36 protein-coding genes and 1 pseudogene are annotated in these 40,550 nt (G+C 70.6%); 19 read left to right on the top strand and 18 right to left on the bottom strand.

Annotated elements, in window-relative coordinates:
* Nucleotides 1-53 precede the first annotated feature (53 nt).
* The 3 genes from ACIRQP_RS26385 to ACIRQP_RS26375 all read right to left on the bottom strand — a co-directional run bounded on the left by ACIRQP_RS26385 (nt 54) and on the right by ACIRQP_RS26375 (nt 4,801).
* Nucleotides 54-350 (bottom strand): transposase, encoded by a 297-nt coding sequence (locus ACIRQP_RS26385; RefSeq protein ID WP_403893616.1) that lies wholly within the window; start codon nt 348-350, stop codon nt 54-56.
* A gap of 156 nt (nt 351-506) precedes the next feature.
* Nucleotides 507-1,883 (bottom strand): SWF or SNF family helicase, encoded by a 1,377-nt coding sequence (locus tag ACIRQP_RS26380; RefSeq protein WP_403893615.1) that lies wholly within the window; start codon nt 1,881-1,883, stop codon nt 507-509.
* Complete coding sequence (locus ACIRQP_RS26375) at nt 1,880-4,801, bottom strand: DEAD/DEAH box helicase (protein WP_403893614.1); 2,922 nt, start codon at nt 4,799-4,801, stop codon at nt 1,880-1,882. The genes ACIRQP_RS26380 and ACIRQP_RS26375 overlap by 4 nt, the downstream gene beginning before the upstream one ends.
* A 280-nt stretch (nt 4,802-5,081) precedes the next feature.
* On the opposite strand from ACIRQP_RS26375, the gene ACIRQP_RS26370 reads away from it, so the two are divergent.
* From ACIRQP_RS26370 to ACIRQP_RS26360, 3 genes and pseudogenes are all read left to right on the top strand, one after another.
* Nucleotides 5,082-6,161 carry a fatty acid desaturase family protein gene (locus ACIRQP_RS26370; protein WP_403893613.1) on the top strand — a complete coding sequence of 360 codons (1,080 nt, stop codon included), beginning with the start codon at nt 5,082-5,084 and terminating at the stop codon, nt 6,159-6,161.
* 68 nt (nt 6,162-6,229) lie between these two features.
* A complete protein-coding gene (locus tag ACIRQP_RS26365) occupies nt 6,230-6,412 on the top strand; it encodes a hypothetical protein (protein ID WP_129766350.1) in 183 nt (60 codons plus the stop codon).
* An 80-nt stretch (nt 6,413-6,492) separates the two neighbouring features.
* Nucleotides 6,493-6,962: pseudogene (locus ACIRQP_RS26360) on the top strand (GNAT family N-acetyltransferase).
* A 26-nt stretch (nt 6,963-6,988) separates the two neighbouring features.
* On the opposite strand, the gene ACIRQP_RS26355 reads toward ACIRQP_RS26360, so the two are convergent.
* The 3 genes from ACIRQP_RS26355 to ACIRQP_RS26345 all read right to left on the bottom strand — a co-directional run bounded on the left by ACIRQP_RS26355 (nt 6,989) and on the right by ACIRQP_RS26345 (nt 8,981).
* Nucleotides 6,989-7,819, bottom strand: coding sequence for a hypothetical protein (locus ACIRQP_RS26355; protein WP_403893612.1), 831 nt, complete (start codon nt 7,817-7,819; stop codon nt 6,989-6,991).
* A 132-nt stretch (nt 7,820-7,951) separates the two neighbouring features.
* Nucleotides 7,952-8,242 carry a hypothetical protein gene (locus ACIRQP_RS26350; RefSeq protein WP_403893611.1) on the bottom strand — a complete coding sequence of 97 codons (291 nt, stop codon included), beginning with the start codon at nt 8,240-8,242 and terminating at the stop codon, nt 7,952-7,954.
* 139 nt (nt 8,243-8,381) lie between these two features.
* Nucleotides 8,382-8,981 (bottom strand): class I SAM-dependent methyltransferase, encoded by a 600-nt coding sequence (locus tag ACIRQP_RS26345; RefSeq protein WP_403893610.1) that lies wholly within the window; start codon nt 8,979-8,981, stop codon nt 8,382-8,384.
* Nucleotides 8,982-9,248: 267 nt separating this feature from the next.
* Here ACIRQP_RS26345 and ACIRQP_RS26340 point away from each other — a divergent pair, with 267 nt between their 5' ends.
* Both ACIRQP_RS26340 and ACIRQP_RS26335 read left to right on the top strand, forming a co-directional pair.
* Nucleotides 9,249-9,650: a YciI family protein gene (locus tag ACIRQP_RS26340; RefSeq protein WP_403893609.1), complete on the top strand. Its 402-nt coding sequence runs from the start codon at nt 9,249-9,251 to the stop codon at nt 9,648-9,650.
* Between the two features lie 27 nt (nt 9,651-9,677).
* The gene (locus ACIRQP_RS26335; protein WP_403893608.1) at nt 9,678-10,964 is read left to right on the top strand and encodes an RNA polymerase sigma factor; all 1,287 of its coding nucleotides are present in this window, start codon (nt 9,678-9,680) and stop codon (nt 10,962-10,964) included.
* 90 nt (nt 10,965-11,054) lie between these two features.
* On the opposite strand, the gene ACIRQP_RS26330 is transcribed toward ACIRQP_RS26335, so the two are convergent.
* The gene (locus ACIRQP_RS26330; protein WP_403893607.1) at nt 11,055-11,735 is read right to left on the bottom strand and encodes a CGNR zinc finger domain-containing protein; all 681 of its coding nucleotides are present in this window, start codon (nt 11,733-11,735) and stop codon (nt 11,055-11,057) included.
* Between the two features lie 96 nt (nt 11,736-11,831).
* Here ACIRQP_RS26330 and ACIRQP_RS26325 point away from each other — a divergent pair, with 96 nt between their 5' ends.
* A complete protein-coding gene (locus ACIRQP_RS26325; protein WP_403893606.1) occupies nt 11,832-12,533 on the top strand; it encodes an SDR family oxidoreductase in 702 nt (233 codons plus the stop codon).
* Between the two features lie 162 nt (nt 12,534-12,695).
* Here ACIRQP_RS26325 and ACIRQP_RS26320 read toward each other — a convergent pair whose 3' ends face one another.
* Complete coding sequence (locus ACIRQP_RS26320) at nt 12,696-13,124, bottom strand: PPOX class F420-dependent oxidoreductase (RefSeq protein ID WP_403893605.1); 429 nt, start codon at nt 13,122-13,124, stop codon at nt 12,696-12,698.
* A 133-nt stretch (nt 13,125-13,257) separates the two neighbouring features.
* Here ACIRQP_RS26320 and ACIRQP_RS26315 point away from each other — a divergent pair, with 133 nt between their 5' ends.
* Both ACIRQP_RS26315 and ACIRQP_RS26310 read left to right on the top strand, forming a co-directional pair.
* Nucleotides 13,258-13,671, top strand: coding sequence for a roadblock/LC7 domain-containing protein (locus ACIRQP_RS26315; protein WP_403893604.1), 414 nt, complete (start codon nt 13,258-13,260; stop codon nt 13,669-13,671).
* 181 nt (nt 13,672-13,852) lie between these two features.
* Nucleotides 13,853-15,097 carry a DUF6397 family protein gene (locus tag ACIRQP_RS26310; protein WP_403893603.1) on the top strand — a complete coding sequence of 415 codons (1,245 nt, stop codon included), beginning with the start codon at nt 13,853-13,855 and terminating at the stop codon, nt 15,095-15,097.
* 59 nt (nt 15,098-15,156) lie between these two features.
* On the opposite strand, the gene ACIRQP_RS26305 is transcribed toward ACIRQP_RS26310, so the two are convergent.
* The gene (locus ACIRQP_RS26305; RefSeq protein WP_403893602.1) at nt 15,157-16,131 is read right to left on the bottom strand and encodes an NADP-dependent oxidoreductase; all 975 of its coding nucleotides are present in this window, start codon (nt 16,129-16,131) and stop codon (nt 15,157-15,159) included.
* 154 nt (nt 16,132-16,285) lie between these two features.
* Here ACIRQP_RS26305 and ACIRQP_RS26300 point away from each other — a divergent pair, with 154 nt between their 5' ends.
* Nucleotides 16,286-16,696, top strand: a complete 411-nt coding sequence (locus ACIRQP_RS26300) for a winged helix-turn-helix transcriptional regulator (protein WP_403893601.1) — start codon at nt 16,286-16,288, stop codon at nt 16,694-16,696.
* On the opposite strand, the gene ACIRQP_RS26295 is transcribed toward ACIRQP_RS26300, so the two are convergent.
* Both ACIRQP_RS26295 and ACIRQP_RS26290 read right to left on the bottom strand, forming a co-directional pair.
* Nucleotides 16,668-17,021, bottom strand: coding sequence for a VOC family protein (locus ACIRQP_RS26295; protein WP_129766339.1), 354 nt, complete (start codon nt 17,019-17,021; stop codon nt 16,668-16,670). The two genes, ACIRQP_RS26300 and ACIRQP_RS26295, sit on opposite strands and share 29 nt — an antisense overlap.
* Before the next feature lie 74 nt (nt 17,022-17,095).
* Nucleotides 17,096-18,070, bottom strand: a complete 975-nt coding sequence (locus ACIRQP_RS26290; protein WP_403893600.1) for a fibronectin type III domain-containing protein — start codon at nt 18,068-18,070, stop codon at nt 17,096-17,098.
* Nucleotides 18,071-18,306: 236 nt separating this feature from the next.
* Between ACIRQP_RS26290 and ACIRQP_RS26285 the strand changes: the two genes are divergently transcribed.
* Nucleotides 18,307-19,101 (top strand): SDR family NAD(P)-dependent oxidoreductase, encoded by a 795-nt coding sequence (locus tag ACIRQP_RS26285; RefSeq protein WP_403893599.1) that lies wholly within the window; start codon nt 18,307-18,309, stop codon nt 19,099-19,101.
* A gap of 57 nt (nt 19,102-19,158) precedes the next feature.
* Here the strand turns inward: ACIRQP_RS26285 and ACIRQP_RS26280 are convergent, their stop codons facing one another.
* Complete coding sequence (locus ACIRQP_RS26280) at nt 19,159-19,869, bottom strand: carbonic anhydrase (protein WP_403893598.1); 711 nt, start codon at nt 19,867-19,869, stop codon at nt 19,159-19,161.
* Nucleotides 19,870-20,096: 227 nt separating this feature from the next.
* Here ACIRQP_RS26280 and ACIRQP_RS26275 point away from each other — a divergent pair, with 227 nt between their 5' ends.
* A complete protein-coding gene (locus ACIRQP_RS26275) occupies nt 20,097-20,627 on the top strand; it encodes a GNAT family N-acetyltransferase (RefSeq protein ID WP_403893597.1) in 531 nt (176 codons plus the stop codon).
* 224 nt (nt 20,628-20,851) lie between these two features.
* Here the strand turns inward: ACIRQP_RS26275 and ACIRQP_RS26270 are convergent, their stop codons facing one another.
* The 4 genes from ACIRQP_RS26270 to rhaI form a co-directional block, all read right to left on the bottom strand.
* On the bottom strand, nt 20,852-21,874 hold the full coding sequence (locus ACIRQP_RS26270) for a LacI family DNA-binding transcriptional regulator (RefSeq protein ID WP_403893596.1): 1,023 nt from the start codon (nt 21,872-21,874) through the stop codon (nt 20,852-20,854).
* Between the two features lie 130 nt (nt 21,875-22,004).
* On the bottom strand, nt 22,005-23,507 hold the full coding sequence (locus ACIRQP_RS26265; protein WP_403893595.1) for a rhamnulokinase family protein: 1,503 nt from the start codon (nt 23,505-23,507) through the stop codon (nt 22,005-22,007).
* 170 nt (nt 23,508-23,677) lie between these two features.
* Nucleotides 23,678-25,729, bottom strand: a complete 2,052-nt coding sequence (locus tag ACIRQP_RS26260) for a bifunctional aldolase/short-chain dehydrogenase (protein ID WP_403893626.1) — start codon at nt 25,727-25,729, stop codon at nt 23,678-23,680.
* A gap of 52 nt (nt 25,730-25,781) precedes the next feature.
* Nucleotides 25,782-26,951, bottom strand: a complete 1,170-nt coding sequence (gene rhaI, locus ACIRQP_RS26255; RefSeq protein WP_403893594.1) for an L-rhamnose isomerase — start codon at nt 26,949-26,951, stop codon at nt 25,782-25,784.
* Between the two features lie 274 nt (nt 26,952-27,225).
* Between rhaI and ACIRQP_RS26250 the strand changes: the two genes are divergently transcribed.
* From ACIRQP_RS26250 to ACIRQP_RS26220, 7 genes are all read left to right on the top strand, one after another.
* Nucleotides 27,226-28,749 carry a sugar ABC transporter ATP-binding protein gene (locus ACIRQP_RS26250; protein WP_403893593.1) on the top strand — a complete coding sequence of 508 codons (1,524 nt, stop codon included), beginning with the start codon at nt 27,226-27,228 and terminating at the stop codon, nt 28,747-28,749.
* Entirely contained in the window at nt 28,746-29,795 is a 1,050-nt protein-coding gene (locus ACIRQP_RS26245; RefSeq protein ID WP_403893592.1) for an ABC transporter permease, read from the top strand. Before ACIRQP_RS26250 ends, ACIRQP_RS26245 begins: the two co-directional genes overlap by 4 nt.
* Nucleotides 29,779-30,849, top strand: a complete 1,071-nt coding sequence (locus ACIRQP_RS26240) for an ABC transporter permease (protein ID WP_403893591.1) — start codon at nt 29,779-29,781, stop codon at nt 30,847-30,849. Before ACIRQP_RS26245 ends, ACIRQP_RS26240 begins: the two co-directional genes overlap by 17 nt.
* A gap of 139 nt (nt 30,850-30,988) precedes the next feature.
* Nucleotides 30,989-32,074, top strand: coding sequence for a rhamnose ABC transporter substrate-binding protein (gene rhaS, locus ACIRQP_RS26235; protein ID WP_403893590.1), 1,086 nt, complete (start codon nt 30,989-30,991; stop codon nt 32,072-32,074).
* A gap of 142 nt (nt 32,075-32,216) precedes the next feature.
* Nucleotides 32,217-33,641 carry an arabinose isomerase gene (locus ACIRQP_RS26230; protein ID WP_403893589.1) on the top strand — a complete coding sequence of 475 codons (1,425 nt, stop codon included), beginning with the start codon at nt 32,217-32,219 and terminating at the stop codon, nt 33,639-33,641.
* The gene (locus ACIRQP_RS26225) at nt 33,641-34,666 is read left to right on the top strand and encodes a LacI family DNA-binding transcriptional regulator (RefSeq protein ID WP_403893588.1); all 1,026 of its coding nucleotides are present in this window, start codon (nt 33,641-33,643) and stop codon (nt 34,664-34,666) included. The genes ACIRQP_RS26230 and ACIRQP_RS26225 overlap by 1 nt, the downstream gene beginning before the upstream one ends.
* Before the next feature lie 211 nt (nt 34,667-34,877).
* The gene (locus ACIRQP_RS26220; RefSeq protein WP_403893587.1) at nt 34,878-35,933 is read left to right on the top strand and encodes a glycoside hydrolase family 19 protein; all 1,056 of its coding nucleotides are present in this window, start codon (nt 34,878-34,880) and stop codon (nt 35,931-35,933) included.
* 333 nt (nt 35,934-36,266) lie between these two features.
* On the opposite strand, the gene ACIRQP_RS26215 is transcribed toward ACIRQP_RS26220, so the two are convergent.
* Entirely contained in the window at nt 36,267-36,671 is a 405-nt protein-coding gene (locus ACIRQP_RS26215; RefSeq protein WP_403893586.1) for a chaplin, read from the bottom strand.
* Nucleotides 36,672-36,868: 197 nt separating this feature from the next.
* Entirely contained in the window at nt 36,869-38,656 is a 1,788-nt protein-coding gene (locus ACIRQP_RS26210) for an ABC transporter ATP-binding protein (RefSeq protein WP_403893585.1), read from the bottom strand.
* 162 nt (nt 38,657-38,818) lie between these two features.
* Here ACIRQP_RS26210 and ACIRQP_RS26205 point away from each other — a divergent pair, with 162 nt between their 5' ends.
* Nucleotides 38,819-40,495 carry a SpoIIE family protein phosphatase gene (locus tag ACIRQP_RS26205; RefSeq protein WP_403893584.1) on the top strand — a complete coding sequence of 559 codons (1,677 nt, stop codon included), beginning with the start codon at nt 38,819-38,821 and terminating at the stop codon, nt 40,493-40,495.
* The last annotated feature ends 55 nt before the right edge of the window (nt 40,496-40,550 follow it).

The following is a 40,550-nucleotide window of genomic DNA, read 5'->3' as shown; positions in this document are numbered from 1 at the left end:
TCTACCGGACCGCTGCGACGGCCCGGCGGTGGTGGCCTTGCACCACCACTCGGTCACACAGAACTTCGTGGCGCACCCATGCAGCGTTTGAGGACATCACGCTCCATGCCGAGCTCCTTGTTGTCCTTCTTCAACTGCGCGACCTCCCGCCGCAGCCGAGCGAGTTCCTCGGCCTCGCTCTCACCCCGGCCGTTGCCGGCCCGCTTGGCCCGCGACACCCAGCTCGCCAGCGTGGTCTCGTTGATCCCGAGATCCTTCGCGACCTGCGCGATCGGCTTGCCGGTCTCGGCGACGATCCGCACAGCCCCCTCACGGAACTCCCCGTCGAACTTCCGCCTCTTGCCTGCCATGACCCTCAACTTCCCCTGCCGTCAGGGTCTCTACGCTACGAGGGGAAGGTCACAACGCGGCCTCCCCGGTCGGACATCACCGGACATGACCATCGTCGCCCCGGCGGTCCGGCCGAGCAAGCGCCCCGCAGGGCCCACCGTGCCGTGCCGATCACCTCATTCCTCGGTGAGCGCGTCCGCGAGGACCGCCGCGGGATCGGGGCCGCCCGGACCGGCCGGGGCCCAGCGACCGCGCTCCTTGCGGTACGGCCACCAGCGCCCGTCGCGGCCGTACCGCAACTGCACCGACGTCTCTGCCACGGTCCAGCGACCGCCGCCGCCCGGCCGCAGCCGAGGCCGGTCCCCGTCCTCCCAGGCCGCGTCGAGAGCCGCCGTGGCGCGTGCCAGGGCCTCGGGCTCCGGGGTCCAGGTGTCCTCCAGTACGGCGAGGGCCGCCGCGCCGCCGTACCTCCAGGCGCGTACCGCGAGATCCAGTTCGGCAGGACGCCGGCCGGAGCCCGAGGCGAGCCGCGCCACCAGCCGCTGGTCGGACGCCGTGGCGGCCAGCCGTACCGCATCCTGTCCGGGCGTCGACTCCGGCTCCTCCGGCAGCTGTTCATGGCCGGGCAGCAGTGCTTCCGACAGCAGCCGCAGCGCCCGTGCCGCCGCGTCCGCGGCGAGGAACTCCAGGGCGTCCGCGTCGATTCCGGCCGGAGGCGCGCCCTCCGTGTCCAGGGCCGGAGGCTGTCCCGGCTCCGGCGGCAGCGGCGGGGGAGCGGGCAGCGGGGGCAGGAGGTCGCGCGCCGCGAAGGCGGCCACGGCCGGTACGCCCGCCTCCTCGCCGTTCCGGGCGTCGCCGTCACGCGTACCGTCTCCCGGCTCCTCCCTCGTACGGGCGGCGCGCGCGACGCTGCGGACCTGAAGCTCGTCGAGCAGCCGGCGCTCGCTCCTGCCCCGCATCAGCAGCAGGACGAACGGATCCTGGTCCAGCAGCCTGGCCATCTGATAGCAGAGCGCGGCGGAGTGCGGGCAGTGGTCCCAGGCCTCACAGCCGCACTCCGGCTCCAGGTCGCCTATGCCGGGGAGGAGCTCGACCCCGGCGCCCGCGGCGTCCTCCACCAGATGCGGCGGCATCTCCCGGTCGAGCAGCGCCGCGATATGGCCCGCCCGGTCGACCGCCATGTCCAGGAAGCGGTCCCACTCCTCCTCGCTCAGCTGCTGCAACAGGACATCGCTGCGCTGGGCGGTGCCGTCCCGGTCCTGGACCACCGCGGTGATCCGACCCGGGCGTACGGAGACGGCGCCGACGGCGCCCTCGCGGGCCTGTCTGCGCCCCCTCTTCAACTGCTGGCCGTCGAGCGCGGTGTCCTCCAGCGCCTTCAGCCAGGCCCGGCCCCACCAGGTCTGCGCGAAGGCCCGGCCCCCGGCGGGCGCCAGGGCGGCGAAGGTGCGCTCGTCGCCGTCCGGCGAGCCGCCCGCGAAGCCGTCCCTCGAACCGTCCATCGAGGCGTCCGTCGAACCGTCCTCGGATTCGCTGTCGTACGTACCGCTCATCGGGCGACCCCCCGCAGCTCCACCAGATCCGCCAGCTCGGCGTCGGTCAGTTCGGTCAGGGCGGCCTCGCCGGAGCCCAGTACGGCGTCGGCCAAACCCTGTTTTCTTGCCAGCATCTCGGCGATCCGGTCCTCGATCGTGCCTTCGGTGATCATCCGGTGCACCTGTACGGGGCGGAGCTGCCCGATGCGGTACGCGCGGTCCGTCGCCTGCGCCTCGACAGCGGGGTTCCACCAGCGGTCGAAGTGCACGACATGCTCGGCGCGGGTGAGATTGAGCCCGGTGCCCGCCGCCTTCAACGACAGCAGGAAGACCGGCACCTCACCGTTCTGGAAGCGGTCCACCATCGCCTCGCGCTCGGGGATCGGCGTACCGCCGTGCAGAAACTGGGTCGGTACGCCGCGCGCCGCGAGATGCCGCTCCAGCAACCGCGCCATCTGTACGTACTGGGTGAAGATCAGCACGCTCGCGTCCTCCGCGAGGATCGTGTCGAGCAATTCGTCCAGCAGTTCCAGCTTCCCGGAGCGGTCGGTGAGGCGCGGCCGTTCCTCTTTCAGATACTGCGCCGGGTGGTTGCAGATCTGCTTGAGCGCGGTCAGCAGTTTGACGACGAGCCCGCGGCGTTCCATGCCGTCCGCCTCCGCGATCGCGGCGAGGGTCTCCCGTACCACCGCTTCGTACAGCCCCGCCTGTTCCCTGGTGAGGGAGACGGCGCGGTCGGTCTCGGTCTTGGGCGGCAGCTCGGGCGCGATGCCCGGATCGGACTTCCTGCGGCGCAGCAGGAACGGGCGGACCAGCGCGGCGAGCCGTTCGGCCGCCGCCGGATCGTTACCGCTCTCGACGGACTCCGCGTAATGGCTGCGGAACGTGCCGAGACGGCCGAGGAGTCCGGGGGTCGTCCAGTCGAGGATCGCCCACAGCTCGGAGAGGTTGTTCTCCACGGGAGTGCCGGAAAGGGCGACCCGGGCCCTGGCGCCGATCGTGCGCAGCTGTCGGGCGGTGGCGGAGTACGGGTTCTTGACGTGCTGCGCCTCGTCGGCCACGACCATGCCCCAGTCCGTCCCGGCGAGTCTCGCCGCGTCCAGTCGCATGGTGCCGTAGGTGGTGAGGACGAACTCGCCGTCGCTCAGCCCCTCCAGACTGCGCGAGGCACCGTGGAAGCGGCGGACCGGTGTGCCGGGGCCGAACCGTTCGATCTCGCGCTGCCAGTTGCCCATCAGGGAGGCCGGGCAGACGACCAGGGTCGGGCCGGCCGCCGACGGGTCGGTCTGCCGGTGCAGATGGAGCGCGATGAGGGTGATGGTCTTGCCGAGTCCCATGTCGTCGGCGAGACAGCCGCCGAGTCCGAGCGAGGTCATGCGGTGCAGCCAATTGAGCCCGCGGAGCTGGTAGTCGCGGAGCGTCGCGGCGAGCGCGGCCGGCTGTCCGATCTCCTGGTCCGCACGCTCCGGATCGGCGAGCCGGTCGCGCAGGGTGGCGAGCCAGCCCGTCGCCCGTACCTCGACCCGGCGGCCCTCGACCTCGGTGGAGCCGGTCAGTACGGCTGCGAGCGCGTCGACCGGGCTGAGCTTGCGGTCCTTGCTCTCGCGGGCACGCCGGACCTCCGCCGGGTCGATCAGGACCCACTGGTCACGCAGCCGGACGACCGGACGGCTCGCCTCGGCGAGCTGGTCGAGCTCGGCGCGGGAGAGCCGCTGATCGCCCAGCGCGAAGTGCCAGTTGAAGGAGAGGAGCGCGTCGGCCGACAGGAAGGCGGGCAGATCCGTCTCCCGCCGAGGGGATCCGCTGGTGTCGGCGGTGTCTGCGGTGTCGGCTGTGCCGGAGTCGGCCCCTTCGTCCGCGGGGCCGATGACCGCGCGGGCCGTCAGTGTGCGCGCCAGCTCCCGGGGCCAGTGCACCTGGACGCCGGTCGCGGTGAGCGCCCCGGCCGCCTCGCCCAGCAGTTCGGTGACCTCCTCGTCCGCCAGCTCGATGGCGTCCGGCACGGCGGCCGAGAGCAGCGGAGTGAGCGGAGGCCAGGCGCGGGCGGCGCGGCGCAGCGCGAGGAGGGCGTCCATCCGGGCGCGCGGACCGAAGGCCGCCGCCGAACCCGACCACACATCGGCGGCGTCGGAGACCACCGAGGGGTCGCTGACGCTGTGCATCTGGAGGACGGCGCGGAAGACGGACGCGGGCGTGCCCGACGCGTCGGCCAGGCCCGGCAGTTCGACGCGCAGCGAGAGCCGTACGCCCGCGTCATGCCCCGCCGCCACATCCGTGGCCCAGTCACGCAGTTCGGGAAAGCGTCGCGGCGGTGTGGCGGTGAAGGCGGGTCCCGCCGCGACGAGCGAGGCGGCCGGAGTGCGCGGCAGCCCGTCGATGACCGCGTCGAGGAAAGCCCTCAACAGCCCCTCGGGCCGGGGGAGTAGGACCGTGTCCGCGGGACCGTCAGCCGCACCGGCGGGCAGGCCGGCAGCGGTGTCGAGCGGGACGGCGTGCGCGCTCGGCGGCATGGCTGCGGCCAGTACGCGGATACGCTCCAGATCCTCGGCGGTCAGCGGTCCGGCCCGCCACGCGTCGTGGTCCGTGCCGGTGAGGCCGGGCAACAGCCGCCCACAGGCGGCGAGTTGCAGGGCCAGCAGCGCCGCCGCACCCCAGAAGGCTGCGGACGGCGACGCGTTCGCCGAGGCGCGGGCCCTGGTCAGCACGGGGAGAGCGGCGGATACGGGAGTCAACAGCGCCCGGACCGTGAGAAGGTGGCCCTCGGTGTCGACGACGGCCAGTTCCTCCGGGGAGCCCGGTGCGGACGGCGGCTCCGCGCCGTCGGGTCGCCAGAAGGCGATCCGTCCGGTGCGAGCCGGATCCGCGGGGAGAAAGACGGTGGAACAGTGGGCGAGTTCGGCGGTCCGGGAGAGCGTTGCCGCGGGGAGCCTGTGCACAGCGAAGACGCATTCCTCAAGTTTGACTAATGCGGGTCGGAGCCGCCGAGGGTACCTCACCGCGAAGCCACGCGGGGACGGTGCCGCGGTGACCTGACTCACTCCCGCGACACCCCTGGGTGTAGCCAGCACCACCCTCACCCCCCGGACAGCACCCACCTTTTCGGGGTGGTGGCGTCATGGCTGCCCGGTATCACGCACACCTACGTTTCAAGGGGGCCGACGCAGTCCGCGCGGCCCTCTCTCAGTGCCCACCTCGGCCTACAGACCGGAGACCGACATGCCCCAAGCCGCCGCCATCCCCCTTGCGGAGCCCATACCCGACCCCGCAGTCGGCCGCGCCGGCGGCAGCGACTTCACACCCCTCCTGCGTACGGTCAGGGAACAGGGTCTCCTGGAGCGCCGGGTCGCCTGGTACGCCCGGGGTATCACCGTCAACTTCCTCTTCCTGGCCGCGATCGTCGCCGGAATGGTGCTCCTCGGACCCTCCTGGTGGACGCTGCTTCTCGCGCCCCCGCTGGCCGTCGTATCCGCGCGTATGGCGTTCGTCGGCCATGACGCGGGACATGCCCAGATCACCTCCGACCGGGGCAGGGGCCGCTTCATCCAGCTCATCCACGCCAACCTGATGCTCGGTATGAGCCAGGAGTGGTGGAACGACAAGCACAACCGGCACCACGCCAACCCCAATCACATCGACAAGGACCCGGACGTCGCCGCCGACATCCTTGTCTTCACCCAGCACCAGACCGCGGGCCGCACCGGACTGCGCCGCTGGCTCACCCGGCACCAGGCATGGCTGTTCTTCCCGCTGACCACGCTGGAGGGCATCGCCCTCAAGGTGTACGGCTTCCAGGCCGTCTTCTCCCGCGGCGACGACCGGATGCCCGCCCGCCGGCGGCTGACCGAGGGAGCGCTGCTCGCCGCCCATGTCGTGGCGTATGTGACCCTGCTGCTGACCACGATGACCGTCGGCCAGGCCATCGTCTTCGCCGTGATCAACCAGATGCTCCTCGGTCTCCATCTGGGCATGGCCTTCGCGCCCAACCACAAGGGCATGGAGATGCCCGACCCGGAGAACAGCGAGAGCTGGGGCCATCTCCGCCGTCAGGTCCTGACCTCGCGGAACGTCCGCGGCGGACTCCTGACCGACTGGTTCCTCGGCGGGCTGAACTACCAGATCGAGCACCATCTCTTCCCGAGCATGCCGCGCCCGCATCTGCGGCTCGCCCAGCCGATGGTGCGTGCCCACTGCCTCTCGCTGGGGCTCCCGTACACGGAGACCGGACTGATCGAGTCGTACCGCCAGGCACTCGGCCATATGCATGAGGTCGGCGAACCGCTGCGCGCGGGCGCATAGTGGAACTGGCGGACGCCCGTGTGCGTTCACTGGGCAGGAAGCGGCCTGGCCGCGAAGGAGGCGTCGAGATGTCGACACGTACGAAGATCGCCATCGGGGGAGTGGCCGTTGGCCTTCTTCTGATACCGCTGATCGGTTTCTGGTTCTCGCTACTGGTGGTGCTCGGCGTGCCGGCGGCCGCGTATCTGATGCTGGACCCGTCGCAGCGCCGCAGGCTGCGGAGGATCAGCCGGAAGGAGCTCGGCCGCTGACCCGGCCGGGCGGAACGGCCGCGTGTGGGGTCCCAGGGCCCCGCACGCGGCCGTTCCGGCGGCATGTAGCGTCCCCTGCCGTGGAGATCCATACCGTCGCCTATGACCACCCCGACGCGTCAAGCTCAGCGACCAGGTCCAGGCGGAGTACATGAGCCGGTTCGGCTACGACGACACGACGCCGCAGCGCCCCGGGCACTTCGAGCCGCCGCGCGGGCTGTATCTGCTCGCGTACGAGGACGGCGCGCCCGTCGCCTCGGGCGGCTGGCGCGCCCAGGACGCGGACCACGACGGGTACCGGCGCGGCGACGCCGAGGTGAAGCGCATGTTTGTCGTTCCCGAGGCGAGAGGGCGAGGGCTGGCCCGCCGGATCCTGGCGGCGCTGGAGGACAGCGCGCGGCGGGCCGGGCGGGTACGAATGGTCCTGGAGACCGGCAATCTGCTGACGGAGGCGATCGCCCTCTACCGGTCCGCCGGATACGCACCCACGGCCGACTTCGGGCCCTACCGAGGCCATCCCGACAGCATGTTCTTCGAGAAGACGCTTTAACCGGAAGCCGGTGTCCGAGGGGTGCCTCAGGCCGGGCGTACGGCCATGCCGTCGAGCGCCTTGAGCAGTTCCGGCAGTTCCGTGCCCCGGCCGACCGGCAGCACTTCCCCCGGCTCGTCGTCCAGCAGGACGAACGCGATGTCGTCGGTCCTGGCGACGAAGGACCAGCCGGGGCCGTCGGCGCGCAGTGTCCGCGCCTCGCCCGGGGCGAAGCCGGAGCGGACCCGGCCGAGCGGCGGTGGCGCGTCCAGATAGCCGCGCAGTTCCTTCAGTACGCGTCGTACGCCCTCGTGGGCGGGCGCCGGTGCTCCGGTGCCGTCGGCGGCCTCCGGTTCCTTGCCGTCCAGCTGTTCCCGCCACGCCGTCCACTGGAGGGCGATCCCGTCCGCACCGAGGCGCCGCTGAGCCGGGCCCCAGGTCTCCGTGTCGGGCGGCGCGAGGGGCGGCCGGAGGCCCTCCTCCCCGGAGCCGGGTTCCGGTTCCGGGTCGTGCGGGGCGGGTACGCCGGGCGCCGCGACCGCGAGGGCGACCGGCCAGCCGGGCAGGGCGCACACCACGGTCCGTTCCCCCGGCGACAGGTCGTGCTCCATGCCGCAGTCCCAGGCCGCGATCGCGACGGCGACCAGTGACACGTCGTCCACCACCACCGTCCAGCGGGCCCCGTCGCTGTCCTGCCCCATGACCAGCCCGTATCCCCGGTCGTACGGATCGAGACCGAGGGCGGCACACGCTTCCGGGTAGTCGTCGCCGAGTACGGCGGGGAACCGCGCCGGCGTGAGCAGCGTGGCGGTCAGCACATACAGTGCGTCGTCGTCCACGGAGTCTTCCGTTCCGGTCACCGCGCCTCCCGAACCCATCGGTTGTCGGCGCACCCTAGCCAGTGGGCAACCCGGACGTCGAGAGCGCGGTACGGCCAGGCTTTCCGGTCTCTTCCCCGGGCCCGGTCCCGGGCTCGCGACCGGGCCCGGGCCCGGGGACGAGACCGGCGGTCAGGCGGCCGGCAGGCCGAGGAGGCCGCGGGCCACGGTCTGCGGTGACTCGTCGCGCTCGCGGGCCAGCGCGATGACCGCCCGGCAGGCGAGTTCGCTGACACCGAAGGAGAGGGCCTCCGGTGAGACCCAGCCCGCCGCCTCGTCGATCCGCTGCTGATCGTCCTCCGCGCACGCCGACACATAGGTGGCGGCGGCCTCGAATATGTTGTGCGGCCGGGCCGGGGGCCGTCCCGCGGCCGGGACGGCGGCACGGTCCGCCACAAGGATCCTGCGCAGTCTGCTGAACACGGGGTCCACCTTCCCTGCTGCCCGGCGTCGCGCCGGCCGCGCGGTCGTCCGGGCCGCCCTTCCAACGTACGGTCGGCGGGGCGCCGGCAGAAGAGGCCCTTCCCCGGTGCGCGCCTTGGGAGCCGCGGGGACGCGGGGCTCAGCCGTGGCGTACCGCCAGGGCGAGGAAGCGGGAGTCCTCGTCGGTGTACGACTCCAGCCGCCAGCCCGAACCGGCCAGCAGCGGGCGGAGATTGGGCTCGGCGCGCAGATCCTCGTCCGTGATCCGCCGGCCCTGCCTGGCCGCCAGTGCCGCCCGGCCGATGGGATGGAACAGCGCCAGCCGGCCGCCCGGCCGTACGACCCGGGCCAGCTCCCGCAGATTCTCGTCGGGGTGCGGGAGATGCGCGCTCAGCCCCGCACCGAACACCGCGTCGAGCACCGCCGATCGCACCGGCAGCCGGCTCACATCCGCGAGCAGCAGCTGTCCGGCGGCGCGACGGCCTGCCCGTACGGCCGCGTCGAGCATCTCCGGGGTCAGATCAATGCCCAGGACCGTGCCCCGCGCGCCCACCGCGTCCCGCAGAGGAGGCAGCGCCCGGCCCGTCCCGCAGCCCGCGTCCAGTACGGCGTCACCGGGACGCACCCCCAGGGCGGCGACGGCGGCGGCATAGGCCGGACCGTCGTCGGGAAAACGCGCGTCCCAGTCCGCCGCCCGGGAGCCGAAGAATTCCTGCACAGGTGTGTGGTCATGGGCCATGGGGCAATGATCCCTGGTGCGGCCGTCGTACCGCGCACGGGTCACCCCACTTCCCGTCGGCTTTTCCCGGAGGTAGCTTGTCCCAGAGGTACCGGACATTCGGGACGTCCCGGGTGTCCTGGGGTCTCGGCGGCCTCCCCAGGGGGCTTCTCGCGGAGATTCTTCGAGAAATCTTCGTTCGTCCCCGTCGAAGATGTCGAAATCACGGCGCGTGCTTCTACCTGTCAGTGAGAGCGCCGAGAAGGGCGCGACAGTGAGGAGAACGTCATGAAGTACATGCTGCTGATGCAGTTCAGCGAGAAGACCGTGGACTTCCCGCCGATCACGGAGTGGACCCAGGACGAGCTCAGGGCCCATATCGCCTTCATGCGTGACACGAACAAGAAGCTCTCCGAGGCGGGCGAGCTGGTCACGGCGGAGGGCCTCGCGAGTCCGGAGCAGGCCAGGATCGTACGGGCGGGCGGCGACGGCTCCGCCGTCATCACCGAGGGGCCCTTCCCCGAGACCAAGGAATTCCTGGCCGGTTACTGGATCGTGGACTGCGACAGCGCGGAGCGGGCGGTGGAGCTGGCCGCGCACGTGTCGACAGCGCCCGGCCCCGGCGGAAAGCCGCTGAACATGCCGATCGAAGTGCGCCAGGTAATGGCGGGACCGCCGGAGGAGATGTGAGCGCTGACTGATACGACCCCCCGCCCGATGGAGCCCCAGCCCGATCCGGGGATGGATCCGGGAATCGACGGGGACACGACGGCCGAGGACCTGCTGCGCACGCTGGCGCCGCAGGTCGTCGGCGCGCTCACGCGACGGTTCGGGGACTTCGACTCGGCCGAGGACGCGGTGCAGGAAGCACTGCTGGCGGCGACGACGCAATGGCCTGACGAGGGCGTACCCCGCAATCCACGCGGCTGGCTGATCCAGGTCGCGAGCCGCCGGATGACCGAGCGGGTACGTGGCGAGCGGGCGCGCCGCCGCCGCGAGGACCTGGCGGCGAGACAACTGCCCGCGGACCGGCGGACGGCGCCGGCGGCGGACCGCGAGGACCCGGCGGACCGGGACGACTCGCTGGTCCTGCTGTTCCTGTGCTGCCATCCCGCGCTGTCGCCCACGGCCGCGATCGCACTGACCCTGCGCTGCGTCGGGGGCCTGACCACGAGCCAGATCGCGCGGGCCTTCATGGTGCCGGAGACGACGATGGGGCAGCGGATCAGCCGGGCCAAGCAGCGGATCAAGACCTCCGCGGTCCCGTTCCGGATGCCGGAGGGCGAGGAGCGCGCCGGCCGGCTCGACGCCGTGCTGCATGTGCTCTATCTGATCTTCAACGAGGGATACGCCACCAGCGAGGGCCCCGATCTGCAACGGGTCGAGCTGTCCCGGGAAGCGATCCGGCTGACCAGAGCCGCCCATGAACTGCTCCCCGATGACAGCGAGGTGGCCGGTCTGCTGGCGTTGATGCTGCTCACCCACGCCAGAAGCCCGGCGCGCACGGGCCCGGACGGTGAGCTGATCCCGCTCGCGGAGCAGGACCGGGGGCTCTGGGACGCACGGGCCATCGACGAGGGCACCGCACTCCTCACGGCCACCTTGCCGAAGGGGCCTCTCGGTCCGTATCAGGTCCAGGCGGCGGTCGCCGCGGTCCATGACGAGGCCGCGACGGTCGAGGAGACCGACTGGCCGCAGATCCTCGCCCTCTACGGAGTGCTGGAGCAGCTGTCCGCCAATCCGGTCGTGTCGCTGAACCGGGCGGTGGCCGTCGCGATGGTGCGCGGCGCGGACGCCGGGCTCGACGTCCTCAAGGCCCTCGATGCGGACGGCCGTCTGGCGGGCAACCACCGGCTGTATGTGGCGCGGGCCCATCTCCTGGAAATGGCGGGTGACCGGCAGGGCGCGCTGGAGAACTACCGGGAGGCGGCGCACCGTACGACCAGTCTTCCGGAACGGCACTACCTCACGCTTCGCGCCGCCGGCGTCGCCGCACCGGAGTGAGCTGCCGCACCGGAGTGAGCTGCCGCACCGGACTGAGTCGGCGCACCGGACTGGGCGGCGCCTCCTCGGGGCCGCGGACCGTGTCGGGGATCAACCCGTCGATGCGCCCTCGTCCTTCTCCTTTTCCTTGCCCTCGTCCTCGCGGTTGCCCTCGGCGGCGGCCCGTATCCGCTTGCGCTGTCGCGAGGCGCGCAGATTGACAGCGTTGCCGCAGATACGTACGTCGTGCCAGACACCGCTGTTGTTGCGCGAGGTGTCGTAGAAGGCCGATCGGCACTCGCCGTTGCGGCAGATCTTGAGCCGGGGCCACGTTCCGGCCCGCTGGGCGAGCAGCGTCTCCGACCAGAGAGCCGACTCCAGCCAGCCGCGTCCCCGGCCGACCGGGAGCAGTTGTACCTGCCCCCGCTCGTCGGGGGCGAGCCGCACCGTCACTCCGCGACCAGGAGAGGGAGCGGGACGGGACGCCGCGCCGGGTGCGGGATCCGTACCTGATGCCGGGACCGTGGTGGTGAGCAGCCGCTCGAAGGAGTCCCGCAGATCGCGCAGGGCCCGAGGGTCCGACGGGGACAGCGCGCAGTCGGGGGAGCCGAGGCCGTGGACACGGGCCCACTCCCCGGCGGCGCCGGTCAGCCACCGCTCGGCGGCCTCGCGGTCGGCCAGCAGATCGGGTGCGTAGTCCCTGATCGCGCGGGTGTTGATCAGCTCCTGCACCAGCGCGAGTCCGGCAGGGGCCTGGCGTACGCGATATCGCTCACTGGCTACCCATGACATAACTGAATCGTACTTGACTATGTCGCCCTGGGCGAGCAGGCTAAAGACAGAGGCTAACGGATTACGCCTCTGTCTATTCCATGAGGAGAGAGCGACATGACCACCGTCAGCGGAGCAACCGCCCTGGTCACCGGCGGACAGCGCGGCCTGGGCCGGGCCTTCGTACAGGAACTGCTGGAGGCGGGGGCCGCCAAGGTCTACGCCACGGCCCGTACACCCGTCGCCGAGAGTGACCCGCGGATCATCCCCCTGCCGCTGGAGGTGACCGACGGGGACTCGGTCGTGGAGCTGGCGCGTACGGCCGGCGACGTCTCGATCGTCATCAACAACGCGGGGATTTCCGGCGGAGGCCCGCTCACCGAGGTCGGTGTCGACGAGGTCAGGGCCCTCTTCGAGGCCAATGTGTTCGGTGCGCTGCGCGTTGCCCAGGCGTTCGCCCCTGTGCTGGCGGCCCATGGTGGCGGCGCGCTGGTCGATATTCACTCGGCGCTGTCCTGGGCGGCGGGGGCCGGCGTCTACGGTGCGACGAAGGCCGCTCTGTGGTCGCTCACCAACTCGCTCCGGCTGGAGCTGGCGCCTCAGGGAACACAGGTGGTGGGGGTCCATCTCGGGTACACGGACACCGACATGATCCGTGGGCTGGACGTCGTCAAGAACGATCCGCGGGATGTGGCCCGCGATGTCGTCGCCGCGCTGGAGAAGGGCGAGAGCGAGGTCCTCGCCGACGATGTCAGCCGCGCCGTCAAGGCGGCGCTCTCCGGACCGGTCGAGGGGCTGAGTATGCGGTCGGCCGACTGACGCCGCGATCGCGGCGTCGGCCGGGCAGTTGGTGCGCGGGGGCTGGGCGGCGGCGCGCGAGTGGAGGGCGCAGGCGGGGCGTGCGGCAGCGCGGCATGGCTGGGGCACGGGGTACAGGCGGGGCGTGCGGCACGGAGCCGTGGCGGGCGCCCCGCCCGCGCGTCAGTCGGCGACTCCCGCGTAGGCCAGCACCTTGTCGATCTTCACGCGTACTACCAGTTCGCCCGGTACCCCGTTGCGCTCCCCGAACTCCTGCGCCCGCTCCTCCCCCATGTAGCGCGCGGCGATCCGGGTCGCCCAGGCGCGCAGTTGATCCGGCTCCTCGTGGATCTCGGCCCGACCGTTGATCACCACGAAGGAGAACGGCGGACGTTCGTCGTCCACGCACAGCGCGAGCCGACCGTCGCGCAGCAGATTGCGGCCCTTCACCGTGTCCCTGCCGGTGTTGAAGACGAGATCGTCACCGTCCAGTACGAACCAGACGGGCGCGATGTGCGGGCTCCCGTCGGCCCGTACGGTGGACAGCTTGCCGGTGCGCGTGCCTTCGGAGACGAAGGCGTGCCACTGCTCCTTGTTCATGTTTGTCGCCATGTCCGCATTTTCCGCTGCCGAGGCGGTCGGCGCGACGCGACGCCCCGGGGACCCGCTTGCCCGCGAGCGGCCGGTGCGAAAGGCTACGGACGTTGCGGGACCATGGGGAACACCTGAACGGGGAGGAACGACAATGCCGTTGGAAAAGGGACTCGACTGGTTGCTCGATGACCTGACCGAACGGGTCGAGTACATCAAGCACGCGCTGGTGCTGTCCAACGACGGTCTGGTGACGGGGGCCAGCAGCGGACTGGCGCGTGAGGACGCGGAGCATCTCGCGGCGGTCTCCTCGGGACTGCACAGCCTGGCGCGGGGATCGGGGCGGCATTTCCGGGCCGGTCAGGCTCGGCAGACGATGGTCGAGTTCGACGAGGCGCTGCTGTTCGTCACCGCCGCCGGTGACGGCAGCTGCCTGTGTGTACTGACGGCGGCCGAGGCCGATGTCGGCCAGGTCGCCTACGAGATGACGCTCCTCGTCAACCGGGTCGGTGAGCACCTCGGTGTCGCGGTGCGGCAGCCGGGAGGTACCAGTCTGAGCGGGCTCTGACTTCTCTGAGTTCTCTGAGGTTCCCGACGTCACTGACGTCATGGCGTCTCTGAAGAGGACTCTCAGCCGGAAGCCGGATTCCCGGCCCGGTCCGGGAGTTATCCACAGGCTCGGCGAAGTGTGCCGCTGTCGCGCTACGGTCGTCACCGAGAGTAGTTACGCCTCACGGGGGAGGACCATCATGTCCGTCAGTGATGCTCAGTCACAGGCCCGGAACGACTATGCCGGGGAAACGAACACGACCGCCACGACCGCCACGACCGCCACGACCGCCACGACCGCCGCGGCCGCGACGGCCGAGGCGGTGGAGACCGCGAGAAAAGGGCCACGGGCTCTCGGTGCCGACCGGGCCGCGCGGGAACTGGAGCTGCGGCGCGGCGAGTTCGAGCTCGCCGCGCAGCTCGGGCACATCCGTACCGCCACCGCCACCGCCACCGCCGCCGACGCGACGACCGCCGGCTCGATCGCCGGGACGGCCCTGGGCCGACGGCAGGTCACGCGCCAGGAGATCGACCGTCTACGGGCGGCGAAGGGATTCCCGGACACCCTGCGCGAGCGGGTGAGGACCGTGGGCACGGCCGAGGGGGCGGCGCTGATGCCCGTCAGCCCGGGGCGCTTCACTCAGCTGGCCCGGTCGGGGTTCATCGTGCCGGTGAGGTTCTATCTCAATCGTTATCGCGCGGTCGTATGGCTCTATCTGGCCGAGGAGCTACGGTCCTTCGCCACCAGGGAACCGGCACTGCTCACCGGACGGTTCCCACGGCCGCTGCTGGCCGGTCTGGAAGCGGGGGAGGACTGGCGCCCGCGCAACTGGCGGGGCCGGCGCATCGGTCAGTTGCTGCATGAGAGCGCGGACCCCTGGGAACGGGCCGCCATCGCGGGTTGTGCGCTCGATCCGGTCCAACTGGCCGAGCTGGTGGCCGATCCGTACGAACGTGCCTATCTGGAGCGGCTGCGGCCGGCCCTCGGGCATGGCAGGCCCGAGTCGGAGGCGGCGCGGACGGCGGTCCATCGTCTGCTGGTGGCGGATCACCCGGACGAGATCCAGTGGCACCGTGCCAGTCTTGACACGCTGCTCACGGCGGCCCGGCGCGCATGCCCTGCCCCGCGCCCGGGCAGCTCACCGCCGCGCGTCGGGGGCCCTGCCGCGAGGCGTGAGGGGACAGGACCAGCATCCGTACTCACACCAACACCGACAGCGACACCAACACCAACGCCCGGACCCGAACGTGGAACAGGACCCGGACCTGGACTTGGACTTGGACTTGGACCTGGACCTGGACCTGGACCGACAGAACCAGCAGGACCGGAATCCGGGTCGACGGCGATGGCGCATCAGCCGCCGCGCGAGGGCGGTCACCGGGGGCTCCTGACCCGGCTGCGGGTCAGGAGGGGGAGCGGCCCTCGCGCCAAGATCCGAAGTTGAGCGGGTGGCGTACGCGCCGGAGTCCGGCGGGGTCGGGCGGCGGGGGTCAGCGGCGGACGTCAGGAGGTGACGCGCAGGACGAGCTTGCCGCGGGTCCGCCTCCGCTCCCCCCGGCGGTGCGCCTCGGCCGCGTCCGCCAGCGGAAGGACGTCCTCGACCTCGACCTTGACGACGTCCTTGTCGATCAGCTTCGCGATCCGGGCCAGGGAAGCGCCGTCGGGCTCCACCAGAAAGGCGCTCGCGCGCACACCCCGGGCGAGGGCCACGTCGTGAAGCTCGGGGGAGGCGCCGGAGGGCACGGCCACGAGGACGCCGCCCGGCCGCAGGGTCTTGAGCGAGCGGGTGCTCGTCGCGTCGTGCTCGTCCCCAACGAGATCGATCACCACATCGACGTCGCGTACGGCGTCCTCGAACCGGACCGAGGTGTAGTCGACGAGTTCATCGGCGCCGAGCGAGCGCAGCCAGTCGTGCTTGTCGGCGCGGGCGGTGCCGATGACATGAGCGCCGAGATGCTTGGCGAACTGCACCGCGAAGTGGCCCACTCCGCCCGCGGCGGCGTGGACGAGGACACGCTGTCCCGGCTCGACCCGCGCGGCGTCGACAAGTGCCTGCCACGCGGTGAGCGCGGCCAGCGGTACCGCGGCGGCCAGTTCATGGCCGACCGACGCGGGCTTCCGGGCGAACTGGCGGGCGGGCGCGGTCACATACTCGGCATAGGCGCCGGCCTGCCGGGGGAACCACGGCATCCCGTACACCTCGTCGCCCACCTGAAGGGTGTGGACACCGAAACCGACCTCCGTCACGACGCCGGAGACATCCCAGCCCAGCACGAAAGGAGGTTCCCCCAGGACGCCGGCCATCCCGCCGCCCTCGCGGGTCTTCCAGTCGACGGGGTTCACCCCCGCCGCGTGGACCCGTACCTGCACCTCGGTCGGCAGCGGTTCCGGCCGTGCCAGCTCGGTGAGCCGGAGTACCTCGGGTCCGCCGAAGGTGTCCTGGGTGATCGCGCGCATCGTCTTCGCGTTGCTGCTCATCGCGGTTCTCCTGTGCTGCGTGCGGGGGCACTTGCACACCCCCGGCGGTTGCTGTCCGACGTTCGCAAGCTATCCCCGTGGTATTGGTTTCCCGCAAGGGCGATTACTATCTTTGGGGAAGCATGCAGCTCCGGGCAGTATGAGGGGAGGCGCGATGGCCATCATCTGTACGACGGGCCGACACGCCGAGCACGACGTCTACGCGGCCCAGTGCCCGTGCCGGGATGTGCTCGATCTGTTGGCCAATAAATGGGCCGCGCTGGCGATCGGCGCGCTGGAGGAGGGGCCGCAGCGGTTCGGCGCGCTGCAGCGACGGCTGCAGGGTGTCAGTCCCAAGGTGCTGACGAGGACCCTGCGCCGGCTGGAGGACCACGGCTTCGTCGACCGCACGGTCTATCCGGCCGTGCCGCTCCATGTGGAGTACGCGCTCACCGCGCTGGGCGTGAGCGTCGCCGAACCGCTCGGGCAGGTACGCGCCTGGGTGGAGAACCATCTCGACGAGATCGGATCGTCCGGCCCGGAGGAGGTCGCCTGTGTCACTGCCGGAGGTGACTCACCACGTTGACAACCCGGCCGTTGGGATCGGTGACGAAGAACCGCCTTACCCCCCACGCCTCGTCCCGCAGGGGGTAGACGATCTCGGCGCCGCTCGCGACGACCGCCGCGTAGACCGTGTCCACGTCGTCCACCTCGATGCTCAGATCGGGTACGACGGCGACGGACTCGTCATGCCGCATCAGCGTCAGCTGCGCGCTGGGCTGGGAAGGGGAGGCGAGCGTCATGACCCAGCCCAGGTTCATGACTTCCTCCAGTCCGAGGAGTCCGTAGAAGTCCCGGCTCTCCTTCATGGCCTCGGACCGGATGTCGGGTACGACTCTGCGGACGGACATCGGTGGCTCCTGTCGGTGACTGCGGGCGGTCCCGCGTGCCCCATCCTTCACCGAAGCGGGGCCCGGTGTCGTCGTCAGGGCCGGACGTCGCCCGTGACGATGGTGCGTTCCACGGAGAACTTGCCCCAGTTTCCGTCGGGCAGCTTGGCGCGGATCTTCACCCGGTACGTCTCGCCGGCCTTCTTGCTCGCGTACACGCTGTAGGTGGCCCGGCCCGTCGGGGGCTCGCCTCCCCAGATCAGGGTCGTCGCGAACTTCCCGTCGAGATAGATCTGGTACGAGGGGACCTTGCCGCCTGTCTTCGGCGCCAGCCAGGACAGATCCACGTAGTGAGCGCCGTCGGCGGCGTGTGTCGCCGCCCGGAAGTCGATCGGCGCGGTGTCGGGGTCGTCGCCCGGGCCGCGCGGGGTGGTGATCTCCACCGCCCGGCTGGCGGGCGAGGTGTTGTCGGCCGCGTCCCGTGCGGTGACGGTGAAGCTGTAGTGGGTCCCCGGCCGCAGCTGGGTGATCCGCGCGCCGGTCGCCTCCCCATCGACACTATGGATCTTGGAGCCGCCCTGGTAGATGTCGTACGAGGTGACGCCCTGGTCGCCCGCTGCCGCGGCCCAGTTGAGCTGGGCGCCCCGGGCGCCGTCGCTCTTGCCGGTCACCCCGGTCGGCCGGGCCGGAGCCTTATTGTCCTCGGCGACCGCGGCCGGTGTGGTGACGGCCAGTTCGCCGCTGAGCGGGGAGACGGCGCCCTCGGCGCCCCGGGCCCGGACGCTGAAGGTGTAGGCGGTGGACGGCTTCAGCCCGGTGACGTCGATCATGCTCTGGCCGGCCGGGACGTCCTTGATCTTCGTCTTGCCCCGGTACACCTCATATCCGCTGACTCCATCCTTGTCGGCCGCCGGCTTCCACATGACATGGACGGAAGTGGCGCTCCCGGCCTGGGCCGTGACGCCGGCCGGCGCCGAAGGCGCCTTCGCGGCCTCGTCGTCGGTGCCGCACGCGCCCAGCGCGAGAACGGCGGCGGACGCGAGGGCGGCAAGGCTGAAGGTCCTTCTCATGGCCGTGTCCTCCACCTGGGGGGCAATGGTCTAGACATATATGACACAGGTGTCGGGTTCACATCAAGGGGCAGGCGGTATCCGATGACGGATCATCACGACACCCGCGCACCACGACACCCGCGCACCACGGCGCCCGGCGCGACACGCCGCGCGGCATGTCGGGCCGGGACCTGGCGCGTCCCTGGCACACCATGGGCGTGACGCAACGAAGACACCGGAAAGGGACCTGAATCGTGCAGATCGACCTCGCCGGCAAGACCGCACTGGTGACGGGCTCGACGCAGGGGATCGGCGCGGCCATCGCGGCAGGACTCGCCCGCGCCGGGGCCCGCGTCGCCGTCAACGGGCGCGGCGCCGATTCGGTGGACGCGGCGCTGGAGCGCCTGCGCGGGCAGGCGCCGGACGGCGAATTCCTCGCCGCGCCCGGTGATGTCACCTCGGACGAGGGGGCCCGGCAGGTGCTCGACGCGCTGCCCGGGGCGGACATCCTCATCAACAATCTGGGCATCTTCGGCGCCCGGCCCGCGCTGGAGATCAGTGACGAGGAGTGGCGGCGGTACTTCGAGGTCAATGTCCTGACGGCGGTCCGGCTCACCCGGGCCTATCTGGGAGGGATGACCGAGCGGTCCTGGGGGCGCGTCCAGTACATCGCCAGTGACTCGGCGATCGCCATCCCCGCCGAGATGATCCACTACGGAGTGTCCAAGACGTCGCTGCTCGCGGTCGCCCGGGGATTCGCCAAGGCCGCGGCGGGCAGCGGTGTGACCGTCAACTCCGTACTCGCGGGACCGACCCATACGCCCGGCGTGGAGGAGTTCGTGTACGGGCTGATGGACTCGTCGCTTCCCTGGGACGAGGCGCAGCGCGCCTTCATGCGCGAGCACCGCCCGCAGTCCCTGCTCCAGCGGCTGATCGAGCCCGAGGAGATCGCGAACATGGTGGTCTATCTCAGCTCGCCTCTCGCCTCCGCCACCACCGGGGCGGCGATCCGGGTCGACGGCGGCCTCATCGACTCGATCGTTCCCTGACCGGGACACCTTTCAGTCCCGGTCAGGGAACGATCGAGTGGCGACGCGGGGAGCCGGTCAGGCGATCTGGTGGACCAGCTGGGTGGTGAGCTCGTAACGGGCTCCGGCGATGGCCAGCTTGCCCTGGGACACCCTGGCCGCGAGGTCGGGTTCGGCGGCGAGGCGGGCGCGGATCATCCTGACGTTGGCGCTGACGGTGGCGTCAACGCGTGCGTCGCCGTGCTGGGAGTGATCGATGGCGGGCTTGATCTGGTCGGCCAGATACTGGATGTGGGACGGCAGCTGCTCGCCGGTCTCGTCCGCCTCGACCGCGGCGGCGACGGCGCCGCACGACTGGTGACCCAGGACCAGGACCAGCGGGATCTCCAGCTCCAGCACGCCATAGGCGATGCTGCCGAGAACGGCCTCGTCCAGGACCTCGCCGGCCGACCGTACGGTCATCAGGTCGCCCAGCCCCTGATCGAAGGCGAGCTCCGGTGCCACCCGGGAGTCGATGCATCCGAGGATGACGGCGAAGGGGTGCTGGCCCGTCACCAGGGCCTGTCGCACGGTCTCGGTCTCGTGCGGGTGCTGCTGACGGAAGGTTCGCCAGCGCTTGTTGCCCTCGGAGAGCTCGTGAAGTGCCTGCTCGGGGGTTGCCGGGCGAACACTCCTCGGACGGGTGACGGCCGCGCCCGCAGAGGGCGCGGCGAGCGTCACTCCCGCGGTGGCGGCCGTTCCGGCGAGGGCCGCGCGAAGCAGCGTCCTGCGGGGTGTTCCCGTGGTCATGGGGGGTCTCTGCGCGTGTCTGCTCAATATCACGGCCGGAGACTATCCGTGACAGCCTTGGCCAACGATTTCACTTGGTGATTTGTTGACCTGGTCTTGAGCCAACTGTGGCTCAAACGGAGCGGGTTCGGTGCGCGCTCGGTGTCCGTTCCACCCTGGTCCGGCCGTTGAATCCGATCAGGGAGGTCGTCGGTCTGTGGTTGCATGGTTCGGTGAATCGACAGACTATGCCTACGGCCGATGACATCCCCATGTGTGATGTCCGGCGTCGCGGCAGGGATGACCTCGACGCTTGTGTGCGGGTCCTGGCCGAGGTGCACAAGGGCGACGGATACCCGGTGAACTGGCCGGAACACCCCACGGGCTGGCTCGCTCACCCTGCCCAACTCGACGCCTGGGTGGCCGAGTTGGACGGCCGGATTGTCGGCCATCTCGCCCTCTGTCCGGCGGGCGAGGGCGATGTGGCCCCCGCGCTCTGGAGCAGCCGCGCCGGCACCACCATCCGTGAAACCGTCGTGGTGAGCCGCCTGTTCGTCGCCCCCTCGGCGCGTGGTCACGGGATCGGCGCCCTGCTCATGGCCCAGGCGGCGCGCGAGGCCAGACAGCGCGGTCTGCACCCCGTACTGGACGTGGTGTCCACCGACGCCGCCGCGGCGGGCCTTTACGAACGCATGGGCTGGAGCCTGCTCGCCGTCGTCGATCAGCGCTGGGCCCCGGATCAGACGGTCACCGTCCGCTGCTACGCCGCCCCCGCCTGATCCAACCGCCGCGAGGCCGCTCCGAGTCGGACGCCCGGCGCCCCGTCATCGGGCCATGGATCGCGCCGGGCGTCCGCGCGGCCGCGGCCACGTCGTAGAGAACTCCACCTCGCCGAGCGGCAGATCACGCTCGTAGCCCAGGCCCGGCGGTGACACGGACGGGGGAATTCTCACCACCACCGGCCGCCGGGTACTCGGCCGCCGCGGACCCGGTCGTGACGCGCTCAGCGCCCCAGGCGGCGCGTTGAGCTGCGCACCACCAGTTCCGGCTGGAGGACGACGGAGCGATGCGTGTGATGCTCCGCGTCCGGGCCCGTCTCATCCATCAGCATCTCCGCCGCCGCCCGTCCCATCGCGTCGGCCGGCTGCCGTACGGACGTGAGCGGCACGACGGCCGCCGCCGCGAACTCGATGTCGTCGTAGCCGACGATCGACACATCGCCGGGCACATCAACCCCGGCCCCGTACATCGCCTGCAACACGCCCAGCGCGAGCAGGTCATTGGCGCAGAACACGGCGGTGGGGCGCTCCGCGAGACCCAGCAGCCGCGCCCCGGCGTCGATACCGGACACCACATCCAGCCGCGCCGACTCCACCTGCCGCAGGGCCTGTTCGGGCAGACCCGCCTCGTGCAGGGCGGTCAGCGCGCCGGTACGGCGGTCCCGGCACTGGGGGAGCGACGTCGGGCCGCTGATGTACGTGACGGACCGGTGCCCGGCCGCCAGCAGATGCCGGACGGCGAGCGCGCCGCCGGTCACATCGTCGACCGATACGGAGCACCCCTCGGCGGCGGGCACCGCCCGGTCGACATGGACGAACGGAATGCCCCGGCGCGCGAAGTCCCGTACGTTGCCGCCGGTCGCGTCGGCCGGGGTGAGCAGCACCCCGCGCACCCGCTGCTCGGCGAAGAGCGACAGATACTCCGCCTCCTCGGCCGTGCTGCCCGCGCTGTTGCAGAGCATCACCCCGAGCCCCGCCTCCCGCGCCGCGCGCTCGGCGCCCTTGGCGACGGCGACGAAGAAGGGGTTCGCCATGTCGAGCACCAGGATGGCGAGAATGCGGCTGGTACCGACCCTGAGCTGCCGCGCCGTCTCGCTCCGTACGAAACCGAGCTGGTCTATCACCGCCCGCACCCGCACCCGGGTGTGCTCCGACACCTTCTCGGGCCGGTTGAGCACGTTCGAGACGGTGCCGACCGAGACCCCTGCCAGCCGGGCCACGTCCTTGATACCGACCGTCTGCGTCACGCGTCCTGCCCGTTCTGTCACATCTCGTTGGTTCCCCACGACCGAATGGACCATCCTAACGGGGGACGCGACCCCGCCGGATATATCACCCACAGGTATGCCACCACAGGCATGTCCGCCGGGAGGCAGGTCAGCGTCGCGCGCCCTCACCGGCGAGCAGCGCGGCGGCCCGGTCCCAGCCGGCCCGGTCCCCGGTGGGCTCGTACCGGCGCGGCTCCAGCGTGGCGCGGAGCAGGGCGCGCAGCTCGGCGAGACCGCCCCGGAGGACGCCCGCCGCGCGCGCCTGGACGAGTACGTTGCCGAACGCGGCGGCCTCGGCGGGACCCGCGACGACGGGCAGCCCGCAGGCGTCCGCGGTGAGCCGGCACAGCAGTTCGTTGCGGGCGCCGCCGCCGACGATGTGCACGGTGTCCACGGCGCGGCCCGACAGTCGCTGGGCGTCCTCGATCGCCCTGCGGTGCGCGAGCGCCAGGGAGTCGAGGACACAGCGGGTGATCTCGGCCGGAGTCCGCGGCGCCGGTCCTCCGACGTGGCGGCAGGCGTCCCGGATACGGTCCGGCATACCGCCGGGCGCGAGAAACGCCGGATCGTCGGCGTCCACGAACGATCGCAGCCCCGGCACCTCCGCGGCCTCCCGCAGCAGCCGGTCGAGCCGCTGCGGCGCGCCCTCGGCCTCCCAGGTCCGCAGACACTCCTGGAGCAGCCACAGGCCCATGATGTTGCGCAGATAGCGGACCGTGCCGTCGACGCCCAGCTCATTGGTGAAGTTGGCGCGCCTGCTTTCCTCGGTGAGCACCGGAGCGTCCAGCTCCAGGCCCGCCAGGGACCAGGTGCCGGTGGCGACATAGGCGAACCGGTCCCCTGAGGCGGGCACCGCGGCGACCGCCGAGGCGGTGTCGTGGGAGCCTACGGCCGTCACCGTCACCGGGCCGGTCAGCCCGGTCTCGGCGAGCACCTCCGGGAGCAGCCGTCCCGCGGGATCGCCCGGACCGCGCAGCGGCGCGAAGAGCCTCAGATCGATACCGAGCGCGTCGGCGACGAACCGTGACCACTCCCGGGTCCGGGGGTCGATCAGCTGGGTGGTGGAGGCGTTGGTGAGTTCGGTGCCCGCCTCGCCGGTGAGCCAGTACGCGATCAGGTCGGGGATCAGCAGCAGCCGGCGCGCGGCGCCGAGCGCCGGACTGCCCTGCGCGGCGGTGAGCTGGTACAGCGTGTTGAACGGCAGGTGCTGGAGGCCTGTGGCCCCGTACAGCGCGGACGGTGACAGCACCGCGCCGACCTTCGCCGCCTCGCCCTCGGTACGGGCGTCCCGGTAGTGCACCGGATTGCCGAGCAGCGCGCCGGAGGCGTCCAGCAGCCCGTAGTCGACGGCCCAGGTGTCGATCCCGACGCTCGCGGGCGCGCGCCCCGCCGCCGCGCCGGCCGCCCGCAGACCGTCCAGCACGCCTCCGTACAGCGACAGGATGTCCCAGTGCAGCGTGCCCGTGGTCCGTACCGGCCGGTTGGGGAAGCGGTGGACCTCCTCCAGACGCAGCCCCCCGGCGCCCCGGCCGGAGACATGCCCGACCATGACACGGCCGCTGGACGCGCCGAGGTCGACGGCGGCGAAGGGGAGCGGTTTGGTGGGTGGCACGGCTGACCTCGTCGGAACTCGTCGAACAGCGGGGGAGACAGCGGGAGTGAGGGCGGCGGGGAGGAGGAGTGGCGGGGAATGGGTGCCGGGGGGCGTGGGTGCGGGGGGAGTGGGTGCGGCGGTGCGGGGAGCCGGGCTGATGCCCCGGCCCGGCCCGCGTCGCCGTGACGTCAGCGCAGGAACGCCGCCGCCACCCCCGCGTCCACCGGGACATGCAGCCCCGTCGTATGGCTCAGCTCACCGCCCGTGAGGGCGAACACCGCGTTGGCCACATGCTCGGGCAGCACCTCCCGCTTGAGGATCGTCCGCTGCGCGTAGAACTCGCCGAGCTTCTCCTCCGCCACGCCGTACACCGCGGCGCGCTGCGCGCCCCAGCCACCCGCGAAGATCCCGGAGCCGCGCACCACCCCGTCGGGGTTGACTCCATTGACGCGGATGCCGAGACCGCCCAACTCGGCGGCGAGCAGCCGCACCTGATGGGCTTGGTCGGCCTTGGTCGCGGAGTAGGCGATGTTGTTCGGGCCCGCGAACACCGCGTTCTTGGAGGCGATATAGACGAGGTCACCGCCGAAGCCCTGATCCGTCATCACCCGGGCGGCCTCGCGCGACACCAGGAACGAGCCGCGCGCCATGATGGAGTGCTGGAGGTCCCAGTCCCGCGCCGTGGTCTCCAGCAGCGGCTTGGAGATCGAGATCCCGGCGTTGTTGACGACGAGATCCACTCCGCCGAAGGCGAGCGCCGCCGCGTCGAACGCGGCCTTGATCTGCTCCTCGTCGGTCACATCGACACTCACCACGACGGCCTTGTCCGCGCCGCCCAGTTCGTCGGCGACCGCCGTCGCGCTCTCGGTGTTGAGATCGGCGACCACCACACACGCGCCCTCGGCGACCAGCCGGTGCGCGATGGCCCGGCCGATCCCGGAGCCCGCGCCCGTCACCAGCGCCACCCGGGAGGCCAGCGCCTTCAGGGCCGGCATCCGGCGCAGTTTGGCCTCCTCCAGCTCCCAGTACTCGATCCGGAACTTCTCGGACTCCTCGATCGGCGCGTACGAGGAGACAGCCTCCGCGCCGCGCATCACATTGATGGCGTTGAGGTAGAACTCCCCGGCGACCCGGGCGGTCTGTTTGTCCTTGCCGAACGAGAACATGCCCACACCCGGTACCAGCACGATGGCCGGATCGGCGCCGCGCATCGGCGGCGAGTCGGGCGACGCGTGCCGCTCGTAGTACGCCCGGTACTCCTCGCGGTACGCGGTGTGCAGCTCCGTGAGCCGCTCCCGTACCCGCTCCAGCGGCGCACCGGCCGGCAGATCGAGGACCAGCGGGCGGATCTTGGTGCGCAGGAAGTGGTCCGGGCAGGACGTGCCCAGGGCCGCCAGCCGCGGATGCTCCGCGCGGGAGAGGAAGTCGAGGACCGGTTCCGTGGCCGTGTAGTGGCCGACCTGGGTCCGGTCGGTGGAGGCGAGACCGCGGATCAGCGGGGCGAGCGCCGCCGCCCTGGCCCGCCGCTCGGCCTCCGGCAGCGGCTCGTACCCCTGCTGTACGGGGCCGAACGGCTCGGGCGTGCCCCGCTCGGCGAGAAACGTCGCGGCCGTGGAGATGATGTGCAGGGAGTTGCGTTCGCACTCCTCCGAGGTGGCGCCCCAGGCCGTGATGCCATGGCCGCCCAGCACACAGCCGATCGCCCGCGGATGGGCCTCCTTGACCGCGGCGATGTCCAGGCCCAGCTGGAAGCCGGGGCGGCGCCAGGGCACCCAGACCACGGTGTCGCCGAAACACTCGGCCGTCAGCTTCTCACCGTCGGCCGCACAGGCGAGGGCGATCCCCGAGTCGGGGTGGAGATGGTCCACATGCGGGGCGTCGACCAGCCCGTGCATCGCGGTGTCGATGGACGGGGCGGCCCCGCCCTTGCCGTGCAGGCAGTAGTCGAACGCGGCGACCATCTCGTCCTCGCGCGCCACCCCCGGGTAGACCCCGGTCAGTGCGCGCAGCCGGTCGACCCGCAGCGCGGCCAGTCCGCCGGCGGTGAGCGTGCCCAGGTCGCCGCCGGACCCCTTGACCCACATCAGTTCGACCTCGTCACCGGTCACCGGGTCGGTGGCGGATCCCTTGGCCGAGGTGTTGCCGCCGGCGTAGTTCGTGTTGCGCGGATCGGCGCCCAGGCGGTGCGAACGGTCGAGCAACTGAGCTGCCACAGGATGGATATGGGGCTGGTCGGTCATCATGTCCCTCTGTGAGGTGCGGTCTTCGCAAGGGTCGGGGTACGGAGTGCGCTCAGGCTCCCCAGCCGGCCTGGGTGCCGCCGATCCGCTCGGCGACGATCTTCTCGCCGTAGCCGGAGGCCTGGTAGGCGGCGACGGGGTCGGCGTCCGCGCCCAGTTCGGCACGGACCTCGGCGACCAGCGGGCGCACATCGGTGTTGAAGGCGTCCATCAGCGCCGCGTTCGCCGCCAGGACGTCGCCGGAGCGCTGCGCCGCGTCCAGCGCGTCCGCGTCCACCAACAGCGCTTTGGCTGTGGCCTCCTGGACGTTCATCACCGACCGGATGATCGCGGGGATCTTCTCCTCGATGTTGTGGCACTGGTCGAGCATGAACGCGGTCCGTGCGCTGAACCCGCCGCCCTTGATCACCTCGTACATGATCCGGAACAGCTGGAAGGGGTCCGCGGCCCCGGCCATCAGATCGTCATCCGCGTAGAAGCGGGAGTTGAAGTCGAAGCCGCCGAGCTTTCCCTCGCGCAGCAGCATAGCGACGATGAACTCGATGTTGGTGCCCGGCGCGTGATGCCCGGTGTCGACCACGACCTGGGCCTTCTCGCCCAGCTTGAGGCAGTGCGCGTACGCCGTGCCCCAGTCCGGGACGTCCGTGGCGTAGAAGGCGGGCTCGAACAGTTTGTACTCCAGCAGCATCCGCTGTCCCTCGCCGAGCCGCTCGTACACCGCGGCGAGGGCTTCGGCCAGCCGTCCCTGGCGGGCGGAGATGTCGTCCTGGCCCGGGTAGTTGGTGCCGTCGGAGAACCACAGCTTCAGATCGCGCGAGCCGGTGGCGTCCATGACGTCCACGCACTCCAGCAGATGCCCCAGTGCCTTGCGCCGGACCGCGGCGTCCGGATGGGTCACGGACCCCAGCTTGTAGTCGTCGTCCTGGAACACATTGGAGTTGATCGCCCCGATGCGCAGGCCCAGTTCGCGCGCCTCGGCGGCGAGCGCGCCGTAATCGTCCACGCGGTCCCAGGGGATGTGCAGGGCGACCGTGGGAGCCACGCCCGTGTGCGCGTGCACCCGGGCGGCGTCCGCCAGTTTCTCCTGTGGAGTCCGCGGTACGCCCGGCTGTGTGAACACCTTGAAGCGGGTGCCCGAGTTCCCGAACGCCCACGACGGCGTCTCGACAGCCTGTGACTTCAGCGCGTTCTTCACAGTGGACACGGCGGATCGACCCGTCATCTCTCAGCGCTCCCGTGGTGCGGACTCGGCGGGCGAGTCGGTGCAGCGATTCCTTATGAATCGTTTCATCGCGGTGAAGCTATGAGAGTCCCCGGTGCGTGTCAACCCTTTCCGCGCCGCCCTGGGTGACACAAGGTGCACCCCTCGAATTCACCGGAAAATGTCGCGCACAGCCCATTGACGCCGTCGGTAGTGGCCGTTTAGCTTCCGAGCAACCTCATTGAAACCTTTCACGGCGGGTCGTGCCACGAGTCCCCATCGCCGAGGAGCCCTCATGAACCACCCCGCCACGGACCCCGCCCCGGTCCTGGCCCTCAAGGATGTGAGCAAGTCCTTCGGCGCCGTACGGGCCCTGCGGGACGTCTCCCTGCGGCTGTTCCCCGGTGAGGCACACGCCCTCGCCGGGGAGAACGGCGCGGGCAAGTCCACCCTCATCAAGACACTCGCCGGGGTGCACAGACCCGACGCCGGCGAGGTGGTGCTCGACGGCGAGGCCGTCGTCTTCCACGGCCCGGCCGACGCCAGGGACGCCGGTATCGCCGTCATCTACCAGGAGCCGACGCTCTTCCCCGATCTGTCGATCGCCGAGAACATCTTCATGGGCCGTCAGCCCCGGCGCGCGCTCGGGCGTATCGACCGCCGGGCCGTACGGGACACCACCGCGGCCCTGATGAAACGCCTCGGTGTGGAGCTCGACCCCGACCGGCCCGCCCGCGGGCTCTCCATCGCCGACCAGCAGATCGTCGAGATCGCCAAGGCGCTCTCCTTCGACGCGCGCGTCCTCATCATGGACGAGCCCACCGCGGCGCTGACCGGCAGTGAGACCGCCCGGCTGTTCTCCGTCGTACGGACCCTCCGGGCCGAGGGCGCCGCGATCCTGTTCATCTCCCACCGGTTGGAGGAGATCTTCGCGCTCTGCCAGCGGGTCACCACCTTGCGGGACGGACGCTGGATCTCCACGGAGCCGCTGGCCGGCCTGACCGAGGACGACCTCGTGCGCTCCATGGTCGGCAGGGATCTGGGCGAGCTGTACCCCAAACAGTCCGCGGACGTCGGGGACATCGCCCTGTCGGTGCGCAGACTGACCCGGGAGGGGGTGTTCCGCGACATCTCCTTCGAAGTGCGCAGGGGCGAGATCGTCGCCCTGGCCGGACTCGTCGGCGCGGGCCGCAGCGAGGTGGCCCAGGCAGTCTTCGGCGTCGACCGGTCGGACGCGGGTGAGGTGGTGGTCGACGGACGTACGCTCCCGGCCGGTTCACCGACCGCCGCGATGGACGCCGGACTCGCGCTCGTCCCCGAGGACCGCAGACAGCGCGGACTGGTGATGGACATGTCCATCGAACGGAACATCGCCCTCACCGGACTCGGCCGGCTCGGCAGGGGCGGCATGGTGCGCCGGGTCCTGGAGCGCGGCCGGGCCGCGGACTGGGCCGTACGCCTCCAGCTGAAGTACAACCGCCTGGCCGACCCCGTCGGCGTTCTCTCCGGCGGCAATCAGCAGAAGGTCGTCCTCGCCAAATGGCTGGCGACGGAACCGGCCGTACTCATCGTCGACGAACCCACCCGCGGGATCGATGTCGGCACCAAGGCGGAGGTGCACCGGCTCCTCTCCTCCCTGGCCGCGGAAGGGCTCGCCGTCCTCATGATCTCCTCCGACCTGCCCGAGGTACTCGGCATGGCCGACCGGGTGCTGGTGATGCACGAGGGCCGGCTCACCGCCGAGATCCCGCGCGCCGAGGCGACCGAGGAAGCAGTGATGGCCGCCGCCACCGGGCGGGGCGGGAGGGCGGCGGCATGACCACCCTGATGGACAAACCCACCACGAGCACCAAGGACGACGGCTCGGCGCGCTCGCTCGTCGACGCTGTGTTCCGGGCCCGCGAGATCAGCATCGCGGGAGCGCTGGCGCTGCTCGTCCTCGGCACCTGGATCGCCAACCCGCGCTTCCTCGACGACCAAGGCGTCAAGGATCTCCTCCTCAACGCCTCTATTCTGGTCCTGCTCGCCGTCGGCCAGTCCGTGGTCGTGGTCACCCGCAATATCGATCTCTCGGTCGGCTCGGTCGTCGGCCTGTCCGCGTTCGCCTGCGGCAAGTTCGTGGCCGGCACCGATCACGGCGTACTCACCGTCATGCTGCTGGGCATCGCCCTCGGCGTGGCCTGCGGACTGGTCAGCGGCGCCCTGGTCAGCTTCGGCAGGGTACCGGCGCTCGTGGTCACCCTCGGCATGCTCTACATCATTCAGGGCCTCGACTACTGGTGGGCGCAGGGCGAGCAGATCAGCGCCAACGACGTCCCCGACCCGATACTCGGCCTGGGCAGCGGCAGCGTCCTCGGCATCCCCTATCTGCCGCTGATCGCCCTGGCCCTGCTCGCCGCCACCGCGTACTACCTGCGCGGCTACCGGTCGGGACGCGAGCTGTACGCGATCGGCTCCAGCCCCGAGGCCGCCCGGCTGGCCGGCGTACCGATCCGCCGCCGGATCCTCGGCGCGTACGCCTTCTCCGGCGCCGTGGCCGGATTCGCCGGCGCCCTGTGGCTCGCCCGCTTCGGCACCGTCGTCGCCGACAACGCGCACGGCTGGGAACTGACCGTCGTCAGCGCCGTAGTTGTCGGCGGCGTCGCCATCACCGGCGGCACCGGCACGGTCTGGGGAGCCGCGCTCGGCGCGCTGCTGCTCACTACCATCGGCAGCGCGCTGGTCGTCCTGAAGGTCGACTCCTTCTGGCAGGGCGCCATCACCGGCGCGCTGCTCCTCGCGGCCATCACCGTCGACCGGATCGTGTCCCTGCGCATGACAGCCGCACTGAGGAAGAGGAGCGCCCGACATGGGAATGGCGCCTGACACACACACCGCGCCGCGGCCACCTGCCGAGGCATCCGCGGCCCGCGCCACGACGGCGGGTGAGTTCGTCAAGTCCGCCGGACTGCGCTGGGACACGGCGGTCGGCGCCCTGCTGGTGGCGGTCTTCGTCGTCGGCCTCGGCACCACCGACGGCTTCGCGTCCGGTGAGAACCTCGCCTTCGCCTTCAACGACATCGCGGAAGTCGCCCTGATCGCGCTGCCCATGACGCTGCTCGTGGTGGCGGGACAGGTCGATCTGTCCGTCGCCTCGATGCTGGGTCTCGGCAGCGCGCTGACCGGCGCCCTGTGGAACGCGGGCTGGGCGTTCGAGCTGATCGTGCCCGTCGTCCTGCTGGTCGGAGTCGCCGGCGGGCTCCTCAACGGCTGGCTGGTCACCCGCGTCGGCCTGCCCTCGCTCGCCGTCACCATCGGTACGCTCGCCCTGTACCGGGGTCTCGCCTCGGTCGCGCTGGGCAGCGACGCCGTCACGGACTTCCCCCAGACGTACGCCGATTGGGCCGTGGACACCACCACGATCCCGGGCACCTTCGTCACCTATCCCATCGCCCTGTTCATCACGCTGGCCGTGGCCACCGCCGTACTGCTGCACTCCACCGCCTTCGGACGGTCGCTGTTCGCGATCGGCGCGCAGGAGGAGGCCGCCTACTTCGCCGGGATCAGGGTCAAGCGCTTCAAGCTGATCCTCTTCGTGGTCACCGGGGTGTTCTCGGCCTTCGCCGGGATCGTCTTCACCCTCCGCTACGGCAGCGCCCGCGCCGACAACGGCCTCGGCTTCGAGATGCTCGTCATCGCCTCCGTCCTGCTCGGCGGCGTCGACTTCGACGGCGGCAAGGGCACGCTCTTCGGAGCGGTCGCCGGTGTGCTGCTCATCGGAGTCCTCAAGAACCTGCTGACGCTGAACGATGTGCCGAACGAGGTCCAGGTCATCGTGACCGGACTGCTCCTTGTCGCGTCCGTCCTCACCCCGCGGGTCATCGCCACCGTGATCGAACGACGGCACCGGCGCGCGGCAGGCGCCGCCCCCGAGTCCTGAGCCGCTGCGCCCCGCACGTCCCGTGCCCCGCACGTCCCGTGCCCCGAACGTCCCGTACCCCCTACGCCCCCGCGCATCTCTGAGCCCCCCTCACCTCCCCGAGCCCGCCCGCCGTACTCCCGAAAGGCACACGCCCGCCATGATCATCCGTACCGCCGCCCGACGCCGCGCGGCCGCCACCGCCGCCACGGCCTGCGCCCTCGCCGTCGCACTGACCGCCTGCTCCGGCACCACCAAGAACAGCGCCCGGAAGGACACCACGAACGCGGGCACCGCGGCGAAGGCCAACCCGGACGCACCCCTGAAGAAGGGGCTCAAGCTCGCGTTCTTGCCCAAGCAGATCAACAACCCGTACGAGAAGATCGTCGACGAGGCGGGCATCGCCGCCGCCAAGGAGTACGGCGCCACCGGCAAGGAGGTCGGCCCCTCCGACGCCAGTGCCTCCTCCCAGGTCTCGTACATCAACACGCTGATCCAGCAGCGCCAGGACGCCATCCTGATCGCGGCCAACGACCCCAACGCGGTGTGCGGCCCGCTCAAGCAGGCCATGAAGAAAAACATCAAGGTCGTCGCGTACGACTCCGACACCGCCAAGGACTGCCGCCAGCTCTTCATCAACCAGGCCAGCTCCGAGGAGATAGGCCGGAGCCTCGTCCAGCACCTGGGCGAACAGATCGGCTACCAGGGCAAGATCGCGATCCTCTCGGCCACCCAGAACGCCACGAACCAGAACACCTGGATCGAGTTCATGAAGGACGAGCTGAAGCTGCCCAAGTACAAGAACATGCAGCTCGTGAAGGTCGCGTACGGCGACGACGCGGACCAGAAGTCCTTCCAGCAGACCCAGGGCCTGCTCCAGGCGTACCCCGACCTGAAGGGCATCATCTCGCCCACCACCGTCGGTATCGCCGCCGCGGCCCGCTACCTCGGCGACTCCTCGTACAAGGGCAAGGTCGTGCTCAACGGTCTGGGCACCCCGAACCAGATGCGCAAGTACGTCAAGGACGGCACCGTCGAGCAGTTCTCGCTCTGGAACCCCGAAGAGCTCGGCTATCTGGGCTCGTACGCCGCCGCGGCCCTGGCCTCCGGCCAGATCACCGGCGCCGAGGGCGAGAAGTTCAAGGCGGGCAAGCTCGGTGAATACACCATCGGCAAGGACGGCGAGATCATCCTCGGCGAGCCGACCGTCTTCGACAAGCAGAACATCGACACGTTCGACTTCTGAGCGGGCGGGGTTCCGTGCGACGGCGTTCTCTCGTTCATTTGTCAGTGGAAGGCGACCGGCACCACGCGCTCGCCCTTCCGGGGCATCGACTTCCGGCTCCCGTCCCGAGGCACCACCCGTCCAGAGGCACGAAGGAATCGCCATGAACGCACGCACCCCCGCCATCTCCCGTAAACCCAGGATCGGCCTGGTCGCCGGGGGACTCGGCGCCTACTGGCCGCAGTTCCCCGATCTGCTCCCACAGCTCCAGCGCTCCGCGGACCGTGTCACCGTACGGATGCGGGAGTTCGACGCCGAGGTCATCGACGTCGGCTTCATCTCCGACGCCCAGGAGGGTGCCGAGGCCGCCGGGAAGCTGCGCGCCGCCGACTGCGATCTGATCGTCGGCTTCCTCACCACCTATATGACGGCCACCATGCTCGTGCCCATCGCACAGCGCAGCGGCGCGCCCGTCCTGCTGATCAACCTCCAGCCCACTCCGGCCATGGACCATGCCTCGTTCGACACCGGACAGTGGCTGGCGTACTGCGGTGCCTGCCCGCTGCCGGAGATGGCCAACGCCTTCGAACGCGTCGGCGTGCCGTTCCGCTCGGTCTCCGGCCATCTGGAGGACGAGCGCGCCTGGCAGCGCATCGGCCGCTGGATCCGCGCGGCCGGGGTCCGCTCGGTGCTGCGCAACGGCCGGCACGGCCTGATGGGCCATCTCTACCCCGGGATGTACGACGTCTCCACGGACCTCACCATGGTCCCCGGCCAACTCGGCGGCCATGTGGAGGTCGTCGAATTCGACGATCTGCGGGTACGAGTGGAGCAGGTCAAGGACGACGATCTCACCGCGAAACTGGACGAGACCCGTGAGGTCTTCGCCCTCGCCGACTCCGTGGTCGAGGAAGACCTCCGCTGGGCGGCCCGCGTCGCCGTCGGCCTCGACCGGCTGGTCGACGACTTCGACCTGGACTCACTCGCGTACTACCACCGCGGACTCGACGCCGAGGTCCATGAACGGCTCGGCGCGGGCATGATCCTCGGCTCCTCGCTGCTCACCGCCCGTGGCATCCCGGCCTGTGGCGAGTACGAACTGCGCACCTCCCTGGCCATGCTGGTCGCCGACCGGCTCGGCGCCGGCGGCTCGTTCACCGAACTCCAGGCGCTGGACTTCACTGCCGGAGTGGTCGAGATGGGCCACGACGGACCCGCGCATCTCGCCATCAGCGCCCGCAAGCCCCTGCTGCGCGGGCTCGGCGTCTACCACGGCAAGCGCGGCTGGGGAGTCTCCGTCGAGTTCGACGTACGGCACGGACCCGTCACGCTCGTCGGGTTCGGACAGAGCCGCGACGGCCGCTACCGGCTGGTCGCCGCCGAGGGCGAGGTCGTCCCCGGCCCCCATCTGGAGATCGGCAACACCACCTCGCGCGTCGACTTCGGCTGCGACCCGGGGGAGTGGACCGACGCCTGGAGCGCGAGCGGGGTCGGCCATCACTGGGCGCTGGCCACCGGCGGACTGCTGCCGGAACTGCGCGCCTTGTCCGGGCTGACCGGCCTGGAGCTCGTGGAAGTCTCCGTCTGATGCGTCGGCCGGTGGGAATCAAGGACGTGGCCGGCGCGGCAGGTGTCTCGGTGGGCACCGTCTCGAATGTGATCAACCGCCCCGAGTCCGTGACCGAGGAGACCCGCCGGCGTGTTCTGTCCACCATCGAACGGCTCGGCTACGTACGCAGCGAGTCCGCGCGCCAGCTGCGCGCGGGCCGCAGCCGCATACTGGCCATGCTCGTGCTGGACATGGCCAACCCGTTCTTCGTGGCGGTCGCCTCGGGCGCGGAGCGCTCCGCCCGCGCCGCCGGGCTCGGCGTGATGCTGTGCAACAGCGCGGAGAGCCCGGCGGAGGAGGCGACCTATCTCCATCTCTTCTCCGAGCAGCAGGTACGGGGCGTGCTGGTCACCCCGGCCGATATGAGCGGGCGCAATCTCGACGCGTTCCGGCGTCACGGCATCCCGTTCGTCCTGGTCGACCGCATCGTGCCCAGCGCGGAAGGCTGTTCGGTCTCCGCCGACGATGTGGGCGGCGGCGCCCTGGCCGTACGTCATCTGCTGCGGCGCGGCTGCCGCGAGATCGTGTACGTCAGCGGCCCGATGCATCTGGCGCAGTGCCGGAACCGCCGTGAGGGCGCGCTGCTCGCCCTCGCGGAAGCGGGGCTGCCGGCCGAGGCGCTCCGGCATGTCGAGGCCGCACGGCTCGATGTTGTCGCGGGACGGGACGCCGGGGCGCGGCTGCTCGGTATGGAGTCCCGGCCGAGCGCGGTGTTCTGCGCCAACGACCTGCTCGCCCTGGGCGTGCTGCAGACGCTGTACCACGCCGGGATACGGGTGCCCGAGGATGTCGCTCTCGTCGGCTACGACGACATAGAGTTCGCGTCGGCCGCGGCCGTGCCGCTGACCTCGGTACGTCAGCCGGCCTTCCAACTGGGCGGGGCCGCAGCGGATCTGCTCATTGAGGAGACCGGCGACGACGCCGCGCGCCACGAGCACCGGCGCATCGTGCTGCAGCCCGAACTTGTGGTGCGGGCCTCCACGCTCGCCCGGCCTCACCCCTGAACGGCCGGGAACGGAAAGCTCGTTGAACGTTCGGGAACGGAACGCCCGTTGAACGGCCGACAACGGGGCGTCGTTGAACGGCTGGTGACGGACCGTCCGTCGGTCACCGATTTGGTCTAGACCTTGACAGGGCCCACGCAATTCCGCTTTGGTTCCCTCACCCCCCATGGCGAGCGCCGGCAGCGGCCGCTCGCGCGAAGGAGTGAGTCGTTTGAGACAGCGAGGTCTTGCCCTGCTGACGGCGATGGTTTCGGCCCTCGCCCTCGCGGTATTCCTGCCCGCCTCGTCCGCCTCCGCCGCGACCTGCGGCCCCGGCTGGACCGCCTCCGCCGTCTACACCGGCGGAAACGTCGCCTCGTACAACGGTCGCAACTGGTCGGCGAAGTGGTGGACCCAGGGGGAGACCCCCGGCTCCGCCGCCGTCTGGGCCGACCAGGGCAGTTGTGACGGCTCCAGCCCCGGCGGCGGAGGTGGCAGCTGTGACCACCCGGCCTGGGTCGCGGGCCGCGCGTATGTCGCCGGCGACATCGTCAAGTACACCGACGGCAAGTTCTACCGAGCCGAGCACGACAACCCGGGCTACGACCCGGTCATCAGCACCTGGTACTGGGAGCCGTACACCTGCGGCACCACCCCGCCGCCCCAGGGCGGATTCGTGGTCAGCGAAAGCCAGTTCAACCAGATGTTCCCGAGCCGGAACTCCTTCTACTCCTACAGCGGCCTGACCGCCGCCCTCAGCGCCTACCCCGGCTTCGCGAACACCGGCAGCGACACGATCAAGCGCCAGGAGGCCGCCGCCTTCCTGGCCAATGTCAGCCACGAGACCGGCGGGCTCGTCCATATCGTCGAGCAGAACACCGCCAACTACCCGCACTACTGCGACGCTTCGCAGCCCTACGGCTGCCCCGCCGGACAGGCCGCGTACTACGGGCGCGGACCGATCCAGCTGAGCTGGAACTTCAACTACAAGGCCGCGGGCGACGCCCTCGGCATCGACCTCCTCAACAACCCCTGGCTCGTGCAGAACGACTCGGCCGTGGCCTGGAAGACGGCCCTCTGGTACTGGAACACCCAGACCGGACCCGGCACGATGACTCCGCACAACGCCATGGTCAACAGCCGTGGTTTCGGTGAGACCATCCGCAGCATCAACGGCAGCATCGAATGCAACGGGGGCAACCCCGGGCAGGTGCAGAGCCGTATCAACAACTACCAGCGCTTCGTGCAGATCCTCGGGACCACTCCCGGGTCCAACCTGAGCTGCTGAGCATCGTCCGAGCAGAGGCCGGTCCGATGGCGGTCGCCGCCGTCGGACCGGCTTTCGCGTACGGCGGGACCGACGGCCGGAGGCGGCCTGTCTGCCGAAGGCGAAGCCGGGCGACGGAGATCCACAGAGCGGCCGGGTGATCAGTCCGGTGGAACCGATGCCGCCCCGGAATGTGCAACCGTCCGGACTTCTCGACCGCCGGGACCTGTGCCGCTACGAAGGGTGACTCTCCGGCAGACGCGACGACCCCCCGCGCGAACACGTCGTGAACACGCGGGGGGTCGTCCCTCACTGAATGCGCGCGACCCCGGGGCCGCGCGTCCTCATCGGTGATCAGCCGCCGTAGCCGCCGCCCTCGTGGTGCTCGCCGCCCTCGTGGTGCTCGTCACCCTTGTGGTGCTCGTCACCTTTGTGGTGCTTGTCGCCCTCGTGGTGCTCGCGACCCTCGTGGTGCTCGCGACCCTTGTGGTGCTCGCGACCCTTGTGGTGCTTCTCGCCCGAGATGTTGGCGCAGTGGTTGCCGAACGCCGGGTTCAGCAGACCGACGACGTTGATGGTGTTGCCGCAGACGTTGATCGGGACGTGCACGGGCACCTGGATGACATTGCCCGACAGGACACCGGGTGAGCCGATGGCGGCGGCCTCGGCGTCGGCGTCGGCGGCGGCCATACCGGCGCCACCGGCCAGCACGACGCCCGCGCCGACGAGAACAGCTGTTGCCTTCGCGATACGCGACATCAAGAATCTCCTTGAACCGGTTGGAGCACAGCCGCACGATGTGCGGCCTCACGCCCCTTCAACGCCCCGACTCATGCTCGGTAACGGATATCCGGCGATCTTGTTCCGACTCAGCGTCAGTATCACCTGGTCAGCGCAGTGGGCTCGGCCCGCGGACGAGCGGCCGCACGGTCGCGCCGCCCCCGCCGAGCGGCGCCTCAGCCCAAGCGCCTCGGCTGGAGCGTGGTCGCGTACGCCCCGCCCCGTGCCAGCAGCTCGTGGTGGCTGCCCGCCTCGACGATGCGGCCCCGCTCCATCACGATGATGCGGTCCGCGTTCTGGATGGTGGACAGCCGGTGCGCCACGACGAACACCGTCCTTCCCCGGACCAGATGGGACAGCGCGTCCTGGATCAGCCCCTCCGAGGTGTTGTCGAGGGCGGAGGTCGCCTCGTCGAGCACCAGGATGCGGGGATCCCTGATCAGCGCCCTGGCGATCGCCAGCCGTTGCTTCTGCCCGCCCGACAGCCGGGCGCCGCGCTGTCCCACCACCGTGTCGAGGCCGTCCGGCAGCCGTTCGATGAACTCCATCGCGTTCGCGGCGAGCAGCGCCCCGCGCAGCGCGTCGTCGTCGGTGCCGCCCTCCAGACCATAGGTGACGTTCTCCCGGATGGTTCCCTCGAAGAGGATCGACTCCTGCGGTACGACCGACAGGAAGCGGCGGTAGGTGCGCAGATCCAGGGAGGCCATATCGGCGCCGTCGAGCAGTATCCGGCCCTCGGTGGGGCGGATGAAACCGATCAGGAGATTCAGGATCGTGGACTTGCCCGCCCCGGACGCGCCGACCAGGGCTATGGTCTCGCCGGGCCGTACGGACAGGTCGAACTCGCGTACCGAGTGCTCCGTCGCCTCGGGATAGCGGAAACCCATCCCCTGGAAGTCGATACGCCCGCCGATACGGTCGACGGACGCCTTGCCCTCATTGCTCTCCAAGTCGGGCGCCTGAAGGACCTCACCGATCGAACGGACCGACTCCAGGCCCTTGGAAATGATCGGGGTCAGATTCATCAGCGTGGTCAGTGAGGCGGTCAGCGACGTGAAGAACGCGCTGATCATCACGACGTCGCCGGCCGAGAGTCCCAGCCATCCGTAGTACGCGACGATCGCCGAGCCCGAGAGACAGCCGACCGCCATCGTGTTGAGCAGGATCCAGGAGAGCGATCCGAAGCGGCCGTTGAGCAGATCGAGCCGGAACCCGGCGGAGAGCACCCGCTCCAGGGTGTGGTCGACGCGGTGCAGCGCGGTCCGCTCCAGACCGTGGGCACGGGTGATCGGGATGAGCGTGGTCATCTCGCCGACACGTGAGGAGAGCTGCTCGATCTCCAGCCGGAACTCCTCGTTGTTGCTGCGGATCCGGGAGCGCAGCCGGCGTACCAGCAGGGCCGCGAACGGCACGACGACCAGGAACACCGGCAGTACGACGGGGGCGCGGTAGCCGATCACCGCCAGTCCACCGATCAGCGTCATGATGGCGCCGAGCCCCATGTCGGCGCTCTGCTGGGTCATCTGTTCCACGCCCTCGACGTCCCGTACGACCTTGGTCTGCAGGACGCCCGCGCTGACCCGGGCGTGGTAGCCGATGGACAGGTACTGCATCCGGCGGCACAGCGCCGAGCGCAGCTCGCGGCCCATCCGGCGGATGCTGGAGCTCATCAGGCGCGCGTACAGCAGCGCCAGCGGAAAATTCAGCATCAGGACGAACACCAGAACACCGGTGTTGTACCAGAGTTCAGCGACCGGACCGTGATCGACCACCACGTCGATGATGTTGGCCGTGATCAGGGGCAGCAGCCAGACCGGAATGTGTTTGACGGCGAACACCACGACCGCGAGGGACAGCCGGTGGCGGTCGGGCCGGAAGAGATAGGCGAGGGTGCGGAGCGGATGCTCCCCGGAATAGTGATGGTCCAGCGGACTGGAACGCGGGACGGATTCGGGTTTCTGCATGGGGAGCGGAGTCCTCTTTCGACAGTGTTGGCGCACGCTCGGTCGCAGACACCCAGTTTCCTCCGGCACGCTCCCGCTGGGAAACGCTTTCCGGTGTTCATGGCGCCGGACCGGGCAGTGGTTCGAGGAGTGGGACGAGCCGATCGGTGAGATGGTGGCTCCATGGCTGATCGGGGCGCACCTCCGGCTGCCGTGTCGCTGCCGGACGACTGGCCCGCCCATCCGGAGCTGAGCCTCGCTCTCAACCGGATGGGAAGCTTCGACTGGGATCTCGCCAGCGGGCTGCTGCATCTGAACGCGCCCGCCCTCCAGATCCTGGGCCTTCGCCCCGAGGAGTACGCCGGCAGTCCGCGCAGCCTCGTCCGCCGGATGCCGCTGTTCGAGGCCGCGCGGCTGAAGAGCCTGCTGGCGCGGGCGCTCAAGGAGGGAGCGACCGAGGTGGCGGCGTACTTCCGGATCGTCCGCCGCGACGGATCACGACAGTGGACCCGTGCCCAGGGGCATATCGCCTACGACGCCGTGGGACGGCCCCGGCGGATCATCGGCCTCGTACGGAACGCGGAACACGAGCTGACCGAGGTGGCCGCCAGAAGCGATCTGGACGAGGCGCGGCGCAGGATGACCGGGGTGGTGGAACGCACGACCGTCCTGCTGGCGCGCGCCGAGACCGTCGAGGACGTCCTCGACGTCCTGCGGGACGAGGAGGCGCTCGGCCATCTCAAGGCCGTGAGCGTCATGCTGGGCGTGGTGGAGGGCGGGTGGATCCGGACGATCGCCGAGGGCCGGTCGGGGTCGTACGTACCGGAGCTGCGGTACACCCGGATCGACGCCCAGTTCCCGATGAGCGAGGTGGTACGCACCCAGCGGCCCCGCTTCATCACCTCGCGCGAGGACTTCCGGTCCTCCTATCCGCTCCTCTGGCCGCATGTCGAGCCGCTGTCCGTGGCCTCCGGCGCCTATCTGCCGCTGCTCGCCCAGGGCACGATGATCGGCGCCATGGGGCTGCTCTACCCCCGGCACGGCGACTTCAGCGCCGAGGAACGCAATCTGCTGGTCGCGCTCTCCAGCGGTATCGCGCAGAGTCTGCAACGGGCCATCCTCTACGAGCAGGAGCACGACCTCGCCCAGGATCTCCAGCGGGCGATGCTGCCCCGGCACGTCCCCGAGGTCCCCGGCGCGCGGACTGTCTTCCGCTACCGCTCCGCGCGCATCGGCCGGAGTGTGGGCGGTGACTGGTACGACGTGCTTCCGCTCCCCGGCAACCGCGTCGGGCTGACGATCGGTGATGTGCAGGGCCATGACACGGACGCGGCCGTGGTCATGGGCCAGCTGCGCATGACGCTGTGGGCGTACGCCGCCGAGGGGCATCCGCCCGACACCGCGATGGCCCGCGCCTCCGCCCTGCTGCGCGAACTGGGCACCGACCGCTTCGCGACCTGCACCTACGCGGAGGTGAACCTGTCGACCGGAGGGCTGCGGATCGTACGGGCGGGCCATCTCGACCCGCTGGTCCGGCGCGCCGACGGCAGCTGCCACTGGATCGAGGCGTCCGGCGGACTGCCCCTCGGGCTCTCCGCGGAGTTCGCGGAGCTCGGCGGGATCGGCTATCCGGTGACCACGGGAGTGTTGGGGCCCGGTGACACGCTGCTGCTCTGCACCGACGGGCTGGTGGAGCAGCCGGGCATCGACCTCGGCGAGAGCCTGGAGGGGCTCAGGGAGACCGTACGGACGGGCCCGGCGGATCTGGAGGATCTGGCGGACCTGCTGTTCGCGGCGGTGGGGGAGCGGAGCGGCGGGGACGACATGGCCCTGCTGCTCCTGCGGCGTGACAGCGTCTGACGCCACGCACGCCCCGGCCGTCCATGTGAGCCGGGACAGCTTCTGACGGCGGCGC

The sequence above is a fragment of the Streptomyces sp. NPDC102274 genome, from assembly GCF_044766385.1.
Classification (GTDB): Bacteria; Actinomycetota; Actinomycetes; order Streptomycetales; family Streptomycetaceae; genus Streptomyces.
Note: the sequence above shows the minus strand (reverse complement) of the source record. Positions and strands in the feature narration are given on the sequence as shown.

Coding starts and splice junctions, on each gene's coding strand:
- ACIRQP_RS26385 (WP_403893616.1), bottom strand. CDS start 350: ATGGCAGGCAAGAGGCGGAAGTTCGACGGGGAGTTCCGTGAGGGGGCT.
- ACIRQP_RS26380 (WP_403893615.1), bottom strand. CDS start 1,883: ATGAGCGGTACGTACGACAGCGAATCCGAGGACGGTTCGACGGACGCC.
- ACIRQP_RS26370 (WP_403893613.1), top strand. CDS start 5,082: ATGCCCCAAGCCGCCGCCATCCCCCTTGCGGAGCCCATACCCGACCCC.
- ACIRQP_RS26365 (WP_129766350.1), top strand. CDS start 6,230: ATGTCGACACGTACGAAGATCGCCATCGGGGGAGTGGCCGTTGGCCTT.
- ACIRQP_RS26355 (WP_403893612.1), bottom strand. CDS start 7,819: ATGGGTTCGGGAGGCGCGGTGACCGGAACGGAAGACTCCGTGGACGAC.
- ACIRQP_RS26345 (WP_403893610.1), bottom strand. CDS start 8,981: ATGGCCCATGACCACACACCTGTGCAGGAATTCTTCGGCTCCCGGGCG.
- ACIRQP_RS26340 (WP_403893609.1), top strand. CDS start 9,249: ATGAAGTACATGCTGCTGATGCAGTTCAGCGAGAAGACCGTGGACTTC.
- ACIRQP_RS26335 (WP_403893608.1), top strand. CDS start 9,678: ATGGAGCCCCAGCCCGATCCGGGGATGGATCCGGGAATCGACGGGGAC.
- ACIRQP_RS26330 (WP_403893607.1), bottom strand. CDS start 11,735: ATGTCATGGGTAGCCAGTGAGCGATATCGCGTACGCCAGGCCCCTGCC.
- ACIRQP_RS26325 (WP_403893606.1), top strand. CDS start 11,832: ATGACCACCGTCAGCGGAGCAACCGCCCTGGTCACCGGCGGACAGCGC.
- ACIRQP_RS26320 (WP_403893605.1), bottom strand. CDS start 13,124: ATGGCGACAAACATGAACAAGGAGCAGTGGCACGCCTTCGTCTCCGAA.
- ACIRQP_RS26315 (WP_403893604.1), top strand. CDS start 13,258: ATGCCGTTGGAAAAGGGACTCGACTGGTTGCTCGATGACCTGACCGAA.
- ACIRQP_RS26310 (WP_403893603.1), top strand. CDS start 13,853: ATGTCCGTCAGTGATGCTCAGTCACAGGCCCGGAACGACTATGCCGGG.
- ACIRQP_RS26305 (WP_403893602.1), bottom strand. CDS start 16,131: ATGAGCAGCAACGCGAAGACGATGCGCGCGATCACCCAGGACACCTTC.
- ACIRQP_RS26300 (WP_403893601.1), top strand. CDS start 16,286: ATGGCCATCATCTGTACGACGGGCCGACACGCCGAGCACGACGTCTAC.
- ACIRQP_RS26295 (WP_129766339.1), bottom strand. CDS start 17,021: ATGTCCGTCCGCAGAGTCGTACCCGACATCCGGTCCGAGGCCATGAAG.
- ACIRQP_RS26290 (WP_403893600.1), bottom strand. CDS start 18,070: ATGAGAAGGACCTTCAGCCTTGCCGCCCTCGCGTCCGCCGCCGTTCTC.
- ACIRQP_RS26280 (WP_403893598.1), bottom strand. CDS start 19,869: ATGACCACGGGAACACCCCGCAGGACGCTGCTTCGCGCGGCCCTCGCC.
- ACIRQP_RS26275 (WP_403893597.1), top strand. CDS start 20,097: ATGCCTACGGCCGATGACATCCCCATGTGTGATGTCCGGCGTCGCGGC.
- ACIRQP_RS26260 (WP_403893626.1), bottom strand. CDS start 25,729: ATGACCGACCAGCCCCATATCCATCCTGTGGCAGCTCAGTTGCTCGAC.
- rhaI (WP_403893594.1), bottom strand. CDS start 26,951: ATGACGGGTCGATCCGCCGTGTCCACTGTGAAGAACGCGCTGAAGTCA.
- ACIRQP_RS26250 (WP_403893593.1), top strand. CDS start 27,226: ATGAACCACCCCGCCACGGACCCCGCCCCGGTCCTGGCCCTCAAGGAT.
- ACIRQP_RS26245 (WP_403893592.1), top strand. CDS start 28,746: ATGACCACCCTGATGGACAAACCCACCACGAGCACCAAGGACGACGGC.
- ACIRQP_RS26240 (WP_403893591.1), top strand. CDS start 29,779: ATGGGAATGGCGCCTGACACACACACCGCGCCGCGGCCACCTGCCGAG.
- rhaS (WP_403893590.1), top strand. CDS start 30,989: ATGATCATCCGTACCGCCGCCCGACGCCGCGCGGCCGCCACCGCCGCC.
- ACIRQP_RS26230 (WP_403893589.1), top strand. CDS start 32,217: ATGAACGCACGCACCCCCGCCATCTCCCGTAAACCCAGGATCGGCCTG.
- ACIRQP_RS26225 (WP_403893588.1), top strand. CDS start 33,641: ATGCGTCGGCCGGTGGGAATCAAGGACGTGGCCGGCGCGGCAGGTGTC.
- ACIRQP_RS26215 (WP_403893586.1), bottom strand. CDS start 36,671: ATGTCGCGTATCGCGAAGGCAACAGCTGTTCTCGTCGGCGCGGGCGTC.
- ACIRQP_RS26210 (WP_403893585.1), bottom strand. CDS start 38,656: ATGCAGAAACCCGAATCCGTCCCGCGTTCCAGTCCGCTGGACCATCAC.
- ACIRQP_RS26205 (WP_403893584.1), top strand. CDS start 38,819: ATGGCTGATCGGGGCGCACCTCCGGCTGCCGTGTCGCTGCCGGACGAC.